49 protein-coding genes and 1 tRNA gene (1 of these 50 running past the window's edge) are annotated in these 49154 nt (G+C 71.5%); 36 read left to right on the plus strand and 14 right to left on the minus strand.

The genetic code is table 11. The annotated features are described in order from the left end of the window. Positions 1 to 440, plus strand: the 3' portion of a protein-coding gene (locus ABZ079_RS07930) for a helix-turn-helix domain-containing protein (RefSeq protein ID WP_356938529.1). It extends 19 nt beyond the left edge of the window; only the last 440 of its 459 coding nucleotides appear in the window; its start codon lies off the left edge, out of view; its stop codon occupies positions 438 to 440. Between the two features lie 75 nt (positions 441 to 515). Then, on the plus strand, positions 516 to 2543 hold the full coding sequence (locus ABZ079_RS07935; RefSeq protein ID WP_356938530.1) for a protein kinase: 2028 nt from the start codon (positions 516 to 518) through the stop codon (positions 2541 to 2543). Positions 2544 to 2675: 132 nt separating this feature from the next. Here ABZ079_RS07935 and ABZ079_RS07940 read toward each other — a convergent pair whose 3' ends face one another. After that, entirely contained in the window at positions 2676 to 3425 is a 750-nt protein-coding gene (locus tag ABZ079_RS07940) for an SLATT domain-containing protein (RefSeq protein ID WP_356938531.1), read from the minus strand. Positions 3426 to 3676: 251 nt separating this feature from the next. Here ABZ079_RS07940 and ABZ079_RS07945 point away from each other — a divergent pair, with 251 nt between their 5' ends. From ABZ079_RS07945 to ABZ079_RS07975, 7 genes are all read left to right on the plus strand, one after another. Further along, positions 3677 to 4021, plus strand: a complete 345-nt coding sequence (locus tag ABZ079_RS07945; RefSeq protein WP_079146488.1) for a YbaB/EbfC family nucleoid-associated protein — start codon at positions 3677 to 3679, stop codon at positions 4019 to 4021. Between the two features lie 119 nt (positions 4022 to 4140). Next, complete coding sequence (gene recR, locus ABZ079_RS07950; protein WP_356938532.1) at positions 4141 to 4740, plus strand: recombination mediator RecR; 600 nt, start codon at positions 4141 to 4143, stop codon at positions 4738 to 4740. Next, the gene (locus ABZ079_RS07955) at positions 4733 to 5395 is read left to right on the plus strand and encodes a DUF5063 domain-containing protein (protein ID WP_356938533.1); all 663 of its coding nucleotides are present in this window, start codon (positions 4733 to 4735) and stop codon (positions 5393 to 5395) included. Before recR ends, ABZ079_RS07955 begins: the two co-directional genes overlap by 8 nt. 190 nt (positions 5396 to 5585) lie before the next feature. Continuing rightward, the gene (locus ABZ079_RS07960) at positions 5586 to 6857 is read left to right on the plus strand and encodes an aspartate kinase (protein WP_356938534.1); all 1272 of its coding nucleotides are present in this window, start codon (positions 5586 to 5588) and stop codon (positions 6855 to 6857) included. Next, positions 6854 to 7906, plus strand: a complete 1053-nt coding sequence (locus ABZ079_RS07965; protein WP_356938535.1) for an aspartate-semialdehyde dehydrogenase — start codon at positions 6854 to 6856, stop codon at positions 7904 to 7906. The genes ABZ079_RS07960 and ABZ079_RS07965 overlap by 4 nt, the downstream gene beginning before the upstream one ends. A gap of 417 nt (positions 7907 to 8323) precedes the next feature. Then, positions 8324 to 9004 carry a SigE family RNA polymerase sigma factor gene (locus ABZ079_RS07970; RefSeq protein ID WP_356938536.1) on the plus strand — a complete coding sequence of 227 codons (681 nt, stop codon included), beginning with the start codon at positions 8324 to 8326 and terminating at the stop codon, positions 9002 to 9004. 128 nt (positions 9005 to 9132) lie between these two features. Next, positions 9133 to 10206 carry a hypothetical protein gene (locus ABZ079_RS07975; RefSeq protein WP_356938537.1) on the plus strand — a complete coding sequence of 358 codons (1074 nt, stop codon included), beginning with the start codon at positions 9133 to 9135 and terminating at the stop codon, positions 10204 to 10206. Between the two features lie 197 nt (positions 10207 to 10403). On the opposite strand, the gene ABZ079_RS07980 is transcribed toward ABZ079_RS07975, so the two are convergent. Next, a complete protein-coding gene (locus ABZ079_RS07980) occupies positions 10404 to 11195 on the minus strand; it encodes an SURF1 family protein (RefSeq protein WP_356938538.1) in 792 nt (263 codons plus the stop codon). Positions 11196 to 11528: 333 nt separating this feature from the next. On the opposite strand from ABZ079_RS07980, the gene ABZ079_RS07985 reads away from it, so the two are divergent. Continuing rightward, the gene (locus tag ABZ079_RS07985) at positions 11529 to 13334 is read left to right on the plus strand and encodes a prolyl oligopeptidase family serine peptidase (protein WP_356938539.1); all 1806 of its coding nucleotides are present in this window, start codon (positions 11529 to 11531) and stop codon (positions 13332 to 13334) included. A 72-nt stretch (positions 13335 to 13406) separates the two neighbouring features. Here the strand turns inward: ABZ079_RS07985 and ABZ079_RS07990 are convergent, their stop codons facing one another. Beyond that, positions 13407 to 15248, minus strand: a complete 1842-nt coding sequence (locus ABZ079_RS07990; protein WP_356938540.1) for an NAD-binding protein — start codon at positions 15246 to 15248, stop codon at positions 13407 to 13409. A 158-nt stretch (positions 15249 to 15406) separates the two neighbouring features. On the opposite strand from ABZ079_RS07990, the gene ABZ079_RS07995 reads away from it, so the two are divergent. Both ABZ079_RS07995 and ABZ079_RS08000 read left to right on the plus strand, forming a co-directional pair. Beyond that, entirely contained in the window at positions 15407 to 16438 is a 1032-nt protein-coding gene (locus ABZ079_RS07995; RefSeq protein WP_356938541.1) for a permease, read from the plus strand. Continuing rightward, entirely contained in the window at positions 16435 to 17175 is a 741-nt protein-coding gene (locus tag ABZ079_RS08000; RefSeq protein ID WP_356938542.1) for a TIGR03943 family protein, read from the plus strand. Before ABZ079_RS07995 ends, ABZ079_RS08000 begins: the two co-directional genes overlap by 4 nt. 186 nt (positions 17176 to 17361) lie before the next feature. Here ABZ079_RS08000 and ABZ079_RS08005 read toward each other — a convergent pair whose 3' ends face one another. Further along, the gene (locus tag ABZ079_RS08005; protein ID WP_356938543.1) at positions 17362 to 19428 is read right to left on the minus strand and encodes an NAD(+) synthase; all 2067 of its coding nucleotides are present in this window, start codon (positions 19426 to 19428) and stop codon (positions 17362 to 17364) included. Between the two features lie 119 nt (positions 19429 to 19547). Between ABZ079_RS08005 and ABZ079_RS08010 the strand changes: the two genes are divergently transcribed. Continuing rightward, positions 19548 to 20021 (plus strand): Lrp/AsnC family transcriptional regulator, encoded by a 474-nt coding sequence (locus ABZ079_RS08010; protein ID WP_356938544.1) that lies wholly within the window; start codon positions 19548 to 19550, stop codon positions 20019 to 20021. A 77-nt stretch (positions 20022 to 20098) separates the two neighbouring features. Continuing rightward, on the plus strand, positions 20099 to 20506 hold the full coding sequence (locus ABZ079_RS08015; RefSeq protein WP_356938545.1) for a hypothetical protein: 408 nt from the start codon (positions 20099 to 20101) through the stop codon (positions 20504 to 20506). Positions 20507 to 21002: 496 nt separating this feature from the next. Here the strand turns inward: ABZ079_RS08015 and ABZ079_RS08020 are convergent, their stop codons facing one another. Continuing rightward, entirely contained in the window at positions 21003 to 21437 is a 435-nt protein-coding gene (locus ABZ079_RS08020; protein WP_356938546.1) for a MarR family transcriptional regulator, read from the minus strand. Between the two features lie 201 nt (positions 21438 to 21638). Here ABZ079_RS08020 and ABZ079_RS08025 point away from each other — a divergent pair, with 201 nt between their 5' ends. The 3 genes from ABZ079_RS08025 (at position 21639) to ABZ079_RS08035 (ending at position 26407) form a co-directional block, all read left to right on the plus strand. Beyond that, the gene (locus ABZ079_RS08025) at positions 21639 to 22832 is read left to right on the plus strand and encodes a PP2C family protein-serine/threonine phosphatase (RefSeq protein WP_356938547.1); all 1194 of its coding nucleotides are present in this window, start codon (positions 21639 to 21641) and stop codon (positions 22830 to 22832) included. Between the two features lie 520 nt (positions 22833 to 23352). Then, entirely contained in the window at positions 23353 to 25242 is a 1890-nt protein-coding gene (locus ABZ079_RS08030) for a GAF domain-containing SpoIIE family protein phosphatase (RefSeq protein ID WP_356938548.1), read from the plus strand. Next, positions 25220 to 26407, plus strand: coding sequence for a PP2C family protein-serine/threonine phosphatase (locus tag ABZ079_RS08035; RefSeq protein ID WP_356938549.1), 1188 nt, complete (start codon positions 25220 to 25222; stop codon positions 26405 to 26407). Before ABZ079_RS08030 ends, ABZ079_RS08035 begins: the two co-directional genes overlap by 23 nt. Positions 26408 to 26417: 10 nt before the next feature. Here the strand turns inward: ABZ079_RS08035 and ABZ079_RS08040 are convergent, their stop codons facing one another. Both ABZ079_RS08040 and ABZ079_RS08045 read right to left on the minus strand, forming a co-directional pair. Then, complete coding sequence (locus ABZ079_RS08040; protein WP_356938550.1) at positions 26418 to 26921, minus strand: MarR family transcriptional regulator; 504 nt, start codon at positions 26919 to 26921, stop codon at positions 26418 to 26420. Positions 26922 to 27198: 277 nt separating this feature from the next. Further along, a complete protein-coding gene (locus tag ABZ079_RS08045) occupies positions 27199 to 28407 on the minus strand; it encodes a phospholipase D-like domain-containing protein (protein ID WP_356938551.1) in 1209 nt (402 codons plus the stop codon). Positions 28408 to 28603: 196 nt separating this feature from the next. On the opposite strand from ABZ079_RS08045, the gene ABZ079_RS08050 reads away from it, so the two are divergent. The 10 genes from ABZ079_RS08050 (at position 28604) to ABZ079_RS08095 (ending at position 37698) form a co-directional block, all read left to right on the plus strand. After that, positions 28604 to 28882, plus strand: coding sequence for a hypothetical protein (locus ABZ079_RS08050; RefSeq protein WP_356938552.1), 279 nt, complete (start codon positions 28604 to 28606; stop codon positions 28880 to 28882). A 212-nt stretch (positions 28883 to 29094) separates the two neighbouring features. After that, positions 29095 to 30756 (plus strand): diacylglycerol kinase family protein, encoded by a 1662-nt coding sequence (locus ABZ079_RS08055; protein WP_356938593.1) that lies wholly within the window; start codon positions 29095 to 29097, stop codon positions 30754 to 30756. Continuing rightward, positions 30756 to 31709, plus strand: coding sequence for a YihY/virulence factor BrkB family protein (locus tag ABZ079_RS08060; protein ID WP_356938553.1), 954 nt, complete (start codon positions 30756 to 30758; stop codon positions 31707 to 31709). The genes ABZ079_RS08055 and ABZ079_RS08060 overlap by 1 nt, the downstream gene beginning before the upstream one ends. After that, the gene (locus ABZ079_RS08065) at positions 31710 to 32504 is read left to right on the plus strand and encodes a phosphatase PAP2 family protein (protein WP_356938554.1); all 795 of its coding nucleotides are present in this window, start codon (positions 31710 to 31712) and stop codon (positions 32502 to 32504) included. A 189-nt stretch (positions 32505 to 32693) separates the two neighbouring features. Beyond that, on the plus strand, positions 32694 to 33044 hold the full coding sequence (locus ABZ079_RS08070; protein ID WP_356938555.1) for an STAS domain-containing protein: 351 nt from the start codon (positions 32694 to 32696) through the stop codon (positions 33042 to 33044). 175 nt (positions 33045 to 33219) lie between these two features. Beyond that, complete coding sequence (locus ABZ079_RS08075; protein WP_356938556.1) at positions 33220 to 33669, plus strand: hypothetical protein; 450 nt, start codon at positions 33220 to 33222, stop codon at positions 33667 to 33669. Positions 33670 to 33736: 67 nt separating this feature from the next. Then, on the plus strand, positions 33737 to 34177 hold the full coding sequence (locus ABZ079_RS08080) for an ATP-binding protein (RefSeq protein WP_356938557.1): 441 nt from the start codon (positions 33737 to 33739) through the stop codon (positions 34175 to 34177). Between the two features lie 136 nt (positions 34178 to 34313). After that, positions 34314 to 35576, plus strand: coding sequence for a fused response regulator/phosphatase (locus ABZ079_RS08085; RefSeq protein ID WP_356938558.1), 1263 nt, complete (start codon positions 34314 to 34316; stop codon positions 35574 to 35576). Between the two features lie 86 nt (positions 35577 to 35662). Beyond that, positions 35663 to 37243, plus strand: coding sequence for an ATP-binding protein (locus tag ABZ079_RS08090; RefSeq protein ID WP_356938594.1), 1581 nt, complete (start codon positions 35663 to 35665; stop codon positions 37241 to 37243). Next, positions 37240 to 37698 (plus strand): response regulator, encoded by a 459-nt coding sequence (locus ABZ079_RS08095; protein WP_356938559.1) that lies wholly within the window; start codon positions 37240 to 37242, stop codon positions 37696 to 37698. The genes ABZ079_RS08090 and ABZ079_RS08095 overlap by 4 nt, the downstream gene beginning before the upstream one ends. A gap of 22 nt (positions 37699 to 37720) precedes the next feature. On the opposite strand, the gene ABZ079_RS08100 is transcribed toward ABZ079_RS08095, so the two are convergent. Further along, positions 37721 to 38566: an RNA polymerase sigma factor SigF gene (locus ABZ079_RS08100; RefSeq protein WP_356938560.1), complete on the minus strand. Its 846-nt coding sequence runs from the start codon at positions 38564 to 38566 to the stop codon at positions 37721 to 37723. A 304-nt stretch (positions 38567 to 38870) separates the two neighbouring features. Here ABZ079_RS08100 and ABZ079_RS08105 point away from each other — a divergent pair, with 304 nt between their 5' ends. From ABZ079_RS08105 to ABZ079_RS08115, 3 genes are read left to right on the plus strand one after another with little or no spacing between them, the layout of a single operon-like run. Then, entirely contained in the window at positions 38871 to 39056 is a 186-nt protein-coding gene (locus ABZ079_RS08105; protein ID WP_356938561.1) for a hypothetical protein, read from the plus strand. Beyond that, complete coding sequence (locus tag ABZ079_RS08110; RefSeq protein WP_356938562.1) at positions 39053 to 39655, plus strand: PRC-barrel domain-containing protein; 603 nt, start codon at positions 39053 to 39055, stop codon at positions 39653 to 39655. The genes ABZ079_RS08105 and ABZ079_RS08110 overlap by 4 nt, the downstream gene beginning before the upstream one ends. Continuing rightward, positions 39652 to 40083: a hypothetical protein gene (locus ABZ079_RS08115; protein ID WP_356938563.1), complete on the plus strand. Its 432-nt coding sequence runs from the start codon at positions 39652 to 39654 to the stop codon at positions 40081 to 40083. The genes ABZ079_RS08110 and ABZ079_RS08115 overlap by 4 nt, the downstream gene beginning before the upstream one ends. 159 nt (positions 40084 to 40242) lie before the next feature. Here ABZ079_RS08115 and ABZ079_RS08120 read toward each other — a convergent pair whose 3' ends face one another. Continuing rightward, the gene (locus tag ABZ079_RS08120) at positions 40243 to 40629 is read right to left on the minus strand and encodes an STAS domain-containing protein (protein WP_356938564.1); all 387 of its coding nucleotides are present in this window, start codon (positions 40627 to 40629) and stop codon (positions 40243 to 40245) included. Positions 40630 to 40785: 156 nt separating this feature from the next. On the opposite strand from ABZ079_RS08120, the gene ABZ079_RS08125 reads away from it, so the two are divergent. Further along, complete coding sequence (locus tag ABZ079_RS08125) at positions 40786 to 41265, plus strand: ATP-binding protein (protein WP_356938565.1); 480 nt, start codon at positions 40786 to 40788, stop codon at positions 41263 to 41265. Positions 41266 to 41372: 107 nt separating this feature from the next. On the opposite strand, the gene ABZ079_RS08130 is transcribed toward ABZ079_RS08125, so the two are convergent. Continuing rightward, positions 41373 to 41798 carry an arsenate reductase ArsC gene (locus ABZ079_RS08130; RefSeq protein WP_356938566.1) on the minus strand — a complete coding sequence of 142 codons (426 nt, stop codon included), beginning with the start codon at positions 41796 to 41798 and terminating at the stop codon, positions 41373 to 41375. Positions 41799 to 41904: 106 nt separating this feature from the next. Here ABZ079_RS08130 and ABZ079_RS08135 point away from each other — a divergent pair, with 106 nt between their 5' ends. Both ABZ079_RS08135 and arsB read left to right on the plus strand, forming a co-directional pair. Then, on the plus strand, positions 41905 to 42213 hold the full coding sequence (locus ABZ079_RS08135) for a metalloregulator ArsR/SmtB family transcription factor (RefSeq protein ID WP_356938567.1): 309 nt from the start codon (positions 41905 to 41907) through the stop codon (positions 42211 to 42213). Then, a complete protein-coding gene (gene arsB / locus ABZ079_RS08140) occupies positions 42210 to 43316 on the plus strand; it encodes an ACR3 family arsenite efflux transporter (RefSeq protein ID WP_356938568.1) in 1107 nt (368 codons plus the stop codon). Before ABZ079_RS08135 ends, arsB begins: the two co-directional genes overlap by 4 nt. A 57-nt stretch (positions 43317 to 43373) precedes the next feature. On the opposite strand, the gene ABZ079_RS08145 is transcribed toward arsB, so the two are convergent. After that, entirely contained in the window at positions 43374 to 43745 is a 372-nt protein-coding gene (locus tag ABZ079_RS08145; protein WP_356938569.1) for a metalloregulator ArsR/SmtB family transcription factor, read from the minus strand. Between the two features lie 335 nt (positions 43746 to 44080). Between ABZ079_RS08145 and ABZ079_RS08150 the strand changes: the two genes are divergently transcribed. After that, the gene (locus ABZ079_RS08150) at positions 44081 to 45466 is read left to right on the plus strand and encodes an NAD(P)-binding domain-containing protein (protein ID WP_356938570.1); all 1386 of its coding nucleotides are present in this window, start codon (positions 44081 to 44083) and stop codon (positions 45464 to 45466) included. 279 nt (positions 45467 to 45745) lie between these two features. Further along, positions 45746 to 46285, plus strand: coding sequence for a hypothetical protein (locus tag ABZ079_RS08155; protein WP_356938571.1), 540 nt, complete (start codon positions 45746 to 45748; stop codon positions 46283 to 46285). Between the two features lie 199 nt (positions 46286 to 46484). Here the strand turns inward: ABZ079_RS08155 and ABZ079_RS08160 are convergent. From ABZ079_RS08160 to ABZ079_RS08170, 3 genes are all read right to left on the minus strand, one after another. Further along, a tRNA-Pro gene (locus ABZ079_RS08160) sits at positions 46485 to 46558 on the minus strand. A gap of 66 nt (positions 46559 to 46624) precedes the next feature. Beyond that, positions 46625 to 47383, minus strand: a complete 759-nt coding sequence (locus ABZ079_RS08165; protein WP_356938572.1) for a Pr6Pr family membrane protein — start codon at positions 47381 to 47383, stop codon at positions 46625 to 46627. A gap of 130 nt (positions 47384 to 47513) precedes the next feature. Further along, complete coding sequence (locus ABZ079_RS08170) at positions 47514 to 48440, minus strand: metallophosphoesterase (protein ID WP_356938573.1); 927 nt, start codon at positions 48438 to 48440, stop codon at positions 47514 to 47516. 94 nt (positions 48441 to 48534) lie between these two features. Here ABZ079_RS08170 and ABZ079_RS08175 point away from each other — a divergent pair, with 94 nt between their 5' ends. Continuing rightward, positions 48535 to 49002, plus strand: coding sequence for a GatB/YqeY domain-containing protein (locus tag ABZ079_RS08175; RefSeq protein WP_356938574.1), 468 nt, complete (start codon positions 48535 to 48537; stop codon positions 49000 to 49002). Positions 49003 to 49154 lie beyond the last annotated feature (152 nt).

The following is a 49154-nucleotide window of genomic DNA, read 5'->3' on the forward strand; positions in this document are numbered from 1 at the left end:
ACCTGCTCAGTGGCGGCGCCCTCGGTGTCTTCCGGCTCAACGGGCAGTTCCTGGCCGTCGCCGAGGAGCTGGCCCGGCCCGCCGGGCTCACCGCGGCCTGGTGGCAGGTGCTCGGGGCGGTGCTGCCCGAGCCGCTGCCGGTGGCGGGCATCGCCCGCGTCATGGGCATCACCCGGCAGAGCGTGCAGCGTGTCGCCGACCTGCTGGTGGAGCGGGGGCTGGCCGAGTACCGGCCGAACCCGGCGCACCGGCGGGCGAAACTCCTCGCGCCCACGCAGGACGGGAGGGCGGCCGTGGCGAGGATCGGCCCCGGGCACGCGGCCTTCGCCGACCGGCTGGCGGAGGCGATGGGGGAGACGGAACTCGCCGAGACCGTACGGCTGCTGGAACGGCTCTCGGCCGTCCTGGACGAGCTGGGCAAGCCTGTTACGGAACCGTAGACACAGGCCGGCTCCCCACCCCGTGCGACCGCACTATTCTCGGTCTGTTGCAGCTATGGGGGAAGGCGGCGCTGGATGGAGAAGCTGGGAGCGGGGGATCCGCAGCGGATCGGGGCCTACCGGCTGTTGGCGCGGCTGGGTGCGGGCGGAATGGGGAACGTGTACCTGGCCCGGTCGGACCGGGGGCGTACCGTCGCCGTGAAACTGGTCCGCGAGGAACTGGCCGAGCAGGAGGAGTTCCGGGCGCGCTTCCGGCAGGAGGTGCAGGCCGCGCAGCGGGTCGGCGGGTACTGGACCGCGCCCGTGCTGGACGCCGACACCGAGGCGGCGGTGCCGTGGGTGGCGACCGGGTATGTCGCCGGGCCGAGCCTCCAGCAGGTGGTGGGACGCGACCACGGTGCGCTGCCCGAGCGGTCGGTACGGATCCTCGCGGCGGGGCTCGCGCACGCGCTGCAGGACATCCACGCGGCGGGGATCGTGCACCGGGACCTCAAGCCGTCGAACGTCCTGGTCACCATCGACGGACCTCGCGTCATCGACTTCGGGATCGCGCGGGCGCTGGAGACGACCTCGGTGGGCGGGGAAGGGCTCACCCGGACCGGATCGCTGGTCGGGTCGCCCGGGTTCATGGCGCCGGAGCAGGTGCGGGGGGACCGGATCACGTCGGCGTGCGATGTGTTCTGCCTCGGGTCCGTGCTGGCCTATGCGGCGACCGGGGCGTTGCCCTTCGGGACCGCCAACACCGGTGTACACGCGCTGATGTTCCGGATCGCTCAGGAGGAGCCGGACCTGGCGGGTGTGCCGGAGGGGATCGCCGACCTGGTGCGGGATTGCCTGCGCAAGGAGCCGGGGGCCCGGCCTTCGCTGGACGTGATTCTGGCGCGGACGGGGGCGGAGGACACGGTGGCCGGGGGGCGGTCCCGGGATCCGTGGCTGCCGGGATCGCTGGTGGCGCAGCTCGGGCGGCACGCGGTGCGGTTGCTGGAGACCGAGGATCCGCAGGGGGACGGGGCGGCTGCGTCGTCGGGCGCGGGTGTGTCGGGGGACGCCCGGCCTTCGGCCGGACCGGGGCTGCCACTCGCCCCATCCGTGCGGTCGGCGTCGCCGGGCGCGGGTGCGGGTGATGTGGTGGTGGGCGCGGCGCCGCCGGCGGGTCCCGGCCGGGTCGGCGCACCGCCGGAGCACGCTGCCGTCTCTGATGGGCATTCCGTGCCACCTGCCCCGGGGAGCCCGCCGCCGGTCGGTGGCGGGGGTGGCGTCAATCATCTCCCGACCGTCGTGTCCGGGCAGGCTCCGCCGCCCGGTGCGCCTCCGGTGCCGCCCGGATTCGGGGCGGCTCCCGGAACCCACGGGTATCCGCAGCAGCATCCCCAGCCCTCCGTCGGCTACGGCTACCCGCAGCAGCCCGGTGCCGGGGCGTGGGGCGGTGCGCAGCCGCCGTACAACCCCTACGGCGGCGGGCTCGGCTCCACCCCGCCGTACGGGCCGCCGCCGGTCGGCATGGTGCAGGAACCGGAGCGGCGCAACGGGCGGTCCACCGCGCTGCTCGTCGTGATCGCCCTGGTCGTGGCGCTCGGCGCGGGCGGCACGGTGTACGCGCTGATGAAGAACGGCGGCGGCACCGACGACAAGGGCGGCGGTACGGTCAGCCCCGCGCCGACCGTCACCTCCGCGCCGGCGGCCGGGGGGACCTCCGGGGAGCCCGGCCCGACCACGTCGGCGCCGTCCGCCTCCGCCTCCACGGACGGGGCGGTCCCGGACGCCTACCTGGGCACCTGGGAGACCACGATCGACAACGCCAACGGCGCCAACACCCGCGAACTGACCATCCGGCAGGGCAAGGTGGGCGACACCGTGCTGACGCTGGTCGCGGACGGCCCGACCGACGGCGGCGGGACGTACCACTGTGTCTTCGAGGCCACGCTCACCGAACAGCCCGGCGGGGGCGGGCCGTTGGAGATCGGGCCGTCCACCGTCACCACCGGTGAGCCCGCCTCCTCCTGTTCCCCGGGCGAGGCCACCGAGGTCACGCTGCTGTCGGACGGCCGACTCAAGCGGGCGAAGCGGGGCGGCGGGGAGAGCCTGACGTACAGCAAACAGTGAGCGGGGTGCCGGATCCGGTGCCGCCGTCGGCCGGCTGCGGGTGCGGCGTGGCGGGTCGCGCGGTTTCCCCCGCCCCCCTGGGGAGCGCCGTCGGCTGCGTGGCTTCCGCCGCCCGCGCTCAGGGCGACGAAGCTAGCGGGGCTCCGGTGGCCGTTGCCGGGGCATGTTCGGGCGGGAGCCGTTCGCCGGGGGGAGTGGAAAGCGGCTCCCGGCACCGCCGTGGTCCTGTCGTGGCACGGACGCCACCGCCGTCTGGATGCCGAGCGGTGCCGAGCCGGTGCGGAACTCCACCATCCAGTCGGTCGTCTCCGTCCGCACCAGCTCCATGACGTCCTCCGAGAAGCGCCGCAGGACACCCAGGCACCGCTCGGCCGCCTCGCTCGCCGTGCCCTCCGCCGGACCCAGCACCTCCCGCACGCTCTCCGAGGCCCAGTCGAACTGCAGCGCCTGCAACCGCCGCTGCACCGCCTGTGCGGTCGCCACGTCCCTTATCCATCCGGACGTGACCCCGAAGAACCGGTCGATGCCGACGCAGGCCACCCCGAGCAGCAGCGCCAGACAGCCCCAGGGTGCCACCCCGGCGGCCCCCCCGGTGAGGTCGAGAAGGGGCAGTGCCGCACCGGCCACCGCGCCCGCCGCCGCCCCGGCCCGCAGCACCCGGGCACCGCGCCGCTTCCATACCCGGTCCCGCAGATACCAGGCCGCCGTCTCCAGTGCCCCGCGCTCCACCCACCGGTACAACTCGTCGAGGCGCTCGGCGGGCTCCCCCCAGTCCCCGAGCGGAAAGGCCCGCCCGGTCAGATCGCCCGGCCGCAGCCCGGCCGCGCCCTCGCCGCGCCCGTCCTGAGGCGGACCCTCGGGCTGCATCTCCGGCTGACCCACCCGGCACTCCCTACTGATCACGACCGGTCACGTTGCGTGACATTCCATGCCGACGCGCGCCATCCTTCCTACCGCCCAACGGGTGGCGAAGAGGGAGCTTTCCCGGCTTTTCCGCTCGTAAGAGGGCCTTGATCAGGTATAGGCCTCGCACCGTTCTCACTCGAAAGAGTGGCGGGGCGACGGCCGCGTGGACCACGTAGGCTCGTGCACAGCGGAGAAAAGACGTCGGAGAAGACAACGAGGAGCTGATCGTGATCCCCGGTGGTGGCCAGCCCAACATGCAGCAGCTGCTCCAGCAGGCCCAGAAGATGCAGCAGGACCTCCAGCAGGCGCAGGAGGAACTGGCGAACACGGAGGTCGACGGGCAGGCGGGCGGCGGTCTGGTGAAGGCCACCGTCACCGGCTCCGGTGAGCTGCGCGCGCTCAAGATCGATCCGAAGGCGGTGGACCCGGAGGACACCGAGACCCTCGCCGACCTGATCGTGGCGGCCGTGCAGGCGGCCAACGAGAACGCGCAGACGCTGCAGCAGCAGAAGCTGGGTCCGCTGGCCCAGGGCCTGGGCGGCGGCAGCGGCATCCCCGGTCTGCCCTTCTGACCGGCTGACGCGCCGACCGTTCAGGTGTTCGCCCTCGGCGCGACACCCCCACCGCCTTCCAAGGAGAGGCGGCAGCCAACTACCGTACGTACCGAAAGGTCTTCAGGAAGGGCAGTCCGTTGTACGAAGGCGTGGTTCAGGACCTCATCGACGAGCTGGGGCGGCTGCCCGGCGTCGGTCCCAAGAGCGCGCAGCGGATCGCCTTTCACATCCTGCAGGCGGAGCCGACGGACGTGAAGCGGCTCGCGCACGCGCTCCTCGAGGTGAAGGCGAAGGTCCGCTTCTGCGCGACCTGCGGCAACGTGGCACAGGAGGAGCTGTGCAACATCTGCCGCGACGCCCGGCGCGACCCCTCGGTCATCTGCGTGGTCGAGGAGCCGAAGGACGTCGTCGCCATCGAGCGGACCCGGGAGTTCCGCGGGCGGTACCACGTCCTCGGCGGGGCGATCAGCCCGATCGAGGGTGTGGGCCCCGACGACCTGCGGATACGAGAACTTCTCGCGAGGTTGGCCGACGGGACGGTCACGGAGCTGATCCTGGCCACGGACCCCAATCTCGAGGGCGAGGCGACAGCGACGTACCTCGCCCGCATGATCAAGCCCATGGGCCTGAAGGTCACCCGCCTGGCCAGCGGCCTCCCGGTGGGTGGCGACCTGGAATACGCGGACGAGGTCACCCTCGGCCGCGCCTTCGAGGGGAGACGACTCCTAGATGTCTGACGCCACGCTGCACGCAACGACGCAGAACCCGGACGACTTCGTGGTCCAGATCGCGGACCAGGTCGAGAGCTTCCTGGTTGCCGTCACGGAGGTGGCGAAGGGCGACGAGCCCGAATCGGCGGTCCCCTTCCTGCTCCTGGAGGTCTCCCAGCTCCTGCTGGCCGGCGGACGGCTGGGCGCCCACGAGGACATCGTCCCCGAGGAGCGCTACGAGCCCGACCCGGGCCCCGAGCCGGACGTGGACGAACTCCGCGAGACCTTCGCCCGGCTGCTGGACCCCATCGACGTCTACTCCGAGGTCTTCGACCCCTACGAGCCCCGCAAGGCCCCCGTGCCGGCCCGTCTCTCGGACGACCTCGCGGACATCATCACCGAGCTCCGCCACGGCATGGCCCACTACCGCGCGGGCCGCACCACGGAGGCCCTGTGGTGGTGGCAGTTCTCCTACTTCTCCAACTGGGGTCCCACGGCCTCCGCGGTCCTGCGCGCCCTGCAGTCGGTTTTGATCCACGTTCGGCTCAACCAGCCCCTGCAGGAACTCGACGGCCTCGACACCGACCAGGCGGACATCGGCGACGAGACCCTGGAGTTCGAGGCCGGCCGGGTGATGGCGGAGGAGATCGGCGGCCCGCTGGGGATCCGGCCGGGGAAGTAGCGCCCCCACCGGGCACTGTGAGCCGGGGCACGTTCGGCGTGGGTCGGCCGGCGCTGGGCAGGTTCCGCATTCGAGCGGACGAGGTCTCACCACGAGGTCTCACCGATGTCTCACCATGCGGGAGCAGGGTGGTGGAATTCGGACGCTCGATAGACTGAGCCGACACAAACGAACCGAGCGAGGAGCGCACGTGGGCCTTGTCGTGCAGAAGTACGGAGGCTCCTCCGTAGCCGATGCCGAAGGCATCAAGCGCGTCGCCAAGCGGATCGTGGAAGCGAAGAAGAACGGCAACCAGGTTGTCGTCGTCGTTTCCGCGATGGGCGACACGACGGACGAGCTGATCGATCTCGCCGAGCAGGTTTCTCCGATGCCTGCCGGGCGGGAATTCGACATGCTGCTGACCGCCGGAGAGCGTATCTCCATGGCCCTGCTGGCCATGGCGATCAAAAACCTGGGCCACGAGGCCCAGTCGTTCACCGGCAGCCAGGCAGGCGTCATCACCGACTCGGTCCACAACAAAGCCCGGATCATCGACGTCACGCCGGGCCGGATCCGCACCGCGCTGGACGAGGGCAACATCGCCATCGTCGCCGGGTTCCAGGGCGTCAGCCAGGACAAGAAGGACATCACCACGCTGGGGCGCGGCGGGTCCGACACGACCGCCGTGGCACTGGCGGCCGCGCTCGACGCCGAGGTCTGCGAGATCTACACCGACGTGGACGGCGTGTTCACCGCCGACCCGCGCGTGGTGAAGAAGGCGAAGAAGATCGACTGGATCTCCTTCGAGGACATGCTGGAGCTCGCGGCCTCCGGCTCCAAGGTGCTGCTCCACCGCTGTGTGGAGTACGCCCGCCGTTACAACATCCCGATCCATGTCCGGTCCAGCTTCAGCGGACTGCAGGGCACGTGGGTCAGCAGTGAGCCGATTGGGGACCAGAAGGTGGAGCAGGCCATCATCTCCGGTGTCGCGCACGACACCTCCGAGGCCAAGATCACGGTCGTCGGCGTGCCGGACAAGCCGGGTGAGGCCGCCGCGATCTTCCGGACCATCGCCGATGCCGAGATCAACATCGACATGGTCGTGCAGAACGTGTCCGCCGCCTCCACGGGCCTGACGGACATCTCCTTCACGCTGCCGAAGACCGAGGGTCGCAAGGCCATCGACGCGCTGGAGAAGAACAAGCCCGGCATCGGCTTCGACTCGCTGCGCTACGACGATCAGATCGGCAAGATCTCCCTGGTCGGCGCCGGCATGAAGACCAATCCGGGCGTCACCGCCTCCTTCTTCGAGGCGCTGAGCGACGCGGGCGTCAACATCGAGCTGATCTCGACCTCCGAGATCCGCATCTCCGTCGTCACCCGCCAGGACGACGTCCCGGAGGCCGTCCGCGCCGTGCACACCGCCTTCGGGCTCGACTCCGACACCGACGAGGCCGTCGTCTACGGAGGCACCGGCCGATGAACCGACGTCCGACGCTCGCGGTCGTGGGAGCGACCGGAGCCGTCGGCTCGGTCATGCTCCAGATCCTGTCCCAGCGCGCGGACATCTGGGGCGAGATCCGTCTGATCGCCTCCCCCCGCTCGGCCGGCCGCAAGCTGGCCGTGCGCGGGGAGGAGGTCGAGGTGGTGGCCCTGACGGAGGACGCCTTCGCCGGGATCGACATCGCCCTGTTCGACGTACCCGACGAGGTCGCCGCCGAGTGGGCGCCGATCGCCGCCGCGCGCGGCGCGGTCGTCGTCGACGACTCGGCCTCCTTCCGGCTGGACCCCGACGTGCCGCTCGTGGTGCCCGAGGTCAACCCGCACGCGGTACGGACCCGCCCGCGCGGGATCGTCGCTAACCCCGGCTGCACGACCCTGACGATGATCGTCGCCCTGGGCGCGCTGCACGCCGAGTTCGGGCTGCGCGAGCTGGTGGTGTCGTCGTACCAGGCGGTGAGCGGGGCCGGGCGGGCCGGTGTGGAGACGCTCAGGTCCCAGCTGTCGCTGGTGGCCGGCACGGAGCTGGGGACCAAGCCGGGGGACGTACGGCGGGCCGTCGGGGACGACACCGGGCCGTTCCCGGAGCCGGTCGTGCTGAACGTCGTCCCGTGGGCCGGATCGCTCAGGGAGGACGGCTGGTCGTCGGAGGAGATGAAGGTGCGGGACGAGTCCCGCAAGATCCTCGGGCTGCCGGCGCTGCCCGTCGCCGTGACCTGTGTGCGGGTGCCGGTGATCACCACACACTCGCTGACCGTCCACGCCCGCTTCCAGGGCGAGGTGACCGTCGACGGCGCCCGTGAGATCCTCGCCACCGCGCCCGGCGTGGTGCTGTGCGACGACCCGGCCGCCGGTGAGTTCCCCACCCCCGCCGACGTGGTCGGCACCGACCCGACCTGGGTGGGACGGGTGCGGCGGGCGCTGGACGATCCGACCGCGCTCGAACTCTTCGTGTGCGGTGACAACTTGCGCAAGGGGGCCGCGCTGAACACCGTGCAGATCGCGGAGTTGGTCGCGGCGGAGTTCCGCTGAGCCGGGTTCCCGAGCCCGGCGCGGGGTCGCGATCCCGTCGCGGAGTTCCCCTGCCTTCGGTCCGGTGCCGTAAAGACGCCGGATGGGAGCGGATCCATTTGTAGGATCTCCGTAAGAAATGTGTTGAGGAGCATGGTCCGGACCACTTGAACCGGGCCGTGCGGCAACAGAGGATTTTCCTCCCCGCCCTGCGCAACCGCGTGCAGGGCGGGGAGCGTCTTTGCGGTCACCCTTGCGGGACCTGAGGACGTGATGATCCTGGCGTGGGGACGCCGTGATCGGGGCGTGGGGACGCCCGTTCAAAATGGGATATAGCGGAAGAGCGGGACGCATGACGGCACTTGAGGCACCGTCGGTAGTCGCACCTGTGACGCCTGGCACGTACAACCCTGGCGGGGGGAAGCGTGTCCAACTGGCGTGGCAGAGGTACTCGAACTCCCAGCGGCCCGCGGCACGGCCCTGCGGCCGCCCCGTGCGGCGCTCCGGCCCCGCACGCCCGGCGGCATGCCGGTGATCGCGCCCATGCCCGCAGCGCGGCCCGCCCGCATACCCAGTCAGCGTGACGGCGCCGAGGAGGCCGCGGCGGCCGCGGACACCACGGTAGTCGGCACGACCGTCGACCATCTCACCGAGACCTACCGGGTGCACTACCGCTCGCTGCTGCGCCTCGCCGCCCTCCTCCTCGACGACACCGCCTCCTGCGAGGACGTCGTCCAGGAGGCCTTCATCCGCGTCCACTCGGCCCGCAAGCGCGTCCGGGACCCCGAGAAGACCCTCGCCTACCTCCGTCAGACGGTCGTCAACCTCTCCCGGTCCACGCTGCGCCGCCGCATCCTCGGCCTGAAACTGCTCTCCAAGCCGATGCCGGACATGGCGAGCGCGGAGGAAGGCGCCTACGACCAACTGGAGCGGCGCGACCTCATCAAGGCGATGAAGGGACTGCAGCGCCGCCAGCGAGAGGTCCTCGTGCTGCGCTATTTCGCGGACATGACCGAGGCTCAGGTCGCCGAGTCGCTCGGGATATCCCTCGGTTCGGTGAAGGCGTACGGCTCGCGGGGCATCGCCGCGCTGCGGGTGGCCATGGAGACACCGGCATGAGCGGGCGCGCCGAAGGGGGCGATTCCGACGCGTGTCCCTCCCCCGAACGGCACGGGCGCTACGCCTGGCACGAGCCGACGAAGCAGCATGAGCAAGAGCACACCCCATCGCACGCTGGGAACGGAACTGTGAACCACGGCCCCGACGACAAGGGCCCCGAGAGGCTCGGCCCGGATCTCGACGGTCTGGACCCGGACGAGCTGGCCCTGCGACGGATGCTGCACTCCGCGGTCGACGACATCGAGCCGCGCACCGGCACCCTCGACCATCTGCGCCGGGCCGTCCCCGCCCGGCGGGCCCGCAAGCGGCAGGCCGCCTTCGGCATGGCCGCCGCGGCCCTGTTCATCGGCACCGCGATCCCCGCCTTCGTCCACGTCTCCCACTCCGGCGGCTCCGACCCCAACACCGCCATGGCCGGCCAGTCCTCCCAGGCCCAGGGCGGCACCGGCCAGGGCAAGGACAAGGGCGGCGCCTCGACCGGCGAGCCCGAGGCGGGCAGCACCAGCGCCCAGCCCGGCAGGGAGACCGGCGAGTCCGGAGAAAAGCACGAGGACGGCCCCAGCCGGGGCGGTTCCACCGGCGGCGCCGACCCCTCCGTGAGCCCGCCCACGAGCACCCCGCTGTGCACGGCGGCCCAGCTGGGCTCCGCCACCGGCACGGCCGGCACCCCGGACTCGGCGGGCGTCGTCTCCGGCACCTTCCGGGTCGCCAACGTCTCCTCCGCCGCCTGTACCGTCGGCGGCGCGGGCACGATCGGCGCCACCGCACAGGGGGCCGCCGACCCGGCCAAGATCGTCCGGGCCCGGCATGTGGCCGGGGACGCGGCGACGACCTACCTGCCGGACCCCTCCCTGGAGGTGGCGGCACTGGTCCTGCAGCCGGGCGCGGCCTACGAGGAGAAGTTCGCCTTCGTGCCCTCGGAGACCTGCCCCACCACCGGCGGCGACAGCACCGGCGGCGACAGCACCGGCGGTCCCTCTCCCGACCCGACGCCCACCGGAGAGACCGGTGCCTCCGGCAGCGCGGACACCGGCAGCACGTCCTCCGGCACGACCACCCAGCTCGCCACCGGGGACGGCGTGACGGACGGCAGCGTCCTCGTCTCCCACACCGCCCAGCCTGGCTCCCCGACGACATCGACGGTCGTCTCCGACGTGTGCGCGGGGACGGTGTATTACACCGGGGTGCTGGCGGGGGCGTGACGTAGCCGCACCGTCGTCGGCCGAGGCCGGGTGGGGGGCCGATCGCGCGGTTTCCCGCACCCCCAGGGGGTGCGGTGCCGCCGGCGTCGTAGTTCCGCAGCCGCGCGCAGTGGTGCCGCCTGGGGCGGCACGGGTGGGCACAGCGGCACTCCGCGGGCGGGCAGGCGACCCGGCCCCCGGCCCGCACCGACGCCGGTTCAGCCGCTGGTCACCGGTGCCCGTTCCGACTCCTCCGGCAGCAAGCCCAGCGCGGCGTCCCGCTGGAACTCCACCTCCCGCCGCAGCAACCGGAACCACATGAACACCACGAAGCCGGCGAAGACGAACCACTCCCCGGTGTAGCCGAGGTTCTGGAACGCCTTCAGATCCAGCCCCGTCCCGTCCGGCGCACTCGCGGGCACGGCCTTCATCCCCGAGTCGGCCCTGTCCAGGGTCACCCAGGCGTCGTACAGCTTGTACGGCACCAGGTTGACCAGTGACGCCGAGCTGATCGCCGCCGTCTGCCCGGCGGGGAGCCCGCCCTGCGCGCTGACCCCGTTGTCACCCGGGGTCTCGGACGCCTGCAGCGCGCCGGTGACGGTGACCTCACCGGTGGGCGGGGCGGGGGCCCTGGCCGCGTCCGCCGTGCCCGGCAGCCAGCCCCGCACCACGGGCAGGGCCTTGCCGGGGCCGGTGCGCAGCAGGGTGAGCACGTAGAAGCCGCGCTTGCCGTCCAGCTCCCGGCCCGGCACGAGCAGCTGCTTGCCGTAGCGGCCGCTCGCGGTGACCCGCCGCCCCGAGGTGCTCTTGTCGACGGGCAGCATCCGGTCCAGCGGCCGCGCCGCCTCGTGCCGGTCGGAGGCGGCCTGTTCGGTCGCCGTGCGATGGTCCTGCACCCGTCCCTCGAACCGGCTCAGCTGCCAGGACCCCATGAAGACGCAGAACGGGACGGCGAGCAGCACGAAGACGTTGATGCCCCACCAGCGGGGTGTCAGCAGAAACCGGTACACGCCCTCCACGGTACGGCGCCCGCACCGGGACCCGGCCCGGGGGTCAGCGTTCGGCGGCCCTGGCGTAGGTGCCGGGCACCACGTCCACCGGGCCGTCGGACGAGACGTGGTGGCGCACGATCCGCGTGTGGCACCGAAGGCGCCGCGGCGACTCTCGGCGACGTGGGTGGGCGCCCTCCCGTCCCACAGGGCCCGGTCGGCCTCGGGCCGGCTGTCGGGGAGGGGACGCGGAGGTGGTCTGCCCGCCCATGATCGTAAAGTTGTCCACAGGCTGTGCGCACCAGCCCCCCAATGGTCGGCGCGACCAGGCAGTATGGGCGCATGACTGGGGCCATGAGTGAGAGCAAGTCGCCGGACACGCCGGACATGCCGGACTGGGAGAGGCGCTTCAGGGCGCCGCGGGTGTCGCTGCCCGACTGGGCGGAGGACGCGCCGCACCGCTCCCTGTTCGTGTCGAACGCGACGGGCACGTACGAGCTGTATGCCTGGGACCGTGCCACGGGCGGGCAACGGCAGGCGACGGACCGGCCGAACGGCACGACGGACGGCGTGATCTCCCCGGACGGCGCCTGGATCTGGTGGTTCGACGACAAGGACGGCGACGAGTTCGGCATCTGGCGCCGTCAGCCCTTCACCGGCGGGCAGGACGAGCCGGCGGTGCCCGGCCTGGATGCCGCCTACCCGGCCGGTCTGGCCCTTGGCCGCGACGGCCGCACGGCGGTCGTCGGCCGCTCCACGGACGAGGAGGGCACGACCATCCACCTCGCGCGCGAGGGCGAGGAACCGGTCGAGATCTACCGGCACCGCGAGTCGGCGGGCGTCGGCGACCTCTCCCACGACGGCTCTCTGATCGCCATCGAGCACACCGAGCACGGCGACGCCATGCACGCGGCGCTGCGCGTGCTGCGCCCGGACGGCTCGACGGTCGCCGAGCTGGACGACACCAAGGGCGGCACCCAGGAGCTGGGCCTGGAGGTGCTCGGCTTCGCCCCCGTCGACGGCGACACCCGCCTGCTCATCGGACACCAGCGCCGGGGCCGCTGGGAGCCGCTGGTGTGGGACGTGGTGACGGGCGCGGAGACGGACCTCGGCCTGGAACTGCCCGGGGACGTCAGCGCCGAGTGGTATCCGGACGGCTCCGCCCTTCTCGTCGCGCACGGCTTCGAGGCCCGCAGCGAGCTGTTCCGCTACGACCTGGCGGCCCGCGAGCTGACCCCCATCCCCACCCCGCCCGGCACCGTCTCCGGCGCGTCGGCCCGCCCCGACGGCAGCGTGGAGTACCTGTGGTCGTCGGCCGCCGAGCCGCCGGCGGTGCGTTCGACGTCCGGCGGCATCGTCCTGGACCCGCCCGGTATGACGTGCCCGCCGTCGGTGCCGGTGGAGGACGCGTGGGTGGAGGGCCCCGGCGGCCGTATCCACGCCCTGATCCAGAAGCCGGCCGGCGCCACGGGCCCGCTGCCCACGGTCTTCGATCTGCACGGCGGCCCGACCTGGCACGACAGCGACTCCTTCGCCGCCGGCCCGGCCGCCTGGGTCGACCACGGTTACGCGGTGATCCGCATCAACTACCGCGGCTCCACCGGCTACGGCCGCGCCTGGACCGACGCCCTCAAGCACCGGGTCGGCCTGATCGAGCTGGAGGACGTGGCCGCGGTGCGCGAGTGGGCGGTCTCCTCCGGCCTCGCCGACCCCGAGCGGCTGATCCTCACCGGCGCCTCCTGGGGCGGCTATCTCACCCTGCTCGGCCTCGGCACCCAGCCCGAGGCCTGGTCGGTGGGCATCGCGGTGGTGCCGGTCGCGGACTACGTCACGGCCTACCACGACGAGATGGAGGCCCTGAAGGCCATGGACCGCACCCTGCTGGGCGGCACCCCGGAGGAGGTCCCCGAGCGCTTCGAGGCGTCCTCCCCGCTGACCTACGTCGACCAGGTCAAGGCCCCGGTCTACATCTCGGCGGGCGTCAACGACCCCCGCTGCCCGATCCGTCAGATCGACAACTACGTCAAGCGCCTGGAGACGCGGGGCGCGGCCCACGAGGTGTACCGGTACGACGCCGGGCACGGCTCGCTGGTGGTGGACGAGCGGATCAAGCAGGTGAGACTGGAGCTGGAGTTCGCGCAGCGGCACCTGGTCGTCTAGAGCACCTTCTCAGCCGGCCGATGGGGGGCGGGTGGCCGAAGGGGGGTCCAGGGGGCGGAGCCCCCTGGAGGCTCACCGCAGCTCCGCGAGCCCGCGACGGGTAGCGGCAACCACCACCCGGTCCCCCTTCGCCAGCACATGATCGGAAGGCGTGTCCGTCCGCCCCTCCAGCGCCAGCACCCGCCAGGACCCGGCCCGGAACGCCTCCCGCACGGTCCGGCCCTCCAACTGCGGATGCCCGTCCACGTCGACGGCGGCGAACAGCAGCACCCTCCGCTCCACGGGAATCGCCCCCATCACCTGCCGTCCGAGCATCGCACCGGCGAACGCGGGCGCGGCGAGATGCGTCACGCTCCGGCTCCGGGTCAGCGCGTGCGGATGCGCGGCCCGCAGCGTCCGGTACACGGCGGTGGCGAAGTCGTCGTCGTACAGCCGCAGCACCACGCGCAGGTCGGGCCGTACGGTCCGGGCGTAGAGCACGGCCTCCAGGTTGGTGGTGTCCGCGCTGGTCACCGCGAGCAGCGCATGCGCCCGATGGATCTGCGCGGACTCCAGCACACCCTCCTGGGTGACGTCCCCGAGCACCACCGGCACCCGCAGCCGGCGTGCGGTCGCCAGGCCCCGTGCCTCCGGGTCGGACTCCACGCACACCACGGGGACGCCCAGTTCCCGCAGCCTCGTCAGCACGCGGGTGCCGATCTTCCCCAGTCCCAGCAGCACCACGTGCCCGCCGAGTCCGCGCGGCGGTTTGCGCAGCGCGGAGGCGGTCCGGAAGGTGCCCAGCGCCTCGAGGACGGCCGCCAGCAGCACCGGCAGCAGCAGCAAGCCGACCAGACCGGACAGGAGTTGGAGGATCTGCCGGCCGAGGGACGCTCCGATGGCCGGGTCGTCGATCGCGAACATGTCCAGCAGCGTGAGGTAGAAGGCCCGCAGCGGGTGGATCTCCGTCACCAGGGACAGGGCGACGGCGAGCGCCACCACGCACCCCACCATGCCGGCCAGCGACCACCGCAGCCGCCGGGAGAACAGGGAGGCGAGCGGTGGTACGACCCCCGTTCCGCGGGCGGGCGCGGCCGACTCCGGCCCGCCCGCGGACGACACCTGCTCCAGCACCATGGCCGCCCGCCCGCGGGCCTGCCGTACCTCATCGTCGTCCGGCAGCAGCCGCGGCTCCTGCTCGCCGCTGCCCTCGGGGCCGTCTCCGGCGGGGTCCGCGCCGGAGGCGGAGAGCAACGCGAGGGTGCACAGCCCGGAACCGGCGCCCGCCCCGTCACCCGCCGGCGCCCGCTCCACGGCCCGCAGCAGCAGCCCCTCGGTCTGGACGACCTTGCCGGTGCCGGCGACGGCGGTGGCGGCCAGTGCGGGCGCGGCGGTGTCGGCGTCGGACAGCACGGTCGTGGAGGCGTCCGCGCCCCCGTCCGCCCCGTCCCGGCCGGCCAACCTGGCGACCTGGTCGAGGAGTTCCTCGATGTGCTGGCCCAACCGCCGGTTGTAGAGCCGCAGGACGAGCCGCAGCCGGGGATTGAGCCGGCGGGCGATCAGCGCGGCCCGGATGTTGGTCTCGTCGTCGTCGTACACGAGGGCCAGCGCGGCCGCCCGCTCCACTCCGGCCTCGGCGAGCACGGCCTCGGTCAGCTCGAGTGCCTCCAGCACCCCTTCGCCGTCCGGGCGCTGGCCCGGCGGGCCGCCCGCACCGGAGACGGGCCCGTTGCCGCCGCCGCGGCCGACGGAGCCGACCGCGGCGCTGACCACCCGGTCCAGCAGCGCCGCCGACGCGGCCCGGGCCCGCCCGACCACGGGTGGCCTGGCCGTCCGTTCGTTCGGCGGCACCACGAGGGTGACCTGCTCGCCGTAGACTCCGCGCAGCTCGGCCGCCAGCCGGTGCGCGAGCCCGTCGTCACCGCACACCACCATGTGCGCCGACGGGGCCCCGGGCCCCCCTTGATACGGAACGCTCGCCACAAGGGGGAAGACTGCCCCAAGGAGAAGGGTGGTTCCAGCAATGGTCTGAACGCCCGCGCGAGGAGCCCCGTACTGAGGGGGAGGGAGCGAACAGCCGGAGGTATCCGCCCGTGGCCATCACCGAAGACGCCCCGCCCGGCACCGGGGCGCCGGCCGAGGCGCACCCCTCCGGCGGGCGGACGGGGAGGGAGGACCGGCGGCTCAGCTCGCCGCTGGTGCTGACCCTGACGCTGGTCCTGGCGGTGCTCGCCCAGTCCCCGATCCGCGGGGCTCTCGGCACCCCGCTGATGCAGAGCTGGATGACGGTGTTCGTGGCGGTGACCGTGCAGGCGCTGCCCTTCCTGGTCCTCGGCGTGCTGCTCTCGGCGGCGATCGCGGTGTTCGTGCCCCCGTCCTTCTTCGCGCGTGCCCTCCCGCGCCGCCCGGCCCTGGCCGTGCCCGTGGCCGGGGTCGCGGGGGCGGTGCTGCCGGGCTGCGAGTGCGCGTCGGTGCCGGTGGCGGGCGCCCTGGTCCGCCGGGGCGTGACTCCCGCCGCCGCCCTCGCCTTCCTGCTCTCCGCCCCCGCGATCAATCCGGTGGTGCTGACCGCCACCGCCGTCGCCTTCCCTCGCGACCCGGAGATGGTCCTGGCCCGGTTCCTCGCGAGCCTGCTGGTGGCATGCGCGATGGGCTGGCTGTGGCAGCGGCTTGGCCGCACGGACTGGCTGCGTCCGCCGGCTCACGGCGCGCACGAGGGCGCGACCAAGGGGGAGACGTTCTGGAACTCGGTCCGCCACGACACCATGCACGCCGGCGGCTTCCTGGTGATCGGCGCGATGGCCGCGGCCACGCTGAAGGCGGCGACCCCGGCGACCTGGCTGGAGACGGCCGCCGGCAGCCCTCTGTTCTCCGTCCTCGCCCTCGCCGTCCTGGCCGTCCTGCTGTCGATCTGCTCGGAGGCGGACGCGTTCGTCGCGGCCTCCCTCACCCAGTTCTCCCCGACGGCCAAGCTGGTGTTCCTGGTGGTGGGCCCGATGATCGACCTCAAGCTCTTCGCGATGCAGGCCGGCACCTTCGGCCGCGCCTTCGCGCTCCGCTTCGCGCCCGCCACCTTCCTGCTGGCCGTCGCGGGCGCCGTACTGACCGGGACGGTGCTGCTGTGAACCGCCAGGCCCAGGCAGCCGTGATGTTCCTGCTCGGCGCCGCCCTGCTGCACGCGGGCGTCACCGACCTCTACCTGCGCTACGTCAAGGCGGGTCTGCGCCCGCTGCTGCTGGCCTCGGGCGCGGTCCTGATCGCGGCGGCGCTGGCGACGGCGTGGTACGAACGGAAGCGCGGCAGGGCGGCCGCCACGGGCCACCCCCACCCCGGGCAGCGGGACAAGGCAGCCCACCCCGAACCCCGTGTCGCCTGGCTCCTGTTGCTGCCGCTCCTCGCGCTCATCCTGATCGCCCCGCCGGCCCTCGGCTCCTACAGCGCCCTGCGCTCCGGTACGGCGCTGCAGAAGCCGTACGCCTACGGCCCGTTGCCCGCCGGCGATCCGGTCCCGCTCTCCGTGGTCGACTACGCCTCCCGGGCGGCCTACGACCACGGCCGCTCGCTGCACGGCCGCCCCGTCCGGGTCACCGGTTTCCTCGCCCTGGACCACTCGGGCGCGCCCTACCTGGTCCGTATGGCACTCAACTGCTGTGCCGCGGACGCCCAGCCGGTGAAGATCGCCCTGACCGGCGAGCTGCCCCCGGTCCTCCGCCCGGACGCCTGGCTGGAGGTGACGGGCGCGTACACCCCCCAGCTCACCCGCGACCCGGTCAACAAGGGGCCCGTCCCCTACCTGAAGGTCACGTCGGTGAGGCCGGTCCCGGTGCCGCACGACCCGTACGACGAGACCTGGAACACCTGAGTGCGCCGACCTCGGGACACGGCAGCGAGGCCCTCCCGCGTCGCCGGGCTCCGTACGGGAACGGCCGCGCGTCCGGCGGGCCGATCGCGCGGCGACGCCGGCGGCCCGGTGCCCCTCGCCGGCGCCCCCGGCGACCTCGCGCGCCTCATCCGCGCACGGGAACCCGCGAAGCCGTGACCGGAGCGGTTAGCGTCCGGCACCCGCGCTGTCGAAGTCGAAGCGTTCGAGGTCGCGCAGCCAGGCGTGGGCGTTGCCGTCGGACGGGGCCCGCCAGTCGCCGCGCGGCGACAGCGAACCGCCGGCCGAGACCTTCGGCCCGTTCGGCATGGCGGAGCGCTTGAACTGCGAGAACGCGAAGAAGCGTCGGCAGAACACCTCCAGCCAGTGCCGGATCTCCGCCAGGCCGTACGCGACCCGCTTGGCCTCGGGGAAGCCCGGCGGCCAGGCGCCGGCGTCCGGGTCGTGCCAGGCGTGCCAGGCCAGGAAGGCGATCTTCGACGGCCGGAAGCCGTAGCGGAGCACCTGGAAGAGGGTGAAGTCGTGCAGCGCGTACGGCCCGATCTTGGACTCCGTGGACTGCATCTCCTCACCCGGCACCAGCTCCGGGCTGATCTCCGTGTCCAGGATCGCGGCCAGGATCCCGCCGGTCTCCTCGTCGAACTGGTCGCTGCTGATGACCCAGCGGATCAGATGCTGGATCAGCGTTTTCGGTACGCCGGAGTTGACGTTGTAGTGGCTCATCTGGTCGCCGACGCCGTACGTCGACCAGCCGAGCGCCAGTTCCGACAGATCGCCGGTGCCGAGCACGATGCCGCCGCGCTGGTTGGCCAGCCGGAACAGGTAGTCGGTGCGCAGACCGGCCTGGACGTTCTCGAAGGTGACGTCGTACACCGGCTCGCCGGAGGCGAACGGGTGGCCCATCTCCTCGAGCATCAGCCGCGCCGTCGGCGTGATGTCCAGCTCGGCCGCGGTGACGCCGAGCGCGCGCATCAGCCGGTGGGCGTTGTCCTTGGTGTGGTCGCTGGTGGCGAAGCCGGGCAGGGTGAAGGCCAGGATGTCGCTGCGTGGCCGGCCGGCGCGGTCCATCGCCCGGGCGGCGACGATCAGCGCGTGCGTGGAGTCGAGGCCGCCGGACACCCCGATGACCACCTTCGGGCCGCCGATCGCCGCCAGTCGCTGCTGCAGGCCGGCGACCTGGATGTTGTAGGCCTCGTAGCAGTCCAGGGCGAGCCGGTCGGGGTCGGCGGGCACGAACGGGAAGCGCTCGACCCGGCGGCGCAGCCCGAGGTCGGTGGTGGGCGGGTCCAGCTCGAAGGACACCGTCCGGAAGTCCCCGGTCCGTGCGGCGTGGGTACGGCGGTTCTCGCCGAACGTGCCCATCCGCTGCCGCTCCTGCCGCAGGAGGTCGAGATCCACGTCGGCCACCGCGTACTGCTCGTCGAGCGGGAAGCGGTCGGTCTCGGCCAGCAGGACCCCGTTCTCGTAGATCAGGGTCTGGCCGTCCCAGGACAGGTCGGTGGTCGACTCGCCGAGACCGGCGGCCGCGTAGACGTACGCGGCGAGGCAGCGCGAGGACGCCGAACGGCACAGCAGCCGCCGGTCCTCGGCGCGGCCGACCGTGATCGGGCTGCCCGAGAGGTTGACGAGGAGGGTCGCGCCGGCCAGGGCCGCCTCGGCGCTCGGCGGCACCGGGACCCACATGTCCTCGCAGACCTCCGCGTGCAGTACGAGGCCGGGGACGTCCGTCGCCTCGAACAGCAGGTCCACGCCGAACGGCACGGTCGCGTCGCCGATCCGGATCGTCCCGCCGCGCTCGGTGTCGCCGCCGGCGATCTGCCGGCGCTCGTAGAACTCCCGGTAGTTCGGCGGGTACGACTTGGGTACGACGCCGAGGACGCGGCCGCGGTGCACGATCACCGCGCAGTTGTAGATCTGGTCGCGGTGGCGCAGCGGGGCGCCGACGACCAGCACGGGCAGCAGCTCGGCGGAGCCGGCCACCACGTCGCCGAGCGCCGTCTCGACGTCGTCGAGCAGCGCGTCCTGCAGCAGCAGATCGTCGATCGCGTAACCGGACAGGCACAGCTCGGGGAAGACGGCGACGGCGACGCCCTCGTCCGCGCACCGGCGCCCGTGGCGCAGGACCGCCTCGGCGTTGGCCCGCGGGTCGGCGATGACGGTGTGGCCCGTGCACGCGGCGACGCGCGCGAAGCCGTGCTGATAGATCGACCAGAAGTTCAACGGGACTTCCCTCATGACTCCACCATGACTCCACGACTCCACCGACCGCACAGACGAAGCGAATCGCCTATAGCAAGAAGCCTAGTTCCCTAGACTGGATACGGTTATCGCGGAATTCTGCCGAATGGAGTGCGATGGATCACATCGACCGCGCTCTGCTGGCGCGGCTCCAGCAGGACGCCACCCAGTCCTACGCCGTCCTCGGCCGGGCCGTCGGCCTCTCCGCCGGCGCCGCCCACGAGCGGGTGCGGAAGCTGCGGGAGCGCGGAGTGATCCGGCGTACGGCGGCGGAGGTCGACCCGGCGGCGGTGGGCGGTCCCGTACTGGCGTACGTGACGGTCGACTCGACGTCCTGGATGGGGGACTCCGCGGACAGCTTCGCCGCGCTCCCCGAGATCCTGGAGGCCCATGTCGTCGCCGGCAGCGCATCGGTCCTGCTCAAGATCAGAGCGGCGAGCACCGGGCATCTGCAGGACGTGTTGCGCAGGATCTACGCGATCGAAGGGGTCAGCGGGACCCGGGCCACCGTGGTGCTGGACACGTTCTTCGAACGCCCGGTGTCACCGGTGACCGCGCCACCGCCGCCCGGGCCGGGAACGGATCGATAGACCATGACCCGGGTACTCGGGTGGAACTGAGTACGTGCGCTCTGGTCGGCCACCGGGTGAGCCGGAACGCTTCTGCCATGCGCCGAGAACTGAGCAAACCCCTTTCGCAGGTGCTGTCGATCCTCACGCTCGCCGTCGTGGCGCTGGCGGGGTGGGCTGCCTGGCTGGGCTGGGACCGGCATCGTGACGTGCACCCCGACGGTTCGACGACCGGACCGTACGAGGCATGGCAGGTGATCGGGCTGGTGCTGACGCTGCTGGCCCCGGTGTACCGGGCGGCGTCCCGGCGCCACTTCGCAGGCGCTGTGCTCGGCACCACGGCCGGCCTGACCGTTGCCGCCTATGCCGACTGGTCGGACGACTCCAGCGGCCTCTTCGTCATCGGCGTGGGCCTGGTCATGCTGGGAAGCCTCGTCGTGACCGCCGCCGGCTGCGCCGTCATCGCCTCCGCGCAGCGGGACCACCCCTCGGGTGAGCGCCCCTGACGCGCGAGTCCCAACCCTTCACAGCCTCCAGCGCGTTGGAACCGGCCTGAAGCCGCACCGGACCGCCTGGGCCGCACGCTCTGCGGCATGACGGCGACAGCGCGCCATCGCCTCGGTCGGGGCTGCCGGTGGCCAGGGCCGCCCCGGGGATGCGGTCGGCCTCCGGGAGACGAGCGCGGGCCGATGGGCCAAGCCCCTGTCCTCGGAAGGATTTGCGTGCTTCCCGCGGCGGCTCTGTGAACATGATGCGTATCCCCCGTGCGCGAGACGTGTAGCACAACCACCGCAGAACGCGCCGTTACCGGGGTAAGCGAGTCCGGGTAAGGGCTGTCAGGCGCACTGTTGCCGTTTGACAACAATAGCCGTGAGGCAACAAAGTAACCGTGTCGGACGTGCGCGGGGAAGGACCTGGAATGCTCCGGTGGACGGAGACCACTCCGTGTGCTCGTCACCATCGCCGAAAGGTGACGGTGACACCGGTGCCGCGAACGGTGGTTCAGGCGGTCTGGCTGCCCGAGCCCGAGGCGTCGTCGTGTATCTGCGTCGCCGCGGCGGCACAGAACGCTTCCAGCCCCTCCAGCAGCGCGATCCGCTTGGCGGCGGGCATATCCGCCAGCACCTTCTGCAACTCCCTCTCCCTGCGCGCCCGCAGGTCGGCGAGGAAGGTGCGGCCTCGGCCGCTGAGGTGCAGCCGCACCTCACGCCTGTCCTCCGGACTCACCACTCGCTCGACGAACCCGGCGGCCTGCAGCCGATCGCACAGCCGGCTGGTGGACGGTGGGGTGGACGCGAGCGACTCGGCGAGGGTGCGCAGGTTGATGCCGTCGTGGTGCTCAAGGATGTGCAGCACGCGCAGCTGTGACGCGGAGGTGGGCGCTGTCGAAGCCCGGCCCCATACAACTTCCAGCAGCTCAACGGCCGTGGTGGTCACACGCGCGACCTCATCGGGCTCTCGGCGGCGGCGGAAGGCAGTCACGGTCACACTCTCGCAGGCACTGGGGCGCCTGTCAGCGTACTAGGCACGGGCGCTGGCCACCGATGACCCAGGGCGACCGACGCGGCGCATCCAGCAGCTTGGCCTCGTGAGTGAGGCCGGTACGTGGTCCGGCGAAAGATTGGTGTATCTCCCATCATGAAGAGATTCATGGCCGCTGAACGCGCTCTGCGCACAGCGGCTCCCCACGAGTTGCTCGACGCCCTCCGCGCCGTACTGGTCGAGCAGTACGGCGCGGAGGACGTCGAGCTGTTCATGGTCGATTACGGCCTGACCGTGCTTCAGCCGGTGTCGGTACTGCCGCACACGCTGGAGCCGGTGTCGGTGCACAACACCCCGGCCGGCCGGGCCTTCGGCTCACAGAAGCCCCACCGCGAGGAAGGGCGGGACGGGCGAGCGCGTCTCCATCTGCCGGTCAGTGTGCGCGGCGACCGGCTCGGCGTGCTGTGCCTGACCCTGCCCGGCAGCGAGGCCGCACGCCGGTGGGAGTCCGAACTGGCCGAGATCGCCGATGTGCTGGGGCACGAGGTGATCGTGGCCGGGCGGGACACCGACCTCTACGTGCAGGCGCGGCGCAAGGACCGCCTGACTCTGGCCGCCGAGATGCAGTGGCAGCTGCTGCCCGGCTGTTCCTCCTCCCGCCCGGAGTACGACCTGGGCGCCCAACTGGAGCCGGCCTACGCCATCTTCGGCGACAACTTCGACTGGTCCGTCACCGCCGACCACCTGATGCTGTACGTCACCAACGGCATGGGTGAGGGCATAGAGGCGTCCCTGCTGACGAACCTGGCCATCAACGCGCTGCGCAACGCCCGGCGCGCCGGCATCTCCATCGCCGACCAGGCGGCCCTGGCCGACCAGGCCGTCTACGCCCACTATCAGGGGCGCTGCTACTTGTCCGTCCTCATGTTCGACTTCAACCTGGCCACCGGCCAGGCGAAGGTCGTGGACGCGGGCTCCCCCCAGCTGCTGCGGCTGCGCAGCGGCGTCGTGGAGCGCGTCACCTTCGACGCCCAGCTGCCCCTGGGCATGTTCGAGGAGACCGACTACGTGGCGCAGGACTTCCACGCCGAGCCCGGTGACCGCCTCGTCTTTGTCAGCGACGGCGTCCATGCCGTGGCCTCCCCTAAGGGAGAGGCGTACGGGGAAGGGGCCCTCGCCCGGGCCATCCACTCCACCCGGCTGCTGCCCGCCGCCGAGGTGCCGCGCGCCATCCTGCGGGAGCTGACCGGCCACCGCGGCAAGGCCGTACCGGAGGACGACGCCCTGATCGTGTGCCTGGACTGGCGCGGGAGGCCTTCCGGCCAGCTCGGCGAGACCGCCCCGGTGTGACGATCGCGTGTTGTCCGCCTCCCACGCTCGCGCTAACGTTTGCCATGTAGCAATGATTGCTTCATGCTCGTCGTTCGGTCGGCCGCAGGGGCTCGCAACAGGGAGACGATGCAGGTGGCGGAGCATGGCACGGCCCCCGAGGTGGCCCCCGAGGTGGCGCAGGAGCCGGGTGGCGTTCTGGAACGGCGCCGTGGGCAGATCGCCCAGCGGATGCCCGCCCCCCGGACCCGGGCCGGATCCGGCCCGTCGCAGATCGCCGGCGAGGCCGCCGGCCTGCGCGAGCCGGCCACCGCCTTGCGGCGAGCCCAGTCCGGGGATTCCGCCGACGCGTACGCCTGCCTGCTCATGCTGACGCCTGCACGGCGACGGCCTCCCCGCCCGCCCGGTGGACCCGCACGACTCCCCATGTCCCGGCCGTGGTGGCCGCGGTCATCCTGCGGGACGCCGGCAGCGCCGCGCGGCCCCTGCGTGACGACACCCGTGTGGCCGTACTGGCCCCCGACCCACCGGACGGACGTCGATGACCACAACCCCTGACGTCTGGACAGTGGCGTCGGTCGCCGACGCGGCCCGGACCCGCGCCGCCCTCGACCGCATCGCCACGGACGGCGGGGCGCCGACGCTGGAACGAGCCCGCTTCCTCACGTCGCTGACGGCACGGCTGCGCCACTGCCTCAGCCAGGGCGGCGAGTGGGACCTCCTGCTCCACATCCGGCGGACCACCGCCGAGCAGGACGGCCGGCTCGACGTCCTGCTGCGGCCGGCCGGCTCGTCCGTCCCGGGCCGCGACGATGGGCCCACCCTGACCTGTCCCCTGCCTCACCCGCCCGACCAGGGCGGTCTCCGCGTCGGCATGCCGCTGCCCGAGGCCCTCCTGCGCGCCGACGAGAACACCGCGGCCGTGCTGAGCCTCCTGGACGAAAAAGACGGGACCGTCCGGCTGCACCGGGAGGAGCTGCACCAGACCAATCAGGGCGTTCTGGCGCTGCACACCGGCCTGGAGGCCGCGGCACTGGCGCAGCGCGACCTTCTCGAAGCCGAGCGGACCGCACGCGCCGAGGCGGAGCGGGCCCGGCGCCTGCTGACCTTCCTCGCCGACGCCAGCGCCGCCATCACGGCGTCCCTCAGCCCCGCGGCCATCCTGCGCCACCTCTCCGGCATGCTGGTACCGGACTACGCGGAGCATCTCGACGTCTGGCTCTTCGACGAGGAGTGCGAGTACGAGGAGCACGAGGAGCACGAGGAGCACGAGGAGCACGACGACGGGCACGCGCACCGTGCCCGGGAGCACTCGGCGGCCGCGGTGGTCGCCGCCCGCACGGGCCGCCCCCAGCACGCCGCCGCCCACCCCGGCGCCCTGCCCGGCATGGACGACCTCCCGCCCTCCGTGCTGTCCCCGCAGCGACCGCTGCTGGCCATCCCCCTCGTGGCGCACCGCCTGCTGGGTGTCCTCACCCTCACCGCCCCCGGCCCCCGCTTCGACGCGGACACCTCTCTGATGCTGGTCGAACTCGCCCGCCGCGTCGGTATCGCCCTGGACAACGCCCGCCGTTACGAGCAGTACCGCGACACCGCCGAGGCCCTGCAGCGCGCCCAGCTCACCGACCTGCCCACCCCGCCCGGTCTGCTCCTGGCCGCGCGTTACCTTCCCGCCACCCGGGGCATGAACATCGGCGGCGACTGGTACGACGCCTTCCTCCAGCCCGACGGCAGCCTGCTGGCCGTCATAGGGGACGCCACCGGCCACGGGCTGCACGCCGCCGTCGTCATGGGCCAGCTGCGCACGGCACTGCGCGCCTACGCGGTCGGGAACAACAGCCCCGGCGAGATCCTCACGCACCTGCACCGCATGCTCCGCCACCTGCAACCGGAGCTGTACGCCACCGCGGTGATCGCCCGCTTCCGGCCGGGCGAACCAGAGGTGGTCTGGGCGTCGGCCGGCCACCCGCCCCCCGTTGTACGCGACACCGACGGCACCGTACGTGTGCTGGACGCGAAACCGGGCGTGATGCTCGGTATCCCCGTGCCCTACGTGTACGCGGACCACAGAGCCGACCTCCCCACCGGTTCCTCCCTGGTGCTGTACACCGACGGCCTGGTCGAACGCCGGGCGCGGGGCATCGACCCCGGCATCGAGCGCCTCGGCCGGGCCCTGGGTACGTTGAGCACCGCGGAACTGGAGCAGGACCTGGATGCCGCGGCCGACGCCCTGCTCAAGCCGCTCCTGCACGACTCCGAACGCGACGACGACGTCTGCCTGCTGCTGTGCCACACCGTGACGCCCACCGGGCAGGAGCCGCCCAGGGAGGCCTACCGATCCCTCCCGCGCAGCGAACCTCCTGGAAGCCCGCCTTCTCGCGGTAGCGTGGAGGCGACAAGGCGAGAGGGTGGATGCCGTGAAAGCCCGTGAACCCCTTCCGTCCGCGGAAGCCGAACTGCGTGCGGCCGCACCTCACGCACTGGCCGCCACCGCCCGCCGTCTCCTCGCCGAACGGGTCGGCGCCCAGGAGGTGACGCTCCTTCTCGCCGACTACGGACTGACCGTCCTGCAACCGGTGTCCCACCTGCCGCACACCGGCACCCCGGTCCCCGCCCAGGACGGCCCGGCGGGCAGCGCCTTCAGCCAGCAGAGTCCGGTGATCGAGGTCCTCCGTGAGCCGGCCGGCCACCTGGTGCATCTGCCCATCACCGTGCGCGGCGACCGCCTGGGCGTCCTCTCCGTACGCCTGCCCGCAGGCGCCGCCGACCCGGGCACCGTGCTCCGGCTCGGCGACTTCGCCACCGCACTCGGCCACGAGGTCTCCACCGCCGACCGCGACACCGACCTCTACCGGCAGGCCCGCCGCACCCGCCGCCTCACCCTCGCCGCCGAGATGCAGTGGGAACTCCTCCCCGGCCGTGGCTGTGCCCGCGAGGAGTACGTCATCGGCGCCCACCTCGAACCCGCCTATGCCATCGGCGGCGACAACTTCGACTGGTCCACCAGCGACGACCGCCTCATCCTCACCGTCACCGACGGCATGGGGCAGGGCATCGAGGCCTCCCTGCTCACCAGTCTCACGGTCAGCGCCCTGCGCAACGCCCGCCGCGCCGGCATCGGCCTGGCCGACCAGGCCTGCCTGGCCGACCAGGCCGTCTACGCCCAGTACGGCGGCAAGGTGTACGCCTCCACGCTGCTGCTGGAGTTCGACCTGGCCACCGGCACGGTACGCGCGGTCGACGCGGGCTCCCCCCAGCTGTTCCTCCAGCGTGGCGGCCACACCGAGCGGATCGAACTGGACGCCCAGATGCCGCTCGGCATGTTCGAGGAGACCCTCTACGAGGAGCAGACGTTCCAGGTCGAGCCCGGTGACCGTCTCATCGCGGTCAGCACCGGTGTGCACGGCGCCCGCTCCGAGGTGGGCGATCTCTTCGGTGAACGGGTCCTGCGGCAGATTCTGGGCGCCACCCGCGCCGTGCCGCCGCACGAGACGGCCCACGCGGTCGTCTCCGGGTTGATGGAGCACTACGGCAGCAGGGACCTGATGTCCGACGCCGCCGTGGTCTGCCTCGACTGGAACGGCCGCCGGGCCTGACCCGGCCCCCTCAGGGCCGGGAACCGTCAGGCCCCCGGCCGGTGCCGTCCTGAGCGGACAGGAAGGCCCGCATGCCCCGGCTCAGCGCCTCCCGCTCGGCCGGCTCCATCGCCGCGAGGACCACAGCGAGCGCCCGCGATCTGCGTGAGGCCACGTCGCCCAGCACCTGCCGGCCGTGGCCCGTGAGGTTCAGCTGCACCTCCCGCCGCTTGTGCGGATGCAGCTCACGCTCCAGCAGACCGGCTGCCTCCAGCCGGTCACACAGCCGGCTGGCGGTCGGCAGCCCTATCTCCATGCCCTCCGCCAGAGCCGTGAGATTGAGCCCAGGCTCCGACTCCAGGATCCGCAGAGCCCGCAACTGGTGGGGCGACAGCCGCAGGCTCGCCCCCTGGGCGGCCACCGACCACAGGTTCGCGAGACCGTCCACGGCATCGGTGATCTCCAGCGCGAGGGACAGGAGATCATCACCCGGTCCGCCCGCCGGGTCGTCCCCGAAGCCACTGAGACGAGTCACGAACCCATCGCTTTCAGCAATCGCCAGCCCATACGGATACCACCCTCATTCAAACGCGGTACCCGAAGAGCCGCCGAGCAAGCACCGCCGGCCGGGCCATCCTAGGGACTCGGGCTGAGGGGAGGAGCTGATCCCCGGACGGCGACGACGGCCGAAGGGCTCGGGAACAGGACCACCGGGCGCCTCCGTCGGCGACTACGCCCGTGATGGCTTTGGCCAGAGCCAGTAGGAAGCGGTAACGGCGGCTCCAAAGGGAGGGCGGTTCCCGGTACTCCGGTCACAGAAAGCGCCGGATCGGGGTGACGGCGGCTTCCTTGGCGCGCTGGAGTACCGCGCGTCGTCTCCATCGGGCGAGATCGATGTCCACGCTGTGCCGCAGGTCCGCTTCGTAGTCGCGGTCGAGCGAGGCGGTGAACGTCTCGTCCAGGACCGCGAGCATGACCTCCTCGTCGTGGTCCATGGACCGGCGGTTGAAGTTGGTGGACCCGATCAGGGCGGCGACCGAGTCCACGGTGATGATCTTGGCGTGCATCATCGTCGGCTGGTACTGGCGGATGTGCACGCCGGCTTCCAGCAGGCGCGTGTAGTGGTGCTGACCGGCGAGCTGGCAGGCCCGCTGGTCGGTGTGGGGGCCGGGGAGCAGTATCTCCACGCGCACGCCGCGACGGGCGGTCTGGCACAGCAGGTCGATGAAGTACGCGTCGGGGGCGAAGTAGGCGGTGGCGAGGCGGAAGCGTTCCTCGGCGGAGGTGAGCATGACCCGGATCAGGGTCTGCATGTCCTGCCAGCCGATGCTGGCCGAGCCGCGCACGACCTGAACGACCGATGAGCCGGCCTGCGGATGCTCGGTGAAGCGGTCGCGGTCGTCGAAGAGTTCGTCGTGGCACTCGGCCCAGTTCTGCGCGAACGCGGCGGCTATGCCGTCAACTGCCGGGCCGCGCACCCGGACGTGGGTGTCGCGCCACTCGCCGGGCGTACGGGCGTCGCCGCACCATTCCTCCGCGATGCCGACACCGCCGGTGAACGCGGTGTGTTCATCGACGATGAGGGCCTTGCGATGGCATCGGTGGTTCTGCTTGAAGGGTGACAGCCAGACGGGCTTGCGGAACCAGGCCACCTGCACACCCGCATCGTCCATGAGGCCCAGCACCTGCCGCTCGATCTGCTGGGCGCCGAAGCCGTCGAGCAGCAGTCGTACCCGTACCCCCGCGCGGGCGCGGTCGGCGAGGGCGGCGGCGAAGTCGCGGGCGATCTGACCGCGCCAGTACACGAACGTCATCATGTCGATGGTGTGCCGAGCCGAACGGATCGCCTCGAGCATCGCGGGGAAGATCTGGTCGCCGTTGCGCAGGGGGAGCAGGTCGTTGCCTTCGGTGGCGGCGACGCCGATCAGTCGCTCCAGGCGGCGACGCAGGCGCTGCTTGCGGGCCGCCGCGTCGGGCGCGGTGGCCCGCGTGGAGGCTGCCGCTATGCCGTCGAGGATCACGCCGTGTCTCCCGTTGTGCCGTGGCGTCGGGGGCTGCCGATGAGCCCGGAGAAGCACATGCCCGGCGGGCACCGCCTCACTCCTGGCTCGGGCGGCACTGCCCAACTGAGCCCCGGAAAGAGGAATCGACTATTCCGAAATGCCCGGGTAACCGGATGTCCACGGCAGCCACAGGTTCTCCCGGGAGGCGTTTTCCATGACCGTGAGTCGCACGTTGGCCGCGTCCGCGAAGGGCGACGTCATAACGGTCGACGGCCGGAAGGCGATGGCCCTGAGGAAAAAGAAGGGCAGCGGCGAAACCATCACCATGTACGTCGCCACCGAGGGCAAGCCGTACATCCTGAAGCTCGCCCAGTCGGGCGGCAGGAGTCCCGGAACCGTCGTCTTCTCCGACTACGGGAAGCCCGTCCACGCGACGCCTCCGCCGGTGAGCCAGGTGATCGATGGCACCAGGGAAGGCAAGCCGGCCTCCTGACCCGGACGGGGGTGAGGCGGGCGTGACCCGCCTGCTCCCCGGCTGAGCGGGCATACGGCGGTGAGCCGGGAGAGGCAACCTCCGGCCGCATATCACCGCGAGAGCTGATCACGGGAGTACAGATGCCGACCACTGTGCCGGAAAGGCCCGCGGAACTGCCCGGCGTAGGACCCGGCGAAGACCCCGGAGCGGCCGGAGACGGCCGCTCCGCGATGCCGCGCGGCATCGGCTGGTCCGCCGGGTGGATCACCGCGCTGACCGTCTGTCAGGCGGCGCTGATGGTGGGAATCGGTCTCCTGATCACCGGCCCCGCCCGCACCCTGTGGCCACTGACGGTCGAGGACAACGTCGACGAGGGCTTCGAGCGGAGACGCACGGGCACCCTCACCGCCTTGTCCTCCGTCGTGTCGGAGGCCGGCAACACCCTGACGGTGATCACCGTCACCCTGCTGAGCTGTCTGGGCCTGCTCCTGCTGCCCCGGCTGCCCAGGTGGCGACAGGCCGTCTTCCTCGCCCTCGCCGTGTCGTTGCAGTCGCTGGTCTTCCTGGTCGTCACGGTGGCGGTCGACCGGCACCGTCCGGACGTGGACCGTCTCGACGGCTCTCTGCCCACGTCGAGTTACACCTCCGGCCACACCGGCGCGGCCACCGCGATCTACGGCGGCCTGGCGGTGCTGGCACTGTCCCGGCTGCGCGGGCCGTGGCGGAGCATCGCAGCCGGACTGCTCTTCGCCGTACCGCTCCTGGTGGGAGTCGCCCGCCTCTACCGGGGCATGCACCACCCCACCGACGTCGTGGGCGGGCTCGTGAACGGGGGCCTGTCGCTGCTGATCGCAGGGCGCGCACTGCTCACGGACGGATTCGTGACCGCGCCGCCCAGGACCGCGGCCGCGGTCACGGCCGACCGCTCGAAGCGGGTCCCCGGCCACACCGCCGTGATCTTCAATCCGACGGTCACCGGCGCCGCTGTCCTCGACGCCCTGCGCCGGGTACTGGCACAACACGGCCATGACGCACCGGTGTTCATCGAGACCACCCCCGAGGACCCGGGCGGCGGGCAGACCGCCGACGCGGTCCGCGCCGGCGCGACGCTCGTGGTGGTCTGCGGTGGCGACGGAACACTCCGGGCGGCCGCCGGCTCCCTGGCGGGCACGGCGGTTCCGCTCGCCCTGGTGCCCTGCGGCACCGGCAACCTCCTGGCCCGCAACCTCGGCCTGCCGCTGGCCCCGGCCGACGCGCTCGACGCCGCGCTGCGCGGCACGGCCCACCGCGTCGACCTCGGCCGCGTCGAGGGCGACGGGCTGGCCGCCACGCACTTCGCCGCCATGTCCGGCGCGGGTCTGGACGCCGCGATGGTGCAGCGGGCCAACGACAGCGGCCGGACCAAGTCCCTGCTCGGCTGGCCCGCCTACGTGCTGGCCGCCCTCCGTGTGCTGCGCACCCCGCGCGTCCGGCTGAGCGTCCGCCTCGACGGCGCGCCGGCGCTTCGCCGTACGGCCCGCATGGTGCTGCTCGGCAACGTCGGCACCGTACAGGGCGGTATGACGCTGTTCCCGGACGCCAGTCCCGACGACGGGCGGCTCGACCTGCTGATCCTGGACCCGCGGGGTCTCGGCGGCTGGCTCGGTGCCGTACGGACGCTGGTGCGAGGCGGAACACCGGCACCGCCGTCCGCCGCGGACACCCATGGTGAGCGGGACGGAGACAAGGACCGCGGGCCCGTGGAGTTCTTCACCTTCCGTCGTGCCGAGTTCACCTTCGACGTCCCGCAGCCCCGCGAACTGGACGGCGACCCGGTGACCCCCGGACGCAGCCTGTCCGCGGAGGTCAGGCCGGGCGCCCTGACCGTCCTGCTGCCCGTACGGGGGAAGTGATGGGTACCGCCACCAAGGTCCCCGAGACGCGGGACATGAGCGGGGAGGAACTGTCCGCCGACGAGGCGTGGGCGGCACTACGCCGCTACGGCGGCTGGTCTCTGCTGCGCGACGCCTTCATCCGCTTCCGCTACGCCGACGGCTTCAGCCACTCCCGCGCCCTCGCGCTGCAGACGGTCCTGGCGGTGATACCCCTGGCCATCGCCTTCGTCGGCCTGTCCACCACCCTGCACACGGAGAACGTGGGCAGAATCGCCGAACTGACGATCCACCGGATCGCCCAGGGCCCCAGCGCCGACGTCGTCGACGACGCGCTCGACCGCAGCCGGCGCACGGCGGGCGACGGCGCACAGGTCGCCCTCTGGTTCGGTGCCGTCTTCTCGCTGGTCAACGTCACCACCGCCATGTGCCAGATCGAGCGGGGCGCCAACCGGATCTACGGCAACGAACGCGACCGCCCCTTCCACCGCAAGTACCTGCGCGGCCTGCTCATGTCCGTCTGCGCCGGACTCCCGCTCGGCCTCGGGTTCGTCGTCCTGGTCGCCGGTGACGACCTGGCCTCGGCGGCGGTGACCGTCTACCACCTCGACGCCAGCGCCCAGACGGCCTGGGACATCCTGCGCTGGCCCTTCGGGCTGCTGCTCGCACTCATCTCCGCGAGCACCGTCTTCCGCCGCTCACCCCGCCGCAAACAGCCCGGTTACACCTGGCTGGCCTTCGGCGCGGGCGTGTACCTGGTGCTGTGGATGACCCTGACCTGGCTGCTGACCCTCTACCTGAACATCAGCGGTTCGTTCGACACCGTCTACGGGCCCCTGAGCGCCTTCATGTCCCTGCTGCTGTGGGCCTACCTGACCTCCATCGCCCTGTTCCTCGGGCTGTCCTTCGCCGCGCAGCTGGAAGCGGCGCGCGGCCGACGTCCCGGTCCGATCCAAGCCGATCCGGGAGTCTGAATGGTCACGCGGGACACCGTACGCGGTCTTCGCGCAGGCCGCCGGCGGACCGACCGCAGATTCGGCGCGCGGCTGCTCGCCTCGGCCGCCGTCGCCGCCGTCACCGCCGTGCCTTTCGGGCTGCTCCTGATCCTGGTCGAGGGCCGGTGGCGGCCGTTGCGGCGCCTGGACACGAACGCCGCGCAACGCCTGCACGAGGTCGCCCTCCATCACCCGGCGTGGACGAGAACCCTCCACCTGCTGTCCGACCGGGTCTGGGATCCCGTCACCCTCCGTGCGGCCGTCGCGGTGCTGACCGTCTGGCTGCTGTACCGCAGGGCGTGGCGCCTGGCGGCCTGGGCGGCGGTGACCGCCGTGGCCGGCGGGCTCATCGGCCTGCTGGTCAAGGCGGTGGTGGAGCGGGCCAGACCCGCTCTGCAGGAGCCGGTGGCGCATGCCCCGGGCTACTCCTTCCCGTCCGGCCACGCGATGACGGCCACCACGTCCTTCGCCATCTTCATGCTCGTGCTGCTGCCCCTGATACCGCGGGCCTGGCGGACACCGTGCTGGTGCGTCGCGGTGTTCTCCGTACTCGGCGTCGGCTTCACCAGGGTGGCCCTCGGCGTGCACTGGTTCAGCGACGTTCTGGGCGGCTGGCTCCTCGGCCTGACCGTCGTCGCCCTCACCGCGTGGTCCTTCGAGGCGTGGCGGGCCGACGCCGGCCGGGGCCGCGTCCCGGTGAGCGAGGGCCTGGAACCCGAACTCACCGAACCCGCCCCCGAAACCGGCCCCCACACCATCGAGCGCGGTGAGTGAAGGCGCACGGTGCGACGCACCACGGGTTCCCCCTGGCCGGTAACGTGGCCCAATCCATACGGGCGGTCACCACCCCGGAGAGTCGCCGGACGTCTTGTCGGCACCGTTCTGCTTGCGGCGGGATGTTGCGGGCAGCCGCTTGTTCAGGTGTGGCCCGTGGGCTGTGCGGAAACGGTGGGGGGCGGGGATGTGTCCGATGTTCCTTCGGTCGAGAGGACCCGTTCGGGCCGCTGCCTGCTGGCACGCTTCAGCGGGGAGATGGACTGGGTGACGGGGCCGATGTTCCGGACCGAGTTCCTGAATCTGCTGGACTCGGGTGACCGGTTCATCGTGCTGGATCTCAGCGGTGTCCCCTTCTGCGACTCGGCGGGTCTGAACGCCCTCCTGGCAGCACGTCGGCGTGCCGTCGAGATCGGTACCACGCTCGTCCTGGCCTGTGTGCGGGAGCAACCGCGACAGCTGCTGAAGATCACCTGCGTCGAGGAGATCCTCGACGTGTACGACACCGCGGCGGAGGCGAAGGAAGCACTCGACGGCTGACGTCCGCGCAGACGGGTGAGCTCCGCCCCTGAGCCTGTCACCCGGATGACCTATCCAGGGGACGAATTACGTATCCACCGCCCAGATCAGAGCATTTTCGAACACAGCGGCGGGGCTGAAGTGACGCCCGGCGGGTAAGTGCGTCTACTCGACGGCACCGAGGAAGGGGAAAACCATGTCAGTGGATCCCGAACTTGCCGGAGCATCGTTGGCTGCGGAACACGTCGCCGAATCGATGATCGAGTTGTGGCGGCGGGCACACGAGGATGTCGCCCCCACGATTTCCGACGAGCAGATGCGCGCCCTGCTCGCGCTGGAGAGCGAGCAGGGCGATCCGGGCGGGATCGCCAGGAACCTCGGCGTCGACTTCGCTGCGGCGGCAGGGCTGTTGGACCGGCTGGAGCGGCGCACGCTGGTGCGTCGCGGCCCCTCCGGCGAATTCCGTCTCACCGGCTCCGGAAAGTGTGTGCTCGAAGCGACGCGTCAACGCCGCCGGCAGCTTCTGGAACAGGCTGTGGTGACGGCCGCGCCACCGGACCGCCCGGTGCTCCGTGACGCGATCAACCAGCTGTACGGACGGGTGAGCCCGTTGGCCCGGGTGCCGCGCAGCCGCTCGCCGCGCTGACCGGTCCACGGGAGTCACGGATCCCGGGAACGCGAGGGAAGACGCACTGGCGAGGAGGAGGGTGTGTATGGGGAGCCCCGGCCTGCGAGAGAGCACGCGACCGCGGCGGCGCATCATCCCGGGCAACCGGTCCGAGGCCGCCGCCCATGCGCGTGGCGCCTCGCGGGATTTCCCGCACAGCCCCGATCCGCCGACCGGTGAGGAGGCGGTCTCCACCGTGGAACCGGTCGTCTCCGAACTGGCGACGAACTCCGAACTGGTGACGAACGCTGTACGGCATGCGCGCGGCGACACCTGTGTCCTGGAGCTGGACGTCTCACCTGACACGGTGTCGGTCTCCGTTCATGACGACGACCCCGCGCCACCGCGCACGCGCATACCCGACTACCCCGGAGCCGGCGGCTTCGGCCGGCCGATGGCGCGGAGACTCGCCGACGAAGTGACCGTCACGCCCACCGCGCGGGGAAAGAGGATACGCACGCGGGTCCTGCGGGTTCGAGCGATGTGATCGAGCCGAAACAGGCCTGCGATGAGGCCTTCGGAGGACACGGCAGCATGCCGCCAGTACTCTTCCGTTTGTTGCCCTGCGACAATGAGGAGCTCCGAGGGCTCAGCCGAGGCGATCGAGGAAGAAGCAGGGACGGATGCTCCCAACACAGCATGGGCCTGCCGGCGTGCGGGTCGCTCCTGGCTCCGGCACCGTCGGGGGAGCCGCGTGGGCCTGGCAGGAACCCTCGGTGCTCCTGATCGAGGACGACGAGGCGGACGCTCTCCTGGTGGAGGAGCTGGTCGCCGACTGTGCTCCGGGGATGCGGCTGACCTGGGTGCGCTCCCTGACCGAGGCGCGTGACGTACTGGCGACGGCGGCCCCGGACTGTGTGCTGCTGGACCTGCACCTGCCCGATTCCCATGGGCTGGAGGGTGTGGCCCGGGTACGCCGGTACGCGGACGTCGCGGTGGTGGTGCTGACGGGGCTGGCCGAGGAGAGCGCCGGACTGGCGGCGGTCGCCGCGGGCGCGCAGGACTACCTGGTCAAGGGGCGGGTCGAGGCGGAGCTGTTCGGCCGTGCGGTCAGGTATGCCATCCAGCGCAAGCTGGCGGAACAGGCGGCCGCGGCGTTGCAGGCCGGTCAGCTGCGGGCGGAGGAGAACCGTCGGCTGGAGCGCGGGCTGCTGCCCACGCCGCTGCTGCGTGACGCGGCGGGCCACCTGGAGGTGGTCGCCCGCTATCTTCCGGGCCGCGAGCAGGCGCTGCTCGGCGGGGACTTCTACGACGTCGTACAGACCCCGGACGGCAGCGTGCACGCGTTGATCGGGGATGTCTCGGGGCACGGTCCCGACGAGGCGGCGCTCGGGGTGGGGCTGCGGATCGCCTGGCGCACGCTCGTGGTCAGCGGTGCCACCGGCGCGCGGCAGGTGAGCACGCTGGAGGAGATCCTGGTCGCCGAGCGCACCGGTGAGCAGATCTTCGCGACGCTCACCAGCCTGGAACTGCTGCCGGACGGGCACTCAGCGCGGGTGGTGCGCGCCGGCCATCCCGGCATGCTGCTGCGGACCGGTGACGGCGTGGACTGGGTCGAGGTGCCCGGCGGACCGGCGCTCGGCGTGCTGCCGGGCGGTATGGGCCGCTGGCCGGTGCAGGACATCTCCCTGCCGGATGACGCGGGAGTCGTCCTGTTCACCGACGGCCTGTTCGAGGGCCGGACCGGCCCAGGACGTGAACGGCTCGGCGAGCATGGCCTGCTGCAGCTGGCCCGCGCCGCGGCGGCCCTTCCGGCGGAGGCGTTCGTGGATGAGCTGATCGGCCGTGCCGAGGCACTGGCCGAGGACTACGGCGGTCTCGCCGACGACGTCGCCGTGCTGCACCTGCGGTGGCACCGGCAGCCCCGAGGGAACAAGGAATCGTGACTGTGACAACGCCCCCCGCGTCGCCCGGCCCGCGTCGGCGCAGCCGGATCACCGTACAGGGCTGGTTCCACGTGGCCCTCGCGGTGATGATCGCGCTGGTGGTGACCGGCTCGGTGATCGGCGCCGAGCTGCTGGCGCGGACCGCGCGCGTCTCCGACCAGCTGATCGATGACATACAACCGGCCCATGCCGAGGCGCTGCGGTTGCAGAACGCCCTGCTGAACCAGGAGACGGGAGCTCGCGGTTACGTCATCGCCGCCGACCGGCAGTTCCTCGCGCCGTACACCGAGGGCCAACGGGCCGAGCACGACGCCGCCACCCGCCTGCGGCGTCTGATCGGCGGGCGGGCGACCCTGCGCCAGGACCTCGACGACATCGAACGCGCGGCGGCCGACTGGCGCCGCAAGTACGCCGATCCGCTCGTCGCCCGCGTCACCCCGGGCACTCCCCGCCCGGCCGGGAAGGCCACCACCGAAGACGGCAGGGCGGACTTCGATCGCATCCGTGCCCTGTTCACCACGCAGAACAGGCATCTGACCCAAGCCGGGGAGCAGAGCCGGAGCGAGCTGGCGCACATACGCACCGTACGGAACTGGGTGCTGGGCGGCATGATCGCCGCGTTCCTGCTCACCGGGGTCGCCCTGGCCCTCCTGGTCCACGCCCTGGTCGCCCGGCCCTTGGGCGGTCTGCGCACCGCGTCGCGCCGCGTGGCCCAGGGCGAGTTCCAGCACCGCATCCCGGCCGGGGGACCCGCCGACATCCGGGCCATGGCCCACGACGTCGAAGCCATGCGCCGACGTCTGGTGGCGGAACTCGACGCCTCCCGCACCCAGCACGAACACCTCACCCGACAGGCGTCCGACCTGGACGCCCAGGCGGTGGAACTGCGTCGCTCCAACGCCGAGTTGGAGCAGTTCGCCTATGTCGCCTCCCACGACCTGCAGGAGCCGCTGCGCAAGGTCGCCTCGTTCTGCCAGCTGCTGGAAAAGCGGTACGGGGACAAGCTGGACGAACGCGGCACGCAGTACATCGCCTTCGCCGTGGACGGCGCCAAGCGCATGCAGACCCTCATCAACGACCTGCTCACCTTCTCCCGGGTAGGACGGGTCAACGACGCCCATGTGCCCGTCGCCCTCGGGCAGTCCCTCGACAAGGCGGTGGCCAACCTCACCGCCGCGGCCGAGGAGTCCGGCGCGGTGATCGAGCGCCCTGACGCGCTGCCCGAGATCACCGGCGACCCGACGCTGCTCGTCATGCTCTGGCAGAACCTGCTCGGGAACGCCATCAAGTTCCGGCACTCCGACCGGCCGCCTCACATCCGCATCACCTGCGAGCCCGATCCCGACGCCGACGAGGGCACCGAGGCGTGGCGGCTGGAAGTGACGGACAACGGGATCGGCATCCCCGAGGAGTTCGCCGAAAAGGTCTTCGTCATCTTCCAGCGCCTGCACGGCCGGGACGCCTACACCGGTACGGGCATCGGCCTGGCCCTCTGCAAGAAGATCGTGGAGTTCCACGGCGGCCACATCTGGATCGACACCGCCTACACAGGCGGCACCCGCTTCTGCTTCACCCTGCCCGCCGCCACAGCGGCCACACCCGGCACGACCGCTATGGCCGGCGGGACGGCCGTCGGCCGCACCACCCCGGAAGGACAACCCGCATGACCACGCCCGACGCACAGCCCATCGAGGTCCTCCTCGTCGAGGACGACCCGGGCGACGAACTGATGACCCGCGAGGCGTTCGAGGACAACAAGATCGGCAACACCCTCCACGTCGTCCGCGACGGGGAGGAGGCCCTCGACTTCCTCTACCGCCGTGGCGCGTACGCCCAGGCCCCGACCCCGGACCTGATCCTGCTCGACCTCAATCTGCCCAAGTACGACGGCCGGCAGGTCCTCGAACGCATCAAGTCCGACCCCGACCTCGCCCACATCCCCGTGGTCGTCCTGACGACGTCCTCCGCCGAGGAGGACATCCTGCGCAGTTACAGACTGCACGCCAACGCCTACGTCACCAAGCCCGTCGACCTCGACCAGTTCATCGCCGCGGTCCGCCAGATCGACGAGTTCTTCGTGACCGTCGTACGTCTGCCCCGCCAGGACATCACCCAGCGGTGAGACGACGTGCTCCTCGCACGCGTTACTCGGTGGCGAGCATGCCCGAGCGCAGACGCGCCAGGATGCGGGAGATGAGGCGCGAGATGTGCATCTGGGAGACGCCCAGCTCCTGGCCGATCTGCGCCTGAGTCATCTCCTCGACGAACTTCAGGTGCAGGATCCGCCGGTCCCGCTCACCCAGCTTGGCGACGAGCGGGGCGAGGGCATGGAAATCCTCGACGAGTTCCAGGGCGGCGTCCTCCTCCCCGATGAACTCGGAGAGGGCCGTCTCGCCCTCGTCGGCGTCACCCGTGATCGCGGCGTCGAGGGAGGTGGAGTTGTAACCGTTGGCCGCGATCTGGACCTCGATGACCTGTTCCTCCGTGAGGTTCATCAGGGCAGCCAGCTCGGAAACCCGGGGGGCCCGGCCCAGACGACTACGAAGCTCCTCGTTGGCCTTGGCGAGTTCGGTGCGTGCCTCCTGCAGACGGCGCGGCACGTGGACGGACCAGGAGGTGTCACGGAAGAACCGCTTGATCTCACCGACGATGTAGGGAACCGCGAAGCTGGTGAACTGGACCTCGCGGGAGATCTCGAACCGGTCGATCGCCTTGATCAGGCCGATCGTGCCGACCTGGACGACGTCCTCCATGTCCTGACCGCTGTTGCGGAACCGGCGGGCGGCGAAGCGCACCAGCGACATGTTCATCTCGATGAGGGTGTTGCGCGCGTACTGGTACTCGTGGGTGCCTTCCTCGAGTACGGCGAGCCGGTCGAAGAACGACTTGGTCAGCTCCCGCGCGTCCTGGGGCGCGATCTTCTGCGGGTCCGCGATCTGCGGCAGCTCCGTGCCGGAGTCAGTCGTCGTGCCGACGAGTGCCGTCGTCATCCCAGCGCCCTCCCTGCCGTGCGTGCCCGCTCCCGTGAACAGGTCACCAACGGCGCGCCTACCCGGTCGCGGACGCATCATGCCTCGCCGCGCACGCGCAGGCAGAGCCGCCCGGCCGAACGACTTGGGGGTACGTCCTTGCGCCACGGCGCCGGGCGCCCGCCCCCACACCCGTCCGGGCACCTCCAAGTCCCGCATCACCCAAAGGCGTTACCGGGGGACGCGCTCCGCGGACCACTCGAACGGTGCAGGCTTGCCCGGCCGTCCCCGGGGCAGGCGGAGAAGCACCGAAAGAACGCCGAACGTGACGTTTGTCACCGTGAGGCCTGAGGTCAGGGAGGTCGAGATGGTGTGGTGGGTCTGGCCGGTCGCCCTCATCGCGATGGTGGTGCTGCTCGCCGGGGCGACGATCCTCGTGCAGGCGCGGCGCCGGTCCGGGACGGTGATCGCGGTCAACCGCGGGCGCGCCCGCCAGGGAGGCTGGCGGTGAACACGCTGGTGCTCGCCTCCGAGCTGTCCGGGCGGGTGGTGGTGACGCTCGGCGGCGAGGCGGTGGCGCAGGTCAAGGATGTCGTCTTCGACGGGCCGGCGGGGCGGATCACGGGATTCACCCTGAGCGGGCGCGGTCTGCTGGCCGGACCACTGAAGCAGAGCCTGCGTTTCTCCCATGTGCACGCGGTCGGGCCCGCGGCCGTGATGATCGTCAGCCAGGCGCTGTTCGAAGACCGGGACGCCGTCGTGGCGCGTGGCGAAGCCGACCGCGGCAGGGTGCTGGGTGCTCCGGTACTCACCGAACAGGGCACCGACATCGGCACCGTGGCGGACGTCGTGGTCGAGACGGGTGCGAGCGGCCGGGTGGTGGGCTTCGAGATCGCCGCCAACGACAACCTCGACCGGCAGCACCGCAAGGTGTTCATCCCCCGCGGCCAGTCACTGGCCGTTTCCGGCCAGGCGCTCGTCGTCCCCGCCCAGGCCCAGCGCTTCGTCGCCGACAACCTGCCCAGCTTCGCCGCCCAGGTCGAAGCCTTTCTCGCCCACATGCGGCAGCCCTCTCGGGCACCTTCTCGTCCGGCGAAGGAGGACCCATGATGCTCTTCTCCCAGGCCCTCGGCCTGCAGGCCATCACCGCCGACGACGCGGTCTCCGTGGGCAAGGTGGCCGACCTGACCATCGACGCGCACAACGCCGCGATCGCCGCGGTGCGGCTGTCCGGGGCCTCCGGCCCTACGAAGGCGCTGGCATGGAGCGCTGTGGAGGCGGTGGGCCCGGACGCGCTGATCGTCCGATCGCGGTTGACCGCCGAACAGGAGCAGGTTGGCGTGCCTGCCCACCACCAGGCACTCGGAAGCCGGGTGCTGACCGAGCACGGCGTTGAGCACGGCACGGTCAAGGACATCGCCTTCGACCCGGGCTCCGGACGCATCCTCACCCTCTACACGGCCCTCGGCGACATCGACGGCGCGCGCCTGTTGGGTCTCGGCTCCTACGCCGTGGTGGTACGCGCGGAATCAGTCTGAGCGGCCTCGGCAAGCGCCTACCCGAACCGGGCCTCGCCGATGGCCCCCTGCTCCGGCTGATCGGCGTGAACTTTCTCTCGGCGCCTGGCGACGTACGAGATCTCCGGGGGACACCTCGAAAGTCCCGGCGACCTGCGGCCCGCCTCCCGCGGGACGTGCTCAGGGTTCGAGCGCGTCCCGCAGGGTGAGGCGGCAGGGGATCAGCTCATCGATGCCGACGATCTGCAGGGTGCGGAGCACGGATTCGGCGGGTGCGGCCAGGCGCAGCCAGCCACCGGCCTCGGTGAGGGTGTGGTGGGCGGCGATGAGGATGTTGATCCCGCTGGAGTCCATGAAGGTGACCTGCCGCATATCGGCCACGATGCGGGGGCGGACGCTGTCGGAGACGTCCAGGGCCTGCCGCAGCTGCTCGCCGGTGTGGTGGTCGATCTCGCCGGTCAGGGTCAGCACGCGAATGCCGTCGGTGGCGGTGGACACGACCGACAGCCCGCCGGGCGGCGGTGTCTGCTCAGCTCGTTCGGTATCCGTGATTCGTCCTTCGGCCATATCGGTGATACTGGCACACCTGACGTTCGCCCGGAATGGCGTCCCCCATCCACCGGGTGATGTCCGTGCGGGGAGAGCCCGCGCCGGGGCGTCGGGCGTCATCCGCCGTTACGCGGGTACGCGCGGGGTGTGAACAGGGTAGCGAAGGCGGCCGTTATGGGATCAGTGCCTGTGGGCGAGGACGGTACGACGCCCGACGACGAGGCCATCCAGTCCCTCGTGGCGCTGAACGGGGAGGGCACGTGCATCGCCGAGGCCCGTCATCTGGCCGCCGACTTCCTCGCCCGCGTGCAGGCTGAGCATGGGTTGCCGGTCTCGCAGCGCGCCATGGACCTCACACGGCTGGTGGTCAGCGAGCTCGTCACCAACGCCCGTAAGTACGCGCCGGGCCCGATCCTGATGGACCTGCGGATCACCGGAGGCCTGGTCGAGGTCGTGGTGTGGGACTCCGATCCGGTGCTGCCGGTGGCCCGAGCCGCGGACGCCGGGCGGGTGGGCCAGCACGGTCTGGAGATCGTGATGGCTGTCGCCCAGGGTTTCGAGGTGCAGCGGGAGGTGGTCGGCAAACGTATCGCTGCCCGCATCGCCCTCATGGACGACCCGGACGGTGCGCTGTCCGGCCGCCGGCCCCTGTAGGAGCGACAGAAGGGGCCGGCGGCATGAAGGTTCCGGGGCGGGCCGTGATGCTTCGTGTCCCCGCTCTCCGACCGTGGCCCCCCGCCGGAGGAGAATGGCGGTGAGCGTCAGTCCTCGCGCTTCGCGCCGGCGTCGATCTCGGCGACCAGGGCCTCGACGCGGGCCTTGATCTCGTCGCGGATCGGGCGAACGGCTTCGACGCCCTTGCCGGCCGGGTCCTCCAGGGCCCAGTCGAGGTACTTCTTGCCGGGGAAGATCGGGCAGGCGTCGCCGCAGCCCATGGTGATGACGTAGTCGGACGCCTGAACGGCCTCGGTGGTCAGGATTTTCGGCTCGGCCTCGGAGATGTCGACGCCGACCTCCCTCATGGCCTCGACCGCGGCCGGGTTGACCTGGTCGCCGGGGACGGAACCGGCGGAGCGGACCTCGACCCGGTCGCCCGCGAGGTGGGAGAGGAATCCGGCGGCCATCTGCGAACGGCCGGCGTTGTGAACGCAGACGAACAGCACGGAGGCGAGCGGGCTGGAGGACATCGGATCTTGCCCCTTCAGGCTGTGGTCCCCACGGGAGACCGGGGTACGGGTCCCTGAGCTCAGTCTGGGATGACATCAGTCCAGACTGATGTGACAGTATCAGTCCATGCTGACGTCAGTCGACACTGATCTGATCCGGGTGCTGGCCGACCCGCTCAGACTCCGGATCGTCACCCTGCTCGCCAGGGAAGCGCTCTGCACCACGCACCTGGTCGAGGAGACCGGCGCGAAGCAGACCAACCTCTCCAACCACATGAAGGTGCTGCGCGAGGCGCGGCTCGTCGATACGGAGCCGTGCGGCCGGTTCACGTACTACAAGCTGCGTCCGGACGTCATCGCCAAGCTCGCCGGCCAGTTCGCGGAGCTGGCCGAGTCCGCCCGGTACGCCGCCGACAACAAGAGGGCCTGCCCGTGACCCGCACCGAAGCGCCCGCGACCGCCGAGGAGACCTCGATCGTCGCCAAGCTGTCGACGCTCGACCGCTTCCTCGCCGTCTGGATCCTGCTCGCCATGGCCGTCGGCCTCGGCCTCGGCCGGCTCATTCCCGGGCTCAACGACACGTTGGCCAAGGCCGAGATCGGCGGCGTCTCCCTGCCGATCGCCATGGGCCTGCTGATCATGATGTACCCGGTCCTGGCCAAGGTCCGCTATGACAGGCTCGACGCCGTCACCGGCGACAAGAGGCTCATGGCCTCCTCGCTGGTCGTCAACTGGCTCATCGGGCCGGCGGTGATGTTCGCCCTGGCGTGGACTTTCCTGCCGGATCTGCCCGAGTACCGCACTGGCCTGATCATCGTCGGCCTCGCCCGATGCATCGCCATGGTCATCATCTGGAACGACCTCGCCTGCGGTGACCGCGAAGCCGCCGCCGTCCTGGTGGCCCTGAACTCGATCTTCCAGGTGCTGGCCTTCGGCCTCCTGGGCTGGTTCTACCTCGACCTGCTGCCCGGCTGGCTCGGTCTGGGCGACGGCCGGCACCTGAACGTCTCCATGTGGAAGATCGCCCTCAACGTCGTCATCTTCCTAGGCGTCCCGCTGCTCGCGGGCTTCCTCACCCGCCGCATCGGTGAGAAGAAGCTCGGCCGCGAGGCATACGAGACCGGCTTCCTGCCGAAGATCGGCCCGTGGGCGCTGTACGGCCTGCTGTTCACGATCGTCATCCTCTTCGCCCTGCAGGGGAAGACGGTCACCTCTCAGCCGCTGGACGTCGCCCGGATCGCGCTGCCGCTGCTGGTCTACTTCGCGGTCATGTGGTTCGGCGTGTTCGCCCTGGGGAAGGCCATCGGCCTGGCCTACGACCGCACGGCCACCCTCGCCTTCACCGCCGCCGGCAACAACTTCGAGCTGGCTATCGCGGTCGCCATCGCCACCTTCGGCGTCACCTCCGGGCAGGCCCTGTCCGGCGTGGTCGGCCCGCTGATCGAGGTGCCTGCCCTGGTCGCCCTCGTCCACGTCTCCCTGGCCTGGTGCGGGAAGTTCACCACCCGTACCCAGGCTCCGGTCAGGCAGGCACGCTGAAGCTGCCGCCCCGGGTCCGGGGCGGCCAGGCTCATCCTCACTCTTGCGCTGTCGGCTTCAGACGGCGGTCGGCAGCGCCAGCAGCTTGCCCATCGCCGCCAGTACGGAGGGCTCGACCCGGTAGTACACCCAGGTACCGCGCCGTTCGGAGGTCAGCAGCCCGGCCTCCTTCAGCTTCTTCAGGTGGTGGGAGACGGTCGGCTGGGAGACGCCGACATCGGAGATGTCGCAGACGCATGCCTCGCCGCCCTCGTGCGAGGCGACCGCGGAGAACAGCCGCAGCCGGACCGGGTCGCCCAGCGCCTTGAACATGCGGGCGGCCGTCTCGGCCTCCTCGGCCGTCATGGGCCGCTCGGTCAGCGGCGGGCAGCACGGCGCCACACCCCCGTCGTCGGGTGTGAGCAGCGGCAGCACCTTGACATTCGACATGCGTCTATGTTGACACATGTCGAACCAGGCGGGCCGGGTGCCAGCGGGGCCCGAGGTGGGCGGCCGGGCCGCGGACGGCACGAGTCGCCTGCCGGCCGACGCCGCGCAGGGCTTCCACGGCAGGCGCGCCGCCCCTCCAGACCCCCGAAGGCCACGCCCGGAACCGCCAGTGCGGTGCCGGCGGCGGTCGAGTCCGGCCGCCGGCGTATGGGGCGGCATCTATGTGCCGGGCGACAGCGTGAATTCGATGAATGTCTATGTTGACGCCTATCGATACAAGTGCCATGCTGGCCGCGAAGGCCATCGACAGATGTCGAAACACGCAAGGAGTCGCCGTGAACGCGCCCACCACCGAGCTGCCCGTCATCGTGATCGGAGCCGGACCGATCGGCCTGGCCGCCGCTGCCCACCTGACCGAGCGCGGCGTCGAACCCCTGGTCCTGGAAGCCGGCCAGGCCGCCGGCGCCGGGGTGCGCGAATGGGCGCACGTGCGGTTGTTCTCCACATGGGGTGAGGTGATCGACCCCGCCGCCGAAAAGCTCCTCGCCCCGACCGGCTGGACCAAGCCGGACGCGGCCACCTACCCGTCCGGCGGTGACTGGGCCGACCTCTACCTGAAGCCTCTCGCCGAAGTCCTCGGCGACCGGGTGCGCACGGGGGTCCGGGTGACCGGCGTCTCCCGCTCCGGCCGCGACCGGATCGTCGACGCCGACCGCGAAGCTCAGCCCTTCGTGGTCCACGTCGAGCACCAGGACGGCCGCGAGGAGCGGTTGTTCGCCCGGGCGGTCATCGACGCGTCCGGCACCTGGACGATCCCCGGCCCCGCCGGCGGGAGCGGCCTGCCCGCGCTCGGCGAGCACGCGGCCGCCGAGAAGATCACCTACCGCGTACCCGACCTGAGGGACCCGGTCGTACGGGCCCGGTACGCGGGCAGGCGCACCGCCGTCATCGGCTCTGGGGCCTCCGCGTTCACTGCGCTGGCGTACCTCGCCGACCTGGCCAAGGCCGACACCGGTAAGGGCACGGAGGCCGTGTGGGTCCTGCGCCGCGGCATCTCCGGCTCGACCTTCGGCGGCGGCGCCGCCGATCAGCTCCCGGCTCGCGGCGCACTCGGACTGGCGGCGAAGGCCGCTGTGGACGAGGGCTACGCGGACGCGGTGACGGGCTTCCGCACCGAGGTGATCGAGCGCGACCGCGACGGTCGCCTGGTCCTGGTCGCCGAGGACGGGCGCAGCCTGGAGCCGGTGGACGAGGTGATCGTGCTGACTGGCTTCCGGCCGGACCTGTCGTTCCTGTCCGAGATCCGCCTCGGCCTGGACGAGCGCCTCCAGGCCCCGATCGCGCTCGCTCCGCTGATCGACCCCAACCAGCATTCCTGCGGCACCGTCTACCCGCACGGCCACCGTGAACTCGCTCACCCGGAGCAGGGCATCTACCTGGTCGGCATGAAGTCCTACGGCCGCGCCCCGACTTTCCTCGCGATGACCGGCTATGAGCAGGTCCGCTCCGTAGCGGCCGCCCTCGCCGGCGACACCGACTCCGCCGACCGTGTCGAACTCACCCTCCCTGAAACCGGGGTGTGCGGCGGGGCGGGGCTGTTCGACGCCCCCGAAGCAGACCAAACCGGTGGCGGGTGCTGCGCCCCGGCACCGCAGGTGATCCAGCTCGGCACAGGGGCACCAGCCGAAGAGGTCCCGGCGGGCGGCTGCTGCGGCTCGTGACCAGTCGGAGTCCCGGTACATGGGGACCTCGCGGGAAGCCGCGCGCACGGCATCTTGTATGTCCTGCACCAGGACACCTGGCAACTCCTGCCCACGGATCATGATCGCGTTACCGGATCTCAGAAGACCGGCGCGTGACCAGCTGCAATCACCCACGCACGTGAGCCGTGCATAACGAATGCCGCAATTGCCCTGCACAAGGCCGTGGCACCGGGTAGCTTTCCCTGCCTTGGGGATGCCGGGAGCCTGTCCGCGCCCGGCCGAGCGGGGAGGTGCGCGGTGGGTAAATCGGCAACTGTGCTCGGCCGGGAGATCGGCAAAACCGGGCGGGAGATGAACGTGCTGCTGCACAGGTACGGCTACCTGACAGGCGAGCCAGGCGCGTACTCCCTGACCGACAAGGGAGAGAAGTACGGCACCCAAGAGGATCATCACAGGGGCAACGTCAGGTCCCTGCACTACTACCGCCAGTGGACCACAACGACCTGGAGCGATGAGACTCTCGCGGCTCTGCTGAACGACATGACCAATGCGCCAACTCCGCCCGAGCCCGCCGAGTCGTTCCCTGACGACGACGTGACCGTCGCCGAAGCCGAGCCGGTCGGTGCCGCTGACCGGGGTGCGTCCGGTAGCACCGGTACGCGTGTCGATCTGCGAATGGTTGCGATCGCTGCTGCGCTGCTGGTCGGGGCGAAGGCTGCGCAGATCGCGGCTCCGCATGCGCAACGCTGGTGGTCTGAGACCGCCGTGCCCGCGACATCGCGCGTGCTGAAGCGACTGAAGCGGCAGGACCCGTCGGACGACGACGCCGAGACGTAAGCCTGAGACCGCTGTCGCGGTAGAACGCATCAACGGCTTCTCCGTGGCATGTCAGGCGCTGCCATGGTGGGGGGAAGGGGAGCCACCAGGGGAGCCGCGTTCCGACGTTGGATCCCAGATGGCTCCCAAGAGGCCCCGAAAACGAGTCAGGGACCCGACCCGCTCTCGCGGATCAGGCCCCTGACCTGGTACGTCTCTGTCGGGGTGGCGGGATTTGAACCCACGACCTCTTCGTCCCGAACGAAGCGCGCTGCCAAGCTGCGCTACACCCCGATGTCACTGCTTGTCGCGGCGACGACGTTTACTTTAGCCCACTGGTGGCTGGAGACGAAATCCGGTTTAGAGGGGGTGGCGGACCGGGGTCGGGCGGGCGTGGTCCAGGGCCACGAGGAGGACGCCCAGGCCGTAGATCGCGAGGCCCAGGAGGAGGGCGTTGGCCAGGGTGTTGCGGTAGCCGTGGGCGACCACGTCCAGGAAGGGGTAGAGGTGGCGGGAGGGGCTGGAGGCTGGGAGGAAGGCCGCCCGGGCGAGGGAGAAGGCCAGGTAAGCCAGGGGGTAGAGGAGCCAGGCCGCGGCCTGGCGGAGGTGCAGACGGGCCGCGGGGGTGAGGATCAGCCAGTCCAGCAGGGCCGCCGCGGGGACCAGCGTGTGCAGGATCTGCAGTGCCGCCCACTGGGCGTGCCAGCGCTCCGGGGGCGTCGTCGCGCCGGTCATGGAGAACGGAGGGGTCGTGTGGGCCAGCAGCAGGTGGTAGACCAGCGCGGCGATCAGGGCGTAGAGGAGTGCGGCGCCTGTCACGGCGGACCGGAGCGGGCGGCGGGCCCGCCAGGCTCTAGTTCCTGACAGGAACATGACCAGAGCCAGCAGCACATTGGCCTGGACGCTGAAGTAACTCAGGGCGCGGGCGGGGGTGCCCAGCCGGAGTTCCAGGGCGACGCCTGCGGCCGCGGCCACGGCGATCAGCAGGCGGAACACCGCTGTCTGGGGACGGTGAGCCGGGGCCACCACCGCTGTGGCCGGCACCTGGGTGGGGCGGGGCAGGGGTCGACCCGGGACCGCGGGCAGGTCCGGGATCTCCCTGGGTATCGGGGCGGTCATGCCCTCACGCTAGGAGCGGGGGAGGGACGGGGCCATCCGGGTTAGCCCAGGTGGGTTACTTCCCGGCGGCGGGGCGCCCCGGTGTCCCCCGCCGGCTCTCGCCGCTGCCCTGACCGTGTCCCCGCTCCGCTTACTCCCTCCCCACCAGCGTCAGCAGCGTCGCCTCCGGCGGGCAGGCGAAGCGGACCGGGGTGTAGCGGTTGGTGCCGCAGCCTGCCGAGACGTGGAGGTAGGAGGTGTGGCCCTCGGCCGTGTGGGTGGAGAGGCCCTTCACCCGGTCCGTGTCCAGGTCGCAGTTGGTGACCAGGGCGCCGTAGAAGGGGATGCACAGCTGGCCGCCGTGGGTGTGGCCGGCCAGGATCAGGGGGTAGCCGTCCGCCGTGAAGGCGTCCAGGGTGCGCAGGTACGGGGCGTGCACCACGCCCATCGAGAAGTCGTACGTCCCGGACGGGCCGCCTGCCACCTGCGCGTAGCGGTCGCGCTTGATGTGCGGGTCGTCCAGGCCGGTCAGTTCGATCGACACGCCCTCGACCTTCAGAACGCTCCGCGTGTTCGTCAGGTTCAGCCAGCCCGCCGCGTCGAAACCGTCGCGGAGGTCCTCCCACGGGTTGTGGATCGCGCCCACCGCCGACGGGTTGCCGTTCAGGCCGTGGCGGCCGCTCGCCTTCTCCAGCAAGTAGCGGGCGGGGTTGCGGAGTCTGGGGCCGTAGTAGTCGTTGGAGCCGAAGACGTAGGCGCCCGGGAACTCCATCAGGGGCCCGAGCGCGTCCAGGACCTCCGGCACGCCCTGAGGGTCCGACAGATTGTCGCCCGTGTTGATCACGAAATCCGGGCGCAGGCCCGCCAGCGACTGCAGCCAGCGCTGCTTCTTGCGCTGGCCGCTCACCATGTGGATGTCGGAGACCTGCAGTACGCGCAGCGGGCGCACGCCCGGTGGGAGGACAGGGACCGTCACTCGTCGGAGGCGGAAGGAGCGGACCTCGAAGCCCGCCGCGTACGCCAGCCCGGCGGCACCTGCCGCCATGATCCCCAGAGGTACTCCATATCGCGCGCGCATACGTCCATCGTGTCAGATCCCGGTAGCACGACGAGACCGGCCGGCCCCTAAATCAGCGGGCGTTCGGGGCGGCACACCTGCGACAATCGACCCCATGACCACCACGCTCAAGTCGAAGCTGCACGACGACCTCAACGCCGCGATCAAGGAGCGCGACGAGCTCCGCTCCTCGACGCTCAGGCTGACGCTCGCCGCGATCACCAAGGAGGAGGTCGCGGGCAAGGAGAAGCGGGAGCTCTCCGACGACGAGGTCCTCAAGGTGATCACCCGTGAGGCGAAGAAGCGCCGCGAGGCCGCGGACGCCTTCGCGCAGGGTGGTCGTGCCGAGCAGGCCGAGCGGGAGAAGGCGGAGGGCGAGGTGCTCGCCGAGTACCTGCCCAAGCAGCTGTCCGACGACGAGCTGAACGCGATCGTCGCCCAGGCCGTGGAAGAGGCGAAGGCGGCCGGCGCCGAGGGGCCGCGGGCCATGGGCGCCGTCATGAAGATCGTGAACCCCAAGGTGGCCGGTCAGGCCGAGGGCGGCCGCGTCGCCGCCGCGGTGAAGAAGCTTCTTCAGGGCTGAGCGGCCGGCCCCACGGAGAAGTACGGAGAGCGCAGCGCACCGGTACGGCGGCGGGGGGGGGCCCCCCCCCCCCCCCGGGGGGGCCCCCCCCCCCGCCCCCGCCGACCGGCCGCCGAGCCCCCCCCCCACACCGCGCGCCGGGGGGGGGGGAT

Origin of the sequence: Streptomyces sp. NPDC006314, from assembly GCF_040613075.1 — a bacterium.
Classification (GTDB): Bacteria; Actinomycetota; Actinomycetes; order Streptomycetales; family Streptomycetaceae; genus Streptomyces.

Coding starts and splice junctions, on each gene's coding strand:
- ABZ079_RS07935 (WP_356938530.1), top strand. CDS start 516: ATGGAGAAGCTGGGAGCGGGGGATCCGCAGCGGATCGGGGCCTACCGG.
- ABZ079_RS07955 (WP_356938533.1), top strand. CDS start 4,733: ATGTCTGACGCCACGCTGCACGCAACGACGCAGAACCCGGACGACTTC.
- ABZ079_RS07965 (WP_356938535.1), top strand. CDS start 6,854: ATGAACCGACGTCCGACGCTCGCGGTCGTGGGAGCGACCGGAGCCGTC.
- ABZ079_RS07985 (WP_356938539.1), top strand. CDS start 11,529: ATGAGTGAGAGCAAGTCGCCGGACACGCCGGACATGCCGGACTGGGAG.
- ABZ079_RS07990 (WP_356938540.1), bottom strand. CDS start 15,248: ATGGTGGTGTGCGGTGACGACGGGCTCGCGCACCGGCTGGCGGCCGAG.
- ABZ079_RS08005 (WP_356938543.1), bottom strand. CDS start 19,428: ATGAGGGAAGTCCCGTTGAACTTCTGGTCGATCTATCAGCACGGCTTC.
- ABZ079_RS08010 (WP_356938544.1), top strand. CDS start 19,548: ATGGATCACATCGACCGCGCTCTGCTGGCGCGGCTCCAGCAGGACGCC.
- ABZ079_RS08015 (WP_356938545.1), top strand. CDS start 20,099: ATGCGCCGAGAACTGAGCAAACCCCTTTCGCAGGTGCTGTCGATCCTC.
- ABZ079_RS08025 (WP_356938547.1), top strand. CDS start 21,639: ATGAAGAGATTCATGGCCGCTGAACGCGCTCTGCGCACAGCGGCTCCC.
- ABZ079_RS08030 (WP_356938548.1), top strand. CDS start 23,353: ATGACCACAACCCCTGACGTCTGGACAGTGGCGTCGGTCGCCGACGCG.
- ABZ079_RS08050 (WP_356938552.1), top strand. CDS start 28,604: ATGACCGTGAGTCGCACGTTGGCCGCGTCCGCGAAGGGCGACGTCATA.
- ABZ079_RS08055 (WP_356938593.1), top strand. CDS start 29,095: ATGCCGCGCGGCATCGGCTGGTCCGCCGGGTGGATCACCGCGCTGACC.
- ABZ079_RS08060 (WP_356938553.1), top strand. CDS start 30,756: ATGGGTACCGCCACCAAGGTCCCCGAGACGCGGGACATGAGCGGGGAG.
- ABZ079_RS08065 (WP_356938554.1), top strand. CDS start 31,710: ATGGTCACGCGGGACACCGTACGCGGTCTTCGCGCAGGCCGCCGGCGG.
- ABZ079_RS08075 (WP_356938556.1), top strand. CDS start 33,220: ATGTCAGTGGATCCCGAACTTGCCGGAGCATCGTTGGCTGCGGAACAC.
- ABZ079_RS08080 (WP_356938557.1), top strand. CDS start 33,737: ATGGGGAGCCCCGGCCTGCGAGAGAGCACGCGACCGCGGCGGCGCATC.
- ABZ079_RS08085 (WP_356938558.1), top strand. CDS start 34,314: ATGCTCCCAACACAGCATGGGCCTGCCGGCGTGCGGGTCGCTCCTGGC.
- ABZ079_RS08090 (WP_356938594.1), top strand. CDS start 35,663: ATGATCGCGCTGGTGGTGACCGGCTCGGTGATCGGCGCCGAGCTGCTG.
- ABZ079_RS08095 (WP_356938559.1), top strand. CDS start 37,240: ATGACCACGCCCGACGCACAGCCCATCGAGGTCCTCCTCGTCGAGGAC.
- ABZ079_RS08100 (WP_356938560.1), bottom strand. CDS start 38,566: ATGACGACGGCACTCGTCGGCACGACGACTGACTCCGGCACGGAGCTG.
- ABZ079_RS08115 (WP_356938563.1), top strand. CDS start 39,652: ATGATGCTCTTCTCCCAGGCCCTCGGCCTGCAGGCCATCACCGCCGAC.
- ABZ079_RS08120 (WP_356938564.1), bottom strand. CDS start 40,629: ATGGCCGAAGGACGAATCACGGATACCGAACGAGCTGAGCAGACACCG.
- ABZ079_RS08125 (WP_356938565.1), top strand. CDS start 40,786: ATGGGATCAGTGCCTGTGGGCGAGGACGGTACGACGCCCGACGACGAG.
- ABZ079_RS08130 (WP_356938566.1), bottom strand. CDS start 41,798: ATGTCCTCCAGCCCGCTCGCCTCCGTGCTGTTCGTCTGCGTTCACAAC.
- ABZ079_RS08135 (WP_356938567.1), top strand. CDS start 41,905: ATGCTGACGTCAGTCGACACTGATCTGATCCGGGTGCTGGCCGACCCG.
- ABZ079_RS08145 (WP_356938569.1), bottom strand. CDS start 43,745: ATGTCGAATGTCAAGGTGCTGCCGCTGCTCACACCCGACGACGGGGGT.
- ABZ079_RS08165 (WP_356938572.1), bottom strand. CDS start 47,383: ATGACCGCCCCGATACCCAGGGAGATCCCGGACCTGCCCGCGGTCCCG.
- ABZ079_RS08170 (WP_356938573.1), bottom strand. CDS start 48,440: ATGCGCGCGCGATATGGAGTACCTCTGGGGATCATGGCGGCAGGTGCC.
- ABZ079_RS08175 (WP_356938574.1), top strand. CDS start 48,535: ATGACCACCACGCTCAAGTCGAAGCTGCACGACGACCTCAACGCCGCG.